At 47.1% G+C, this 42142-nt stretch carries 35 protein-coding genes and 2 pseudogenes; 20 read left to right on the top strand and 17 right to left on the bottom strand.

From position 1 onward, the window contains the following. Positions 1-259: 259 nt before the first annotated feature. Positions 260-3205: an AAA family ATPase gene (locus tag BLS03_RS22870; protein ID WP_093279188.1), complete on the bottom strand. Its 2946-nt coding sequence runs from the start codon at positions 3203-3205 to the stop codon at positions 260-262. A gap of 868 nt (positions 3206-4073) precedes the next feature. Here BLS03_RS22870 and BLS03_RS22860 point away from each other — a divergent pair. Beyond that, positions 4074-5048, top strand: coding sequence for a DHH family phosphoesterase (locus tag BLS03_RS22860; protein WP_093279186.1), 975 nt, complete (start codon positions 4074-4076; stop codon positions 5046-5048). A gap of 206 nt (positions 5049-5254) precedes the next feature. Here the strand turns inward: BLS03_RS22860 and BLS03_RS22855 are convergent, their stop codons facing one another. Then, positions 5255-5911 carry an OmpA family protein gene (locus BLS03_RS22855; RefSeq protein ID WP_093279185.1) on the bottom strand — a complete coding sequence of 219 codons (657 nt, stop codon included), beginning with the start codon at positions 5909-5911 and terminating at the stop codon, positions 5255-5257. 216 nt (positions 5912-6127) lie between these two features. Here BLS03_RS22855 and BLS03_RS22850 point away from each other — a divergent pair, with 216 nt between their 5' ends. Next, positions 6128-6754 carry a thiol:disulfide interchange protein DsbA/DsbL gene (locus BLS03_RS22850; protein ID WP_093279184.1) on the top strand — a complete coding sequence of 209 codons (627 nt, stop codon included), beginning with the start codon at positions 6128-6130 and terminating at the stop codon, positions 6752-6754. Positions 6755-6777: 23 nt separating this feature from the next. After that, the gene (gene bamJ, locus BLS03_RS22845) at positions 6778-7251 is read left to right on the top strand and encodes a BamJ family beta-barrel-assembly machinery protein (RefSeq protein ID WP_093279183.1); all 474 of its coding nucleotides are present in this window, start codon (positions 6778-6780) and stop codon (positions 7249-7251) included. A 74-nt stretch (positions 7252-7325) separates the two neighbouring features. On the opposite strand, the gene BLS03_RS22840 is transcribed toward bamJ, so the two are convergent. Next, complete coding sequence (locus BLS03_RS22840; protein ID WP_093279194.1) at positions 7326-7940, bottom strand: beta-phosphoglucomutase family hydrolase; 615 nt, start codon at positions 7938-7940, stop codon at positions 7326-7328. 155 nt (positions 7941-8095) lie between these two features. Between BLS03_RS22840 and BLS03_RS22835 the strand changes: the two genes are divergently transcribed. Next, complete coding sequence (locus tag BLS03_RS22835) at positions 8096-9865, top strand: methyl-accepting chemotaxis protein (protein ID WP_093279182.1); 1770 nt, start codon at positions 8096-8098, stop codon at positions 9863-9865. A gap of 49 nt (positions 9866-9914) precedes the next feature. On the opposite strand, the gene BLS03_RS22830 is transcribed toward BLS03_RS22835, so the two are convergent. The 9 genes and pseudogenes from BLS03_RS22830 to BLS03_RS22795 form a co-directional block, all read right to left on the bottom strand. Further along, a complete protein-coding gene (locus BLS03_RS22830; protein WP_093279181.1) occupies positions 9915-11204 on the bottom strand; it encodes a BatD family protein in 1290 nt (429 codons plus the stop codon). Next, a complete protein-coding gene (locus BLS03_RS22825) occupies positions 11204-12892 on the bottom strand; it encodes a vWA domain-containing protein (RefSeq protein ID WP_093279180.1) in 1689 nt (562 codons plus the stop codon). Before BLS03_RS22825 ends, BLS03_RS22830 begins: the two co-directional genes overlap by 1 nt. Further along, positions 12885-13934, bottom strand: a complete 1050-nt coding sequence (locus BLS03_RS22820; RefSeq protein ID WP_093279179.1) for a vWA domain-containing protein — start codon at positions 13932-13934, stop codon at positions 12885-12887. Before BLS03_RS22820 ends, BLS03_RS22825 begins: the two co-directional genes overlap by 8 nt. Beyond that, positions 13919-14428 (bottom strand): DUF4381 domain-containing protein, encoded by a 510-nt coding sequence (locus BLS03_RS22815; protein ID WP_093279178.1) that lies wholly within the window; start codon positions 14426-14428, stop codon positions 13919-13921. Before BLS03_RS22815 ends, BLS03_RS22820 begins: the two co-directional genes overlap by 16 nt. 2 nt (positions 14429-14430) lie before the next feature. After that, on the bottom strand, positions 14431-15372 hold the full coding sequence (locus BLS03_RS22810) for a DUF58 domain-containing protein (RefSeq protein ID WP_093279177.1): 942 nt from the start codon (positions 15370-15372) through the stop codon (positions 14431-14433). A gap of 13 nt (positions 15373-15385) precedes the next feature. Next, positions 15386-15700 (bottom strand): annotated as a pseudogene (locus BLS03_RS26250) (AAA family ATPase); the annotation flags it as partial. 80 nt (positions 15701-15780) lie between these two features. Continuing rightward, positions 15781-16375 (bottom strand): annotated as a pseudogene (locus tag BLS03_RS26245) (AAA family ATPase); the annotation flags it as partial. A gap of 39 nt (positions 16376-16414) precedes the next feature. Further along, a complete protein-coding gene (locus BLS03_RS22800) occupies positions 16415-17758 on the bottom strand; it encodes an anaerobic sulfatase maturase (protein ID WP_093279176.1) in 1344 nt (447 codons plus the stop codon). Between the two features lie 94 nt (positions 17759-17852). Next, positions 17853-19373 (bottom strand): arylsulfatase, encoded by a 1521-nt coding sequence (locus tag BLS03_RS22795; protein WP_093279175.1) that lies wholly within the window; start codon positions 19371-19373, stop codon positions 17853-17855. Between the two features lie 141 nt (positions 19374-19514). On the opposite strand from BLS03_RS22795, the gene BLS03_RS22790 reads away from it, so the two are divergent. Beyond that, positions 19515-20354, top strand: coding sequence for a LysR family transcriptional regulator (locus BLS03_RS22790; protein ID WP_093279174.1), 840 nt, complete (start codon positions 19515-19517; stop codon positions 20352-20354). A gap of 66 nt (positions 20355-20420) precedes the next feature. Here BLS03_RS22790 and BLS03_RS22785 read toward each other — a convergent pair whose 3' ends face one another. Then, positions 20421-21269, bottom strand: coding sequence for a DUF5718 family protein (locus BLS03_RS22785; RefSeq protein ID WP_245696781.1), 849 nt, complete (start codon positions 21267-21269; stop codon positions 20421-20423). Between the two features lie 53 nt (positions 21270-21322). Beyond that, positions 21323-21973 carry a TetR/AcrR family transcriptional regulator gene (locus BLS03_RS22780; protein WP_245696780.1) on the bottom strand — a complete coding sequence of 217 codons (651 nt, stop codon included), beginning with the start codon at positions 21971-21973 and terminating at the stop codon, positions 21323-21325. A 263-nt stretch (positions 21974-22236) separates the two neighbouring features. Between BLS03_RS22780 and BLS03_RS22775 the strand changes: the two genes are divergently transcribed. From BLS03_RS22775 to BLS03_RS22725, 11 genes are all read left to right on the top strand, one after another. Next, positions 22237-23766, top strand: coding sequence for an ABC transporter ATP-binding protein (locus tag BLS03_RS22775; RefSeq protein ID WP_093279173.1), 1530 nt, complete (start codon positions 22237-22239; stop codon positions 23764-23766). Beyond that, positions 23759-24916: an ABC transporter permease gene (locus BLS03_RS22770; RefSeq protein WP_093279172.1), complete on the top strand. Its 1158-nt coding sequence runs from the start codon at positions 23759-23761 to the stop codon at positions 24914-24916. The genes BLS03_RS22775 and BLS03_RS22770 overlap by 8 nt, the downstream gene beginning before the upstream one ends. Then, positions 24916-25845, top strand: a complete 930-nt coding sequence (locus BLS03_RS22765; protein ID WP_093279171.1) for an ABC transporter permease — start codon at positions 24916-24918, stop codon at positions 25843-25845. Before BLS03_RS22770 ends, BLS03_RS22765 begins: the two co-directional genes overlap by 1 nt. Before the next feature lie 384 nt (positions 25846-26229). Beyond that, on the top strand, positions 26230-27309 hold the full coding sequence (locus tag BLS03_RS22760) for a BMP family ABC transporter substrate-binding protein (RefSeq protein ID WP_093279170.1): 1080 nt from the start codon (positions 26230-26232) through the stop codon (positions 27307-27309). 99 nt (positions 27310-27408) lie between these two features. Next, the gene (gene xdhA, locus BLS03_RS22755; RefSeq protein ID WP_093279169.1) at positions 27409-28821 is read left to right on the top strand and encodes a xanthine dehydrogenase small subunit; all 1413 of its coding nucleotides are present in this window, start codon (positions 27409-27411) and stop codon (positions 28819-28821) included. Next, positions 28814-31204, top strand: coding sequence for a xanthine dehydrogenase molybdopterin binding subunit (xdhB, locus tag BLS03_RS22750; RefSeq protein ID WP_093279168.1), 2391 nt, complete (start codon positions 28814-28816; stop codon positions 31202-31204). Before xdhA ends, xdhB begins: the two co-directional genes overlap by 8 nt. Continuing rightward, positions 31182-32072 carry a xanthine dehydrogenase accessory protein XdhC gene (gene xdhC / locus BLS03_RS22745; RefSeq protein WP_093279167.1) on the top strand — a complete coding sequence of 297 codons (891 nt, stop codon included), beginning with the start codon at positions 31182-31184 and terminating at the stop codon, positions 32070-32072. The genes xdhB and xdhC overlap by 23 nt, the downstream gene beginning before the upstream one ends. After that, positions 32069-32560: a 2-oxo-4-hydroxy-4-carboxy-5-ureidoimidazoline decarboxylase gene (locus BLS03_RS22740; protein ID WP_093279166.1), complete on the top strand. Its 492-nt coding sequence runs from the start codon at positions 32069-32071 to the stop codon at positions 32558-32560. Before xdhC ends, BLS03_RS22740 begins: the two co-directional genes overlap by 4 nt. Beyond that, the gene (gene uraH, locus BLS03_RS22735) at positions 32557-32880 is read left to right on the top strand and encodes a hydroxyisourate hydrolase (RefSeq protein ID WP_093279165.1); all 324 of its coding nucleotides are present in this window, start codon (positions 32557-32559) and stop codon (positions 32878-32880) included. The genes BLS03_RS22740 and uraH overlap by 4 nt, the downstream gene beginning before the upstream one ends. A gap of 1 nt (position 32881) precedes the next feature. After that, positions 32882-34249, top strand: coding sequence for a guanine deaminase (guaD, locus tag BLS03_RS22730; RefSeq protein WP_218122041.1), 1368 nt, complete (start codon positions 32882-32884; stop codon positions 34247-34249). Further along, positions 34195-35427: a urate hydroxylase PuuD gene (locus tag BLS03_RS22725; RefSeq protein ID WP_093279164.1), complete on the top strand. Its 1233-nt coding sequence runs from the start codon at positions 34195-34197 to the stop codon at positions 35425-35427. The genes guaD and BLS03_RS22725 overlap by 55 nt, the downstream gene beginning before the upstream one ends. Before the next feature lie 241 nt (positions 35428-35668). Here BLS03_RS22725 and BLS03_RS22720 read toward each other — a convergent pair whose 3' ends face one another. The 3 genes from BLS03_RS22720 to BLS03_RS22710 form a co-directional block, all read right to left on the bottom strand. Then, entirely contained in the window at positions 35669-36640 is a 972-nt protein-coding gene (locus BLS03_RS22720; RefSeq protein ID WP_093279163.1) for a Shedu immune nuclease family protein, read from the bottom strand. A gap of 1 nt (position 36641) precedes the next feature. Then, the gene (locus BLS03_RS22715) at positions 36642-36971 is read right to left on the bottom strand and encodes a hypothetical protein (protein ID WP_093279162.1); all 330 of its coding nucleotides are present in this window, start codon (positions 36969-36971) and stop codon (positions 36642-36644) included. Positions 36972-37268: 297 nt separating this feature from the next. Continuing rightward, positions 37269-37733 (bottom strand): Lrp/AsnC family transcriptional regulator, encoded by a 465-nt coding sequence (locus BLS03_RS22710; protein WP_093279161.1) that lies wholly within the window; start codon positions 37731-37733, stop codon positions 37269-37271. Positions 37734-37878: 145 nt separating this feature from the next. On the opposite strand from BLS03_RS22710, the gene BLS03_RS22705 reads away from it, so the two are divergent. The 4 genes from BLS03_RS22705 to BLS03_RS22690 all read left to right on the top strand — a co-directional run bounded on the left by BLS03_RS22705 (position 37879) and on the right by BLS03_RS22690 (position 41868). Then, positions 37879-39108, top strand: a complete 1230-nt coding sequence (locus BLS03_RS22705) for a trans-sulfuration enzyme family protein (RefSeq protein WP_093279160.1) — start codon at positions 37879-37881, stop codon at positions 39106-39108. Between the two features lie 188 nt (positions 39109-39296). Further along, the gene (locus BLS03_RS22700) at positions 39297-40103 is read left to right on the top strand and encodes a transporter substrate-binding domain-containing protein (RefSeq protein WP_093279159.1); all 807 of its coding nucleotides are present in this window, start codon (positions 39297-39299) and stop codon (positions 40101-40103) included. 75 nt (positions 40104-40178) lie between these two features. Next, positions 40179-41123: an amino acid ABC transporter permease gene (locus BLS03_RS22695; protein WP_093279158.1), complete on the top strand. Its 945-nt coding sequence runs from the start codon at positions 40179-40181 to the stop codon at positions 41121-41123. Further along, on the top strand, positions 41116-41868 hold the full coding sequence (locus BLS03_RS22690; protein ID WP_425445127.1) for an amino acid ABC transporter ATP-binding protein: 753 nt from the start codon (positions 41116-41118) through the stop codon (positions 41866-41868). The genes BLS03_RS22695 and BLS03_RS22690 overlap by 8 nt, the downstream gene beginning before the upstream one ends. The last annotated feature ends 274 nt before the right edge of the window (positions 41869-42142 follow it).

Genomic DNA, 42142 nt, shown 5'->3' with positions numbered 1-42142 from the left:
TGGCACAAAGAGTAACCAGAAATGCCTTTTGTTCTCTGGTGCTGTCCGGCACGGTTTTACGCGTTCCCGACGCGGAAAACCTAAAAATTCGTCCTGAATTTTTGCCTAATTTATTAGGGCTATTCGCTAACGCGTTTTTGGACAGAAATGAGCTAGAGCAAACAGTCTAGCTCAGGTACTATAGATTAAGAAAAGTAACGCAAATACAAACTAGAAGATCCTTAACTCTAGCTACTTGTCTAGGCTGTTAATTATGTTTTCAGTTAGCGCTTATATCAGGTATCACCATTCTTACCTGATAGTCTCCTTTCTGCCCAGGTATAATTTCTGCTCTAAATTTAAACCCCTCAGACAGTATTTTTCTTGTTGTTTCATCAAATATTGTTTTGTGAAAGAAAGCGTCCTGATCAGAAGAACCAAACTTACAAAACCCATATCCTCTATGAGAAAAGACTTTGGTTATAATGCAATCATCTACAATTCTATCTTCTTTGTTATCAAGAACATAATGGACTCTCTCTATATATATTCCATTATCTCCTCTGGCAATATCACATCTTAAAATATCACCATCATGTACAAATTCAACACCTAAGCTTTTTAACTGCATTAGATTAAAATAGACGCTTTCTTCATAATTTGCCACATTCGCAAAACCACTCTTGTCATTTACATCAAATGCGTCAACCACTGCATCTACACCTCGTAAAATCGTCCCTTTCTTATAGTAATCACCGAAAGTCGATACCAATTCATCTTCTGGAGCTTTTCGACTGCCAAAACCAGATATATTTTTTATCATCAACACTTGATGCTCATACTTTTCTGAATGATTAGGTTCAGATATATACTTTATATCCTCTTTGATTAAGTAGTCTGAAAATATATTCTTAATTCTATTTACTTTTTCAATAAACCTAATATTAGCCTTATAAGTAGACCTAATTTTTTCAGAAGTATCAGAGCAATCGATCGGTGTTGTTAGCGCCATCTGGTAGAAATATACACTGTTTCTAGATGCCAATTGCAGATGGGAACTACCTTTATAAGATATTGTAAATCTTTGATTATTAGACAAGCTACTCATCGATAAATCATATGGCTCAATTAAACCCAATTCGAAAAGCTCTATTAATGTATGCTCTATAGTTGCTTCATGAACACCCATGGTATCGAAATAGCTGATTATTGAAGGAACTGTTAAGTGCTTGTCTTCAATAGACCTATTCCCTTGCTGTGTAGCTTTTAGCAATGATAGAACTCTTAATTTCAATAATGGCGATTGAATATAACCACCAGAAACACAGAATATAGGACATATTTCTGGAGCATCACCTTGCTTATATACGGTGTAATCCCCCAAAATCAATGCTTCTATAAACTTAGTGAAATTGGTGGTAACCATATTTCCAGAAATATAAGATTTTATTAAATCTTCGATCCTTATGATCGGTGAGGTAATAACCCTCTGAGATAGCAAGAGAGTTCTTCGTATATTAAAGTTGGTAAGTTCACCCAGTGTTTTAGATGTATAATCATGATTGACAAATACATCTTCAATTACTTTCGCAAAGCTATTAATATCTGTAATCGATATACCAATACCTTTTTTAGAAAAGTAGAGCTTCTTGTCGTCCTCTGAAGATGGTGAAGACAGCTTTCCATTTATGTAGTTGATTCTCTTTCTAAAAACTTCTTTTGGCGACGGAGTTGGAAGGAAAAAAGACCGAGATTGATGAATGCTAAATATATCAGTTTTAGAAAAAATCCAGGCTGATTTATCCGTAACAGGGAAAAATAGCATACAGTGTTTAATTTCTCTCTTTATCGAATTAGATAATTGGAATATTCTAGTTTTAAATTCTAAAGAAAATTCATCTGTATTATCTATGACGATAATTGGCAGCATATGCCTATTGTTCAAGACATCTTTTAAAATTCTATTTAAATAACCTTCCCTGTCTTTTTCTACTTCATTCTCTAAAAATTCACCAAACTTAATTTTAAATGCCGATTTATCTGTTTCATATAGTTCTTTATCTACCCCTCTAACTCTCCTAAGATATTGACCATGGTATAAGCCTCGTAAGTCATCCCAAGTTGGTATTCCATCAGCATATAATTGAGATTCTAATTGAACAATCAGTCTTTCTATCATCCAATTTACGATTGTCTGCTCATCACCTGATGCATCTAAGCAGTTAACATTTAGAACAATACACTTATCTCTAATCGTTTTCGAAAGAGTTTTACTAAAAAATCGCTCTAAAAATGTCGTTTTACCAGAACCTGTAGGCCCAACAATGAAAATAGATTGTTCTGACTCACCTATATTTTCTGATTCAATGGTATTGGATATTATTCTAGACAGTTCTCCATCCACATTGTTTTTTTCACGAGAGAGGTTTCCTAATACACTGGTGGTTATTTTTTCTAGAGAGTAATCAGCAATACGGCTTTCATGAGACTCCACAAAACATTCTACCATCATGTCATCGTCATCATCTCCTGATAATCTCTCAAAGAAATTCGCAAAAACCTTTTCTAGGTCATAAGCAATATCTGACCTTTTTGTTAGTTTTATTTCTGTATCATCTATAGGAGCTTTTAGGTTATGGCTTATCAATATCCTGTTATGATGAACATCATCAAATATTGAGTTAAATACCCTATTCTCGACATTAGATCTTGATAATAATTCAAAAAATGAGCTAAAATCATTTTTTATTGCTTCAAGCGACGGGAAAACAATACCTTGTTTATTCTTATAATTCTCTCCAGGAATATGTGTTTTAAAAATAACCCATATTAAACCATCAGTTAGAACAGCAAGAGGTAGGCCATTCGGAGAAGCATAACTAAATGCTTGATCAATCCCATCATTACATTTTTTGAGGGCAGAGCCGCTAAGTTTGAGGTATTTTATGGCATCTCTTTTAGCAACTTCTACATCTAGCCTTCCTACTCTCTTCGCTTCAACAACAAATTGAGGGGTATCACATGCACGAAAGATGTAGTCGGAGAACCCATTTTCATGTTTAGTCTCAGCTTTAATATCACTAAATCCCCAGCCTAAACACTCTGTAAAAATTCTATTTATAATTTGAATTTTTGAGTCTTCCTCGCTAGCGATAGAGCCAAGATTATTGATAACTTCAGAATAGATTGTTTCAAACTTTGTTTCAGCTTCATCGATACTAAGCATTTATTACCTTCCACGCTAACCTAGTAATTGTCCCTAACTAACAAGCACATCGTAACATAGAAATGCTATTTTCTTGAAACATAGAAGTTTATACTTCTCTGTAGAGCTAAATAGAGCCATCTTTAGCTTCTTCCAAAAGCTCTATTGGTGTAGATTCGGAAGGGCAGAGGTGATTTGCCTAACAGTCCACTGATCTAATTCTGCAACAAGCCGTTGTAAAATTTTGTTCGGTCGCAAAATTATTCAAAGTAATAGTAATCATCCAACTCCTAAACACATTTCGGGGCAAAATCGTTTTATAGAGTCAGGGTTATTGCCAATATATTAGGCAAAAATTCAGGGATGAATTTTTAGGTTTTCCGCGTCGGGAACGCGTAAAACTGTGCCGGACAGCATCAAAGGACAAAGGGCATTTCTGGTTACTCTTTGTGCCAGCAAAGAGTGACTGGTGCGCGTTCGCAGAATATAAAGAGATCGATTGGCGTTTGGCGCATCATACAAAACAGCTAACTCATTACGCATCTACAAAGCAAACGAGTCAAACCACCAACGGTATCCAAAAGCGTTTAGCTTCTTTTCACCAACAAAATGAACTAGTACGCGTTCGCAGAACATAAAGAAATCGAAAAAGTATTAGCGCATCATACAAACTCACCTCACCAAAACTGACCGCCAATGAACGGTAGAATTTTATAATGAGAAGTCTATCAACATTATTACTGTAAAGCTTGATTAGGCATTGCGAAATTGTCTGCAAGGTTATTTAATTCATCTTTAAATTTAACTACTTAAATTTGTTTCATACATACCAAATACATATACAATTATCGCTCGCAGAGTTGGCTAGCTAGCGGAGAGGCAACCGAAAATGTCATTAGAAAAGTTTGACCGATTATTAGCAAGTTTAACAGGCTGCTCTCGAATCATCGTTCAGGCTCATGATTTCCCAGATCATGATGCGATAGGATCAGCATTTGCTTTAGCTTACCTGCTCAAGAAACAAGGATTCGCACCTTTTATTACTTATCAAGGCTTTATCGACAGAGTCTCTTTACGCAATTTAATCGATTGGCTCGATATTCCCATTACTAAATCTCATCTCCTTGGCCTTAAACCAAGCGACAAAATCATTGTCGTTGATGGCTGTATTGGTGAGAAGAATGTTACCGATCTTCCTGGGATTGAAGTGGGTGTCATCGACCATCACCAAGTGAAAGCGCCGAGTTTTGTCGCCTATCAAGACATTCGCCCACACTATGGCTCTACCGCAACCATTATGGTCGAGTATTTCAATCACTTTGACCTGCCTATTCCAAAGCGAGTCGCCGCCGCGCTGCTCGTCGGCTTAAGTTTCGATACCGCAAACTTCACACGAGCCGTTAGCCCAGCAGACATTAAAGCGCTCCTCCAATTGCAACTCAGCGCCGACATGGACATGGTTAACCGTATCTGTCGGAATCAGATTGAATATCAAGAGCTTAAATTGTTTGACTCAATGTTAAGTAACATGAGGAAAGAAAAAAATTGCGCATTTGCCAGTTTACCTGAAGGGTGTCCGAAGAACATGCTAGGTGTATTGGGGGATTTCCTGTTGTCAGTCGATGAGCTGGATATTGTCATTCTCAGTGCGAGAAACAGAGAAAAAACCTTTATCTCCCTTCGCTCTGAATGTAAGCAAAATAACGTAGCAGACATTGTAAGACGAGTGCTTAATAACTCCGGCGTGGGGTTCGGCGGTGGTCATCCTCATATGGCTGGCGGCGTGATCAATGAAACTTTCCAATTGGCGAGTGAATCAAGCTACATTTATGAGCTGTTTAGGTCAGAGTTAGCGCTAAGCTAATATCGCGCGGTATGAAAACCCAGAAAACATTACGCACACTGAACAGCTTACTCACACTCACTTTTGGCAAGCTGTAGCTGAGCTATCGAAATAACGAGGTTTGGTTAAGCTAACGTAGCGTTGAGAGTAACAACCCTAAACAATACCAACATACAAAAAGGCCAGCTCCCGCTGGCCTCCCCTAATCCGTCATATAAAAAACCAACCTAATTAGACACGATAAACATCACTTCTACGCGGCGGTTGCATGCTTTACCCATGCGAGTTTGATTGCTGCATTCTGGCACGTATTCGCCAAAGCCGCGAGTGTAGATAGAATCGCGCATTACCGAGCTGCTCATTAAGGTATTTTTCACTGCATCGGCGCGCATTTCAGATAGCTTGTCATTATAAGTCGGCGTCCCCGTGTTGTCGGTGTGGCCGTTGATCACGATATCAATGCCCGGCTGGTTAGCAATGTAGTGACCCACTTGTTCAAGCCAGCGTTTTGATTCCGGAGAAACACGCGCCGAGCCAGTGTTGAACTTGATCATATCTTTGACTTTCACCATCACATGATTACCCGGTAGCACTTCGTAATCGATGCCGTTGTTCATCAAAAAGCTTTCCAGCGAGTCGTAATTTTCTGTTTTCATTGGCGAAGTCATACGCTTGGTGCTGCTGATTTTCGCCGTCATCGGCGTTAAACCGCGAACCGCCACTTTTTGCGGCGTTTGAGCATAGCCCCACTCTGGATGCATCAAAGCGTATTCATCTTTTGGCGCAACGTGCAAAAGATTGCGCTCACCGAGCAATTTCATTTCTGGCGGCAGGCTGACACAGCCCGACAGCAGTAACATCAAAGGAAACACTAGCGACTTCATTGGCTCACCGTAAACATTTTTATATGACAGTTACTGTATCGGACAAGCCGCGTATTTCTTTAGCTTGCCGCGCTCACAAAATTGTATTTTGCTGTTCAACATCAATGTCGATATCAATCGAGTTGAGAATTCACCGAATATTTGCAGTTCGCCTGCTTTTTCCTTTGCGTTTCAACCGCTAGAATGCGGGCTCTTTTAAACATACAGAACATCATAATGAAAAATATCGTCTCCCGTTGGCTACTCTCTTTTTGTGCTTGTGCATTGATTTTCGGTTGTAGCGACGACTTTACGCCTAAAGAAGGCGAACAATTTACAACTCTGCCGGCGAACCTTGCCACCTATCGTATCGCACCAGTTGCAGAAATCTTCTCTCTTACCTGCAGCCATTGCCGCAAAATGGAATCGGTTTTACCTGAGCTAGAAATGGCGCTGCAACAAGAAGTCGGCAAAGTACATGTCACCTTTAATGAAGGTGCAAAAGCGGCAGCGATGGTATACTACAGCGCAATGATGCAACTCGGTCAAAAACCCGATGCAAAATTGATGGACGCACTGTTTGCCGCGATTCAAGATAACGTCGCTTTGACGCCAGAACAGCAACAAGCCGCGATTGAAAAAGTGTTTACGGACAACAATTTAATATCGCCATCTGCCTTTGACCAAAAGCAGAGACAAGATTTGGGTCGCCGTTTAAAAATCGCTCAAGCGATCACTGAACAAGGTCAGATTCAAGCGGTACCAACCTTTATCGTTGCGGGTCGTTACCAGGTTTTGACCTCTGGGCACGATGATATTAAAGAGCTAGCAGAAACCATTAACTACTTGTTACACAAACATTAATCAACATTCAACGGATAGGAACCATGTCGAAAATTATTCTCCCGATAGTCATTTTAGTCCTTGCGGGCTTTTTCATTTACCGCACTTGGAGCACAGGTAAAGCCGCAGATGAAAACTTTGCAAAAGGCCAAGCCTTCTTAGCGGAAAACGGAGAGAAAGACGGCGTGGTCACTCTGCCTAGCGGTTTGCAGTATCAAGTGCTTGAAAAAGGCACTGGCACAGTTCATCCAAGCCTAAAAGATCGCGTTAAAGTTCACTACCACGGTACGTTGATCGACGGTACGGTGTTTGATAGCTCGGTTGAACGTAAAGAGCCGATTGTCTTTGGTGTCAATCAAGTGATCAAAGGCTGGCAAGAAGGCCTGACTCACATGGTTGAGGGCGACAAATTCCGCCTGTTCATTCCAAGTAATCTGGCTTACGGTAAAAAAGGCACGGGCCCTATTCCACCCGCTGCAACGCTGATTTTTGATGTTGAGTTAATAGAAATCCAATAACTCGCTATACCAAAAAGAGCCGCATTCGCGGCTCTTTTCTATTCCTTCAAATCCAACCAAACCCGTGAGCGGTCTTATTGCTCGCTCACGGGTTGGCATGGATGAAAACTCAAGTTATCGCCATCGACTAACACGCAATCCATCCCTGCGGCGTGAGCAGCTTGCATTCCCAAATGCGTATCTTCAAATACCAAACATTGCGTCGCTGGAACGTGAATTTGCTCTGCAGCGAGCAAGAACGTATCCGGATTTGGCTTGTGATTTTCCACATCATTGGCCGTCACCACTGCATCCAGCTTTTTCAAAATGCCGTTGTTTTTAAGCAGCATGATGGCACTTACACGCTGACTGCCTGTGCCTACCGCGATAGGCTTTTTGCCCACATAACGATTGAGCACTTGGTTCGTCGATTCAATCAGTTCACCGGTATCTTCCAGCTCAGCGAAGGTTTGCATCTTAAATTGCGCCACTTGTTCGGCATCTAAATTCAAACCATGTAACTGATTAAGCTCTTCGATAATTTTACGACTTGGCATACCACCACGGCTATGTAGCCAAGCTTTATCGTATGGAAAACTATATTTTTCAGCAGCTTGCTGCCAAGAGGCTAGATGAGCTGGCATGGTGTCGATCAGAGTGCCGTCCATATCAAATATCAACCCGGCGTAATTGTCATAATTTAGTAACATAAGCTTCATACTATCCAATCTAAAGTTTAATCTTCTGCGTTAGCGGCGCTTAAACATGTGTCAGTCTGTTCTGATAAGGTTGCTTAACTCAAGCTATCTAACTAGGCTGAATTTATACTGACAAATACATTAACAGTTTATTTATGGGTGAGTTTATGAATATTAGGAGCAAACTCTATTCATTGGGCGCTGTCTCCGTGCTGGGCCTAGCTGGATTTTTTCTTGCCACCAACCACTTTGCCAACACCACGGCAAAACTAAACCAAGCCAACCTTGTGGTAGCAAAACTCGAAATTCGCCTTTTAAATCTTCGCCGTAACGAAAAAGATTTTCTACTTCGTAAAGATACTAAGTATCTCAACACCTTTAACGACAATACCAAGTTGTTTTTGGATTTGGAATCGCAACTTAATAGTCTGCTTAAAGATCAAGCACTGCTTTCCACAAATAAGCTCCACAGCGACCTGCTCGCCTACCAAAAAAGTTTTCAAGCTTTGGTATCCGGTTATACCCAGCACGGCTTAAGCAATGACGATAAACTAGCAGGCGACTACAAAAAGGCGCTGCGCGCGCTTGAAGAGTCTGACAGCAGTAACGCAGAAACCTTAGTCGCACTCGATAAGTTTGACGATGCACTTGAGCTTGGCAGCTACAAGCCCGAATTATTAAGTGGGCTGAATGCTCAGACGCTATTAAGTCGCGCTAAAGCCTTAATCGATAAAAAAGTCGAAATCGGTTTGGAATATAACCAAGGTCTACTTGGCAATACGCGCGAACTTTCCCATCGCGTTGAGCAGCAATTCGATGACTTCGCTAAAGTGCTTGATGAACACGTGCAAACGACCCAGCACCAGCTGAGTTTGATTAAAAACAGCGTATTGGCACTGATTTTGGTCGTGATTTTAGGCTTTATTTACCAAATTTCCCGCTCGATCAACGGCCAAATTTCTGGCCTGCTCAGCATCATTCAACAAATCGCTGACACCAATAACATCAGCAAACGCGCTATGCTCAAAGGCAAAGATGAGCTCACCGCGGTTGCGCAATATTTCAATAACTTACTCGATAAATTTGAGCATTTGATTGGCACTACGCAAGCAAAATCCAATGATTTGACCACCAGCACCGCTAGTATGCATAGCGAGTTGCAACAAGTGATTGAGCAGTTCCATGTTCAGGCGGATCACACCTCGACTATGGCAACCTCAGTGCAAGAAATGGTGTACACCATTGGCGAGATTTCCGAAAGTACCTCAGTTGCGGTGGATGGCGTTCACCAAGCATCACATAACGCCAAACAAGGTCGCAGCGTGGTCGAAACCACATTGACCAATATTGACCAACTGTCGACCATTTTGGGCGAGAGCCAACACTCGATCACCTCACTTAACGAACATGTCGATAAAATTGGCAACGCCGTCAACATCATCCAAGGCATTGCCGAGCAAACTAACTTACTCGCGCTTAATGCGGCCATTGAAGCGGCTCGCGCCGGCGAACAAGGTCGCGGCTTTGCAGTGGTTGCCGATGAAGTGCGCGCCCTCGCCAGCCGTACTCATCAATCGACCGAAGATATCACCAAAGTGGTCACTGCGATTCAAAAACAGATGGAAACGGTGGTTTCAGATATTGCGCAGTGCACCGAGCAAGGTCAACAAACCCTCGAAGCCTCGCATCAGTTGGACTCGAGCTTACAACAGATCATCGAAGATATGTCGAGTATTCAAGCCAACTCTGAGCGTATTGCCTCGGCGATTGAAGAGCAAGGCGTGGTGATGAATCAAGTCAGCGACTCGATTACCGAACTCAACACCATCTCAACCGACAACATGCATTCGGCGCAGCAAGTACTGAGCGAAGTTGACCGCGTATCAGAACAAGCGAAACAAATGGACGATACCGTCGCCGAATTTAAAACCGATTAAGTTAGGCTAATATTGCCAATCGCACTCACAAATAGGATAAAACGGCGCTTTAGGCGCCGTTTTTAGGTTCACGTTTGGAAAACGCTTGCTGTTCACTGATGCCAAGCTTTTGCTCGATCCCCAGTGGCTGTTGCCAGCTTCCCCATGACGATTTACGCGCGGTAATTTGCTTCCACAATGCCAAAAACGCGTTGGGTTTACCATCCTCAGGCAATATCAATTCACCATCACATACATTGTGTATTTGATAATCACGCAGCGTCGTCTCTCCAGTTAAACGGCGCATTTTTTGGTAAAGCATAACGCGCGCTTTACCCCACTGCTGCGCTTTCAGCGCGCGGCGAAACTGAACACCCAATGGCAAAGGTCGATGGCGATAATAGCGTTTGATTGCCAGCAACGCGGCGATAGCGATAGCAAGTACCGCCGCAAGCGCAATTAGCCATGGCGCATAGGCGCGCAGCCAAGATGTCAACGTGTGTTTAACCGCAAAGGTCTGACCGCTCAGCGTAATATGTTCTAGCGTTTGTGTCTTAGTGTTCCACCAAGTCAACTTAAGGTCGGGCAAGGTTACATCACCACCACGCTGCAGCACATAGGTCACTTGCTCAACACGCTTAGACAAATAGTCACCGCGATTTTGACTGTCACTGAGCACTGGCGGTGCAGTGTAACTTTGGTAGCGGTCTTGATGTTCGGTGCGGGTTAGCAGGGTCGGAATTAAAATCGACAACGAATCTTGCGCTTCAACCGTCACTGTGCGCGTCACGCTGTCGCCAACATGCAGCGCTTCGCTAGAGGTTTGAAAATCTTGCTCTGCGCTGACGCTTGGCGCGGCGAGCCAAGTATTGGCGCTGCCTTGGCTATCAGTAGCGTCTGTGCTCGGCAGCGCGCCACTAGGCAACTGAGCACGAAAACTCACCGGCGCCGTGTATATTGTTTTCTCTGCATTACTGCCGTTTGCGAGTGACACTTTAACCTTAACGGCGATAGGTGGAATATCAAAGGTACCGGTGGCTTGCGGATAAAGGTTGATTTCCCAGCGCTGATGCGACCAAGTCTGCCCGGATTTGTTTTGCGTGGAATTGGTCGCCAATGTCGAGCGCTGCTTGGCAATCAGGTTGGGCACATCAACATGGCTAAGCTGAGTACCGCCAGTAAACCAGCGCGTAGTCGCAACATCGACATACAGCATAACCTGCTGATTAACGCTGTAGACTTTATTTGGGTCTTGCTCATCGCCAATCCAGGCGCGCACCACGACTTGATCGCTCTGTGCCAAGCAAGGCGCGGCCAGGCCACCAAGCATCAGCACAACCACTAGCATACAGCGCAACATTATTGGGCCTCCGAATGAACTTGCTCTTGATCGAGTAGTTGAAGTTGAAACTTAGCCTGCAAAAATTGTTTTGGATTGGCTTCAACCCGCTTCAGCCATTTGTCGGCTAGCGCCTTATCACCAAGAATCTGTTCGGCGCTTAGCTGCTGTTTTTGCATATTTTCTTGGCTGGTTTGCTCCTCGGCACCATCACCGGTTTGCGGTTGATTTTCATCCAACTCGATGGAGGTTTCTTGCTCAAGCCCACCTTGCTGATCAAGACTTTGCTGATTGACTTCATCAATTAAGCCTTGAAGCACGTTAAGGTTATGAGTCACATCAGCGCTAAGCTTGGCGCTCAAATTAGGATGATCAGCCAAATCTTGCAGCACATTACGCGCAGCAACGTATTCGCGCTGACGCGCTAGAGCGTTGGCCGCATAATATAATCCCGTCGGCGTACCATCTTGTAAAAACGCCGCATGGGCGAGTTTAAATTCGCTGGCATAGTAATAAGCAATGCCGCGGCGCAGCGAATCTTGATAATGCTGTCCGGCCTGCAGATACTGTTTTTGATTAAACAGCCGCTGACCTTGTTGATCGGGCGTGAACCATAAGTCCATCCACCACTGTTTGAGCTTGTCGGTGGTTGAAATCGTCGCCACTTGTTCAACCGCTTCGCTTTGCGCACTCGCACGCACTGGCTCGGCCAGAACTTGCAAAGGCGCGGCGCCTGCCAACACACATGCGACCAAACACCACTGCACCAACCAACCTTTACGAAACCACAGCAACATAATGAAAGCGATGGGCAGCAGCAGATAATAACCGCCATCTTCCCATGGCATGGCGGATTCGCCGCTAAGCTGCATATGGCGTTCAATCGCACGATTTATGGCTTTGACATCGCTGTCGTCCACCGAGACTTGCAGCACATGACCATTTGTCTCGCTGCCGAGTTGATTTAATGAAGCCATATCCAAAGGTTGGGCTGCGCTGCGCTCCACATTACCCAGCGCATAAATCACCAGCTGATAATCGTGCTCCGCAAAATAGTCGTGATAAGCAGCGATGCTGTTCGGCGGCATGCCATCGGTTAGCAGCAAAATACTGGCGCCAGATTGGCTCTCAATCAGCGGTTCAAGAAGTGGTAACACCTGCTCTGGACGTTTGCCTTTAACCGGCATCACATCTGGATCAATCGCGCTAAGAAACGGCAGATACACTTGCTTGTCTTTGGTCAGTGGCATGGCAACATGGGCGCTGCCCGCATACACCACCAAGGCAGTGCGTCCACCATCGCGAAGATTGACTAAATCGGTAATCTTTTGTTTGGCGCGCTCTAAGCGACTTGGCGCTAAGTCGGTTTGCAGCATCGACTCACTGGTATCCAGCACGATCACCAGTGGCGCTTTATCTTCGCCAAACGGTGATGCTTCGCGCTGCCAACTGGGCCCTGCGCAAACCAGCACGCCCAAACTGATGATGATCGTCAGCAGTTTTAACGGCAGTAATTTACTCCAGCCTTGTTCACCGACCGTTAACGCTTTGCGCAGATGGTCCGGAAGATTTTGCGCCAGTTGCAACTTGGTCTCTTGCTGCCAACGCAAATAGAAAATCACCGCCAGTGGAATAAATGCCAAGAGCCACCAAGGACGTAAAAAATGAAATTGGCTGAAAAACAGCTGCCACGCGCCACTATCAAACACCCTGCTCTCCTTGTTGCTTTGCCTCACGCTCAAGCGGCGAGCGCGTTTTGGTGAAGGTCGCCAGCGCAAAAGCCAGCAAATGCAGCGCCACCACAAACATTATCAAGTAATGGTGCAGCGAGATTTTGCGTCGATAATTGGTGCTCTGATAAAGTTTGGGCTCAAGCTGGTTAATGGCATCATAAGCCGCAACCAGCTCATCACGATTAAGCGCGGAAAACGCCTGTCCGCCCGATTGTTTCGCCACTTGGTTAATGGTGTTCATATCAAGGGCTTGCTCACCCACAGTCTGCGGGTTGCCCATCGCAATCATGTGAATGCGCACGCCTTTGGCTTTGGCAACTTTAGCGGCATCGAGCGGCTCAACAAAGCTGCCGTTATCGTTACCATCGGTGAGTACAATCGCCACTTTTTGTTTCGGCGCGCTGTCGGTTTGGCTAAGACGTGATTCGCGGTCAAACACTTTAATCGCAAGACCTATCGCATCGCCAAGATGGGTACTTTGCCCCGCCATCGCCACATCGGTTTGATTGAGCAAAGTGAGCCACGCACTGCGGTCAGCGGTAAACGGCGTTTGTACAAACGCCGCATCGCCAAACAAAATCAGCCCGAGCCTATCGCCATCGCGATGCTGTGCAAAATCGGCCAGCACTTGTTTGACCGCAGCGAGCCTAGTGATTTTTTTTCCATCAACGCCGACAAAGTCCGGCTCGGCCATTGAGCCGGATAAATCGACCACGACCATCACATCGCGGCCAAATTCTTCGCGCACTTGCGGCGGCCCAAGTACTTGTGGTTTTGCCAACGCTACAACGATGCATGCCCAGGCGATAAAACGGATCGAGGTTTGCCAACCGCGCGCATGCAACTGGTGCGCGCCTTTACTTGGCTGTTGGTTGAGCGCTTTAGCAAGGGTTTGAAAAAAGGGCACTTTCAGCGCAGGCTGAATGGTTTGATAAGCCGGAGCCAGCCAATACACCAATAGCGGCACTGGCAACAACAAAAGCCACCAAGGATGCGCAAGTTCTAGTTCTTGAAACATACGCGCTCCTTTGGGTTGTGGTGATAACGCAGCCAGTGCTTGGCGCGGACAATCAGCGCTTTGGTTTCATCTTGACTGAGCGGATTTTTCGGATTGACCAAGCTTTCAAGCCACGCTTTGCCCAGCGCATCATCATGATCAAAGGTCGCGCCCCGCTCATAGCGATTGAGCGTCTGCAAAAATGCTGCGCCATACTGTTTGCCGTTTGCCGCATCGAGATACGTCAGCACCATTTTGTGCAGTTGGTAAACCTTATCGGCGCATTTGGGGTCATCGATACGAATTTTTTGCAGCGCAGCCAAAGCTTCTCGGCGGTAACGGTTGTGCCACCAGCGGCGCAGATAATGGAGTAAAACCAATAAAAGCGTAGCGCCAATCAGGGCAAACAGTATGTGCCAACCCAGTGTCTGCGGCCACCAATCCACGGCGTTAGGTGGCGGCACTTCGTGCAAATTACGCAGCGTATAACTGCTTGGAGTGAGATGTTTGACCATCACTAAGCCCCTCCGATGGCGCGGCGAAACGCGCTTAAGTGATCGCCAGAGGTATTAAGCTCGACATAGGGTAAGCGCTTAACAATCATCAACTCACGCAGCCAAGCGCGCTTTTGTTCAAGCTGAGTTTGGAGCTCTTGATTGGCACGTTCAAAGTCAGGCGCGCTGGATAAATTCAGTTGATATTCACCATCGCCAAGCACCCAACTGTGCTGATTTTTGGGTAAGTTCGACTCAAGTGGGTCGGTCACCATCACACTCAGCACATCGTTGTGCTGCTGAAGATGTTTGAGATGGTCAAAAGTCTGCGCATCGGCATCAAGCCAATCGCTTAAAATCACAATCGTTGAGGCGCGAAGGCGCATGCGCGCTAGATGCTGAACTAGGTTGGTCAAACTTTGGTGCGCCGCGCTTTGACTGCTCACATTAAGGCGTTGATTGGCTTGACTAAGCTGCTTGAGATAACTGAGCAGCGCGTTTTGCGAACGGGTCGGTTTTAGCCACTGAAGCGATTGATCTTCCATCACTAACAGGCCGATGCGATCACCCTCTTTGAGCACTTGCCACGCCGATAGCGCCGCAACTTCAGCCGCCACCACCGACTTCATCATCTCAACGGAGGAGAAAAACATGTTACTTCGCTGATCCACGCACACCACGATGTTGCGGTCTTTCTCTTCGGTATAGCAGCGCACATGCGGCTTGCCGGTGCGCATGGTCACTTTCCAGTCTAAAGTGCGAATATCATCGCCGGTTTGATAATGGCGCAGCTCTTCAAAGTTAAGCCCGCGCCCACGCAGCATTGATTGGTGGCGACCAGAAAACGCGTTCTTGGCTTTTAAACTCGGTAAAAACGAAAACTGGCCAGCATAGGCTTGCAGCCTTACCAAACTGGCATATTGAGCATAAATACGGGGGTCGCTTATTAACGCTTTGTCAGCCATACGCGTTCCTTCGCTAACCGACATTCACAAAATCAAGCAGCTCATTGACCACATCGCGACGCGTCACGCCATCCGCCAGCGCGTCATAAGACAGGGTTAATCGGTGACCAATTACCAGTGGCAACATGGCGCGCACATCATCGGGTTCAACATGGTCGCGACCATCAATCCAAGCATTAGCACGAGCACATTTATCCAGCGCAATCGAGGCGCGCGGACTGGCGCCAACTTCAAGCCAGCGGCTCAGTTTCGACTCTGGATAACGAATCGGGTCACGCGTTGCCATCACTAAACCGACGATGTAGCGCTCAACCAAATCCGAAACATGCACTGCGCTAATGTCGCGCCGCGCGGTCAAAATGTGCTTAGCGTCGATGACGACTTTTTCACTGTGCCCGGCTTCCACTTGGCTTGGCGTTTCTTCACTGCGCACCAGGCGAATGATATCGAGTTCGGCATCATCTTGCGGATAATCCACATCCACTTTGACCATAAAGCGGTCCATTTGCGCTTCCGGTAATGGATACGTGCCTTCTTGCTCTACCGGGTTTTGGGTCGCGAGAACCATAAATAGCTCCGGTAAGGTGTGAGTATGATCGCCTACCGTAATCGTGCCCTCGCCCATCGCTTCAAGTAGCGCAGCTTGCACCTTGGCTGGGGCGCGGTTAACTTCATCCGCCAAGACAATGTTGTTAAATACAGGTCCGGGTTGAAAATGCAGCTGCGGTTTACCATCGAGGTCTTGATACACTTCGGTGCCGGTGACATCAGAAGGCAGCAAATCCGGCGTAAACTGAATACGGCCAAATTCGACATTCAGCACTTTTGCCAAGGTTTTTACCGAGCGAGTTTTGGCGGTGCCCGGCAAACCTTCAAGTAGCACATGACCGTTCGTCAAAAGACCTATCACTAACGCGCGCACCACATGGCTTTGACCAATTACCGATTGTTCGACTTGGCTAATCAACTGGGCAATCGCGTTTTGCGCTTCATTCTTCAGCATGTTTTTTTCCATGACCATCCTTCATTTATCGCAGCAAAGTTAACGTGGAATTTGAAGTTCTTGACTAGAGCTTGCCTCTTGGCGCTTTAGTAGTACTGACAATCCAGTCAGCATTGGCAGCGCGTAATCAAAGAACGCTTTGATGCCCGGACACAAATAGTTGAGCCCTTCTTCGCCATCAGGGGTCTTGATTAAGCGGTTTTTCGGGCATTCGCCCCAGCACAAATTGAGGTAAGGACACTCTTGGCAATACTTTGGCAGCGAGTCGTGTTTGCCCATCCCAAAGGCTTGCTGGCGAATCGAAAACGCCATCTCATTAAGCGGTTTGTCTTTGACATTGGCGAGTTTGTATTCGGGATACACGTAGTGGTCGCAGCTAAATACGTCGCCATTGTGTTCAATTGCCAAGCCTTTGCCACAAAACTCAGCGGTAATGCACAGCTGAGCCGGTTTGCCCATCACTTGCGCCACCGCAGTTTCAAACAAATTGACCAGCACGCGGCCAAGATCGTTATTCACCCACTCTTCGAACACCGCTTTAAGGAACTCACCCCAATCGTCGGCGTCCACAGACCAATCGGTGACCACCGACATCGGATGACCGGGTTTCGCCAGTTCGCTGCCGACCACAGGAATCATGCTTTCATGCCAGAACTGCGGCGCTGTGGTTTTAAAATCGTTGGCTTCAACACAGGGATTGAATTGAATGTAAGTAACACCAAGCTCTTGAGTTAAAAAACGATACAGCTCCAATGGCTGTTTAACGTTATGGCGATTAACCACCACCAAAGCATTAAACGGCACTTGGTAGTGTTTGAGTTTCTCAACCGCGCGCATCACTAAGTGAAAGGTTGGCTTGCCGCTACGAGTGACGCGATAACGATCGTGCATCTCGGCTGGGCCATCAATCGACAAGCCGACCAAAAAGTGGTTCTCGGCTAGAAATTGACACCATTCGTCATTGAGCAGAATGCCGTTGGTTTGCAGATCGTTTTCGATTCGCACCCCATCTGGCTGATATTTCTTTTGCAGTTCAACAACTTTTCGATAGTAATCGATGCCAAGTAAGGTTGGCTCACCACCTTGCCAAGAGAAGACGATCTCATCGCCATCTTGACTCTCAATATAACTCTTGATGAACGCCTCAAGGGTTTCATCGTCCATTTGTGGCTGCTTAGGTTGGTGCAGCAGATCTTCCTTGTGCAAATAAAAGCAATATTGACAGTCGATATTACATTTTGCGCCACCAGGCTTCGCCATCACATGGAAACGACGTTCATAACTTGGCGTGTCACCCACGTCTTTGTAGGCGGTTTTAAGCGGCACCAAGTCAAGCCGAGTGGAGTGACGCATGGCATTTGGACGCTGGTTTTGTTGAGTCATTAATACTCCATATCTGGCAGAAAAGGCGCTCTATCAAAGAGCGCCATTTTTTAGCGTTTCATTGCAGTGACTCACTCACTACGTGAAAACAAGATTACATTTTTGGTACAAATGAACCGGCTTCCATACGCGGTGGGAACTCTTTAAAGGTTGCCATGATTTCCGCCACTTTCGCCGATGCTGGCGCCATTAGATAAGAACGCTCATATTGCCAGCGGTCATAACCCATACCCGTATCGCCACGTTCAAATGGGTCGATACTTAGGTCATAGATCATTGGAACACGAAGCTTAGTTAGCGGTTTACGCCAGATATCCAAACCTGTTTCGTTTTCTTGGATCATGAAGTGGTATTTGTAGTTGTTGTAACGCAGCGCCATTAAGTCGCCATCATCAGACCAGTAAACAAATTCGTGACGTGGTGACTCTTTAGCTTGGCCTGTGATGTAAGGTAGTTGGTTGTAACCGTCTAGGTGAACTTTGTAGTTTTTACCGTTGACCGTTTTACCTTTCAACAAGTCTTCTTTGGCTGTGGTGTTACCCGCTGCAGCAAGAAGCGTTGGCATCATATCTTCAAGTGACGCGATACCGTTTAGTGTGGTACCAGGTTGGATATGACCAGGCCATTTGATGAGCGCAGGAACGCGGAAACCACCTTCCCAACCGGTGTTTTTCTCACTACGGAATGGGGTCATACCCGCATCTGGCCACAAGTTGATCATTGGGCCGTTATCAGTGGTGTAGATGATGATGGTGTTATCGTCCACGCCCAATTCTTTAATTTTCGCCAGTAGCTGACCAATTTGGTCATCATGCTGTCTCAAACCGTCTGCGTAGAAACCCGCGCCCGTTTTGCCAGCGTAATCATCAGGAACATGCGTGAAGTTGTGCATGCGTGTAGTGTTAAACCAAGTAAAGAACGGTTTATCAGCCTTCACTTGCTTCTCGATGAAGGTCTCTGCAGCATCAAGGAATTCACCATCAACGGTTTCCATACGTTTGCGAGTCAGAGGACCAGTATCTTCAATCTTGCCATCAGCATATGAGTGAATCGCCCCGCGAGGACCGAATTTTTTCTTAAATTCAGGATCTTTCGGGTAGTCTACGTTTTCTGGCTCTTCTTCTGCGTTCAAGTGGTACAAGTTACCAAAGAACTCATCAAAGCCGTGTGCCGTTGGCAAGTGCTCGTCACGGTCGCCCAAGTGGTTTTTACCAAATTGTCCGGTCGCGTAACCCAGCTCTTTAAGCATGGTCGCGATGGTTGGATCTTCTGCACTAATGCCTTCTGGTGCACCAGGCAAACCCACTTTTGACAGGCCAGTACGTTTTGGCATTTGACCAGTAATAAACGCGCTACGACCCGCCGTTGAACTTTGCTGCGCGTAGAAGTTAGTAAACTTGGCACCTTCAGCGGCAATGCTGTCGATGTTTGGCGTGTTGTAAGCCATCATGCCTTGGTTATAGGTACTCAGGTTCCAGTAGCCTACATCATCACCAAAGATAACTAAGATGTTCGGTTTGTCCGCCGCGTGAGCACCAATTGATGCTGCACCCATCGCTAACGCACACGCATTTAGAGCAAATTTTGCTGCGCGATTTGATTTGTTATTACTCATAACCACCCCATTCAATTTCCATGATTTTTGGGCATTTATTCCCAAAAACCCCGTAACTGTTATAAGATAGGCAGCGTTCTGTAAGGGATAAATAGAGCCAAAGTTTGTTGTTGTATAAATTGAATTTATGAGAGAAGTTCTATGGACTTGAATTTGGTGTCCACATTCCTAATCGTTGCAGAGTACCAATCCTATACCAAAGCCGCACAGCATATGGGTTTGACCCAACCAGCAGTAAGTTCAGCGATTAAACGTTTAGAGGAGGTTATCGGTAAGTCATTGTTCGTTAAGAAGGGACGCGGCATTGAACTAACTCCGCATGCATTCCAACTTATGGGACAATTTAGGCACGGCATTGAGTCAATTGAGAACGCCATCCACAATATTGAGCGCTTTCACATTGCCTGTTCGGAGCCGCTTTTGCATATAATTCAACCCATTGACCAAGTCAGCTTTCAAGAATCACCACCAGACAAAAGCGGTTTATTTGAAGAATTACGCCAGCAACGTATCGATCTGGCGATCGATACGATTTTAGTCAAAGACGCATCATTTGTGATTGAAGAAGTGTTTCGCGAACCCGCCGTGGTGATCTGTCGTCAAGATCACCCTAGAATTCAAGGCACCTTGACTAAGACGCAGTTTTATAAAGAGAAGCACTGTTTATTTATTGGTCGTTGGAACAATCTAACCGGTGTCGAACAGATCGCTCGAGAGCCGATTAACGAACGCAAAGTGGATTTGGTGACCGCATCCAACGCCAGTATGGCGCTGCACATCAGCAAGCGCGATTCTATCGCTATCGTATCAAGCAGTTTTGCTCACCAATGGGCATCAGCACTCAGGTTGCAAGTTATTGATTGTCCGTTAAAACTCGACCCAATCCCCTACTATTTCATTTACCACCGTCGCTCGTTAAATAACCCCAAGCACACACAACTTCGCCGCACCATTAAAGCGCAGTTAGAGGTAAAAACCTGACCAAACACGATCAAAAAAGTGGCGAAAATGCACTTTTCGCCACTTTTAAACAGTATTTTGTTCTATTTAAGATTGAGCTACACAGCGCTGTAGCAACACCAAAGCATCACGCTCGAGACTAGAGAAATCTTCGTTATTGATCCGCGTTTGTATGGTCTCAAAGTCCAATTGCTGCTGGTCGTAAAGGACAGCGCAAAGTTTATCGCCCGGCATTAATTGATGCTGCTCACCTTGCTCTGTGTAGCGTGACGCACCAAGCGAGATCAGAATCTGCTGCGGATGACCCGCCTGGATAAGTTGCGCGGTAATCGAGTGCAACGCCCCATGGTCTTGCTGCTGATTGATCGTCTCGATAAGCCAATCGAGCACGCGCTGATAAAAGTAGCTGTAATCGGCAATTGAGGCATCTTGACAGCACAAATACCAGTTATCATCACGGCAATGAAAACTGCAAAAACGGTAGGTACTTAAGCCACTTTCCTCATCAAAGCCGCTTAATGGCAAACTTTTTAGTCCGATCCCTTTACTGGCCTCGCCCCAATTTTTCTTCTCAGCTAATTTTTCAACTTCGGCATTTCGATAGGTCGCATCGTTAAACAGCCGCATTGAGCGCGGCGTAATACCTGTAACGATACCATTCTGATACTCAACATCCGCCACCACCGCGACTTCGGCTTCCATTTGCACTTTGGCGCCTTTTTTAGTTGGGATGGTCAAAATATCGCTGGAATAGGGATTAACGGTTAAATAATCCTCTTGGCCGTTAGGCACATAAAAAGCGAACAGCGCTTGGGGTTTTTCGTCATCAACAGCATGAGAAAGCCCTTTTGCTTCACCGGTTTGAGTTAAATGTCCGGCGAAATTACCGGCAATCCCGATACCAAACAGTGGCGCGTCTGCAACTGTGTTCGTCAATGTCTCTCTCCTTGAGATGAAGTTGTGTGAGGTTAGATGTTTAGGTGGCTCAATCAAGCGCTTTGCGGTTCAATTCCTAAGCCACGTAGCACCATATCAACCATAAATTCTTGGGCTTGCTCGAATTCGGCATCACTCATCGGCTTGCCTTTGATAAGCTGAATTTCGGTATCGAAATCGGCGTAAAATTGAGTCGCCCCCCAAATAAGAAACAGCAAGTGCAGCGGGTCGATCGGACGAATCAGCCCCTGCTCTATCCAAGCATGAATCACCGAGGCTTTGCCCGTGGTCCAATGCACGACCGGATTTTGAATCGCATCGCGAATGATCGGTGCGCCTTGAATGATTTCTTGAGCAAAAATTTTCGATTCTTGCGGGTGAGTGCGGCTGTAGCGCATCTTGCCAACAATGTAGTTACGCAGCACCTTTTCAGGGGCTAGATTGGCCGCCTGCTCAGAAAATCCGTCATTCCACATCTGTAAAATGTCTTCTAGTAGCGCTTTGTATAAACCCGATTTTGATTTGAAGTAATACAGAATATTCGACTTGGGCAGATTCACGCGATCCGCGATGGCTTGTACAGAAGTGCCTTTATAGCCATTTTTGACAAATTCATCCGCTGCCGCTTGCAAAATCGCAGCCTCATTACGGCGACGAATTTCTCCTCCCGGTGTCGGTGAATTGTGAGCAAGTGCGATATCCAAGTGAACTCCTTGTCGGTTGAGTTTTGCCATCGAAAACGATTCGAACCACATATTTGCTTAGTAGTAATCCTCAGTTGCAATGCGCTTGTCAAGTGCATCCTTATGCACCAAAAGTGAACATTTGCACCAGATTAAAACATCGGCATTTTCTCCATCGGCCGCGAACTCAGATGGTGATTGAAGTTGAACATCTGGTCAAGTTTTTGCATCAGTGAAGCAAAACAACAACAATGAATCAAAAACAAGAAAGGAATCTGCTCAACATGGACAAACCACTGCTCGAACTGTGGAACATCAGTAAGTTCTTCCCAGGCGTCGTGGCCAATGACAAAGTGAATTTGCATATTCATGCTGGAGAAATTCTTGCGCTGCTCGGCGAAAATGGCGCAGGAAAATCGACGCTGGTCAAAATGATTTACGGCGTCAACCAGCCTAGCGAAGGGGCGATTTTATGGAATGACCGCGAGGTCGAAATCGCCTCTCCCAACCAAGCCCGTGCGATTGGCATCGGCATGGTATTTCAGCACTTTTCGGTGTTTGAAACCCTCACAGTGCAAGAAAATATCGAACTGGGCCTCGACAAAGAGTGCTTAGATTCGATTGACGATCTGCGCCAAACTATCGTTGAAAAAAGTAAGCAATACGGCCTGCACGTTGACCCAGAACGTTATGTGCACAGCCTGAGTATCGGTGAGCGCCAGCGTTTGGAAATTTTGCGCTGCCTGATCCAAGACGTAAAACTGCTGATTTTAGACGAACCAACATCAGTCCTCGCGCCGCAAGAAATCGAAGGCTTATTCACTATTTTGAATCAACTGGCCGAAGAAGGCTGCGCGATTTTATTTATCAGCCACAAGCTCAAGGAAGTCACCCGTTTATGTCATCGAGCAATGATCCTGCGCGGCGGTAAAGTCAGCGGCCAGTGCGACCCGAAACAGGAAACGCCAACCTCGATTGCTCGCATGATGGTTGGCGAAGATACGGTGTTATCCCAGCAGTATCCGAAAGCGTCCGGCGATGAAGTAATCATGCAGACCAAAGACTTAACCTTAGCGCCTTCGCATCCATTTGGCTGCGGACTCAAGCATGTTTACATGAATTTAAACGGCGGCGAAATTTTTGGCTTGGCAGGCGTTGCAGGCAATGGTCAGGAAGACCTGTTGGCCGCGCTGAGCGGTGAAGATACCAGAGCCAAAGCCGAATCGATTCAATGGCTTGGACAAAAAATTGGTCGTCTTGACGCGGGTAAACGCCGCGACTTGGGGCTTGCTTATGTGCCCGCCAACCGTTTAGGCCAAGGCGCGGTGCCCGATATGAGCCTTGAAGACAACACGCTACTGACTCATGGTAAACAGCTGACTTCAAAAGGCTTTATCCAATTTTCCAAACTCAAATCATTGGCGAAACGTCTTATCAGTGATCACGATGTCAAATGCCGTAACGAACAGTCAGAGGCAAAAAGTCTCTCTGGCGGTAATTTACAGAAATTCATTATGGGCCGCGAAACCGAGCATCAACCTAAGCTTTTGATCTGTGCCCACCCAACTTGGGGCGTGGATATCGGCGCCGCCAGTGCGATTCACCGCCAATTGATTGCCTTGCGCGATTCTGGCTCAGCGGTGTTGGTGGTTTCTGAAGACATCGACGAGCTGATGATGATCTGCGATCAAATTGCGGTAATTTATGAAGGCCATGTCTCGCCAGCGGTGAGAACCAAAGAGATGACCATTGAGCGCATCGGCCACTGGATTACCGGCGGCTTCCTAAACACTAAGGAGGTTGCCAATGCTTAGTATTCAGCCTCGTTTAGAAAACTCCAAACTGATGGCTTGGCTGTCGCCATTTATCGCTGTGGCGCTGACGTTGGCCGTTTCTAGCCTGCTATTTACATGGCTCGGCGTTGACCCAGTCAAAGCATTTAATGTGTTCGTGATTCAGCCCTTTGCCGACAGCTACAACTTTGGCGAACTGCTGGTGAAATCGACGCCATTGATGCTGTGCGCGATTGGTCTTGCGTTGTGTTATCGCGCCAATATCTGGAATATCGGGGCCGAAGGCCAACTTTTGGTTGGCGCGGTTGCCAGCAGCGCAGTCGCGATTCACGCGAGTGAATCCTCAAGTGGTTGGTGGCTGGTATTGGCGCTTTGCGCAGGTATGGTCGCAGGCATGTTGTGGTCAAGCATTCCGACTTGGCTTAACCGCCGCTTTCACACCAACATCATCTTGACCACCATTATGCTCAACTACATCGGCTTTTACGTCTTGATGTGGGGCGTACACGGCCCGCTTGCCGATCCGCAAGGGTTTGGCTTTCCCGAGTCAGTGATGTTTGTTGACCCTGTGCTACTGCCGACACTTTCCGATTCCGGACGCGCTTCGATTTCGATCGTCATCGCCGTGGTGGTTGCCCTGCTCTCTGGCGTTATGCTGTATAAAACTCTGCCCGGCTTTAAGCTTCGCGTGCTCGGTTCTGAAAGCGCAGCGGCGAAATACGCTGGCTTTTCAGAAAACCGTATCGTGTGGGGCGTGATGCTGTTTGCCGGCGCTTTAGCAGGCTTTGCAGGCGCGGCAGAAGTGACCGGTCCGATTGGTCAGTTAGTGCCGTCGGTCTCACCGGGTTATGGTTACGCAGCGATCATCGTCGCCTATCTAGGACGCCTTAACCCAATTGGCGTTATCGTTTCGTCGCTATTTATGGGCGCCCTCTACATGGGGAGCGATTTGGCGCAAATCGACCTTAATTTACCAACCGCAGTGACCGGTTTGTTCCAAGGCACCTTATTGTTCTTCTTGCTGGCGTGCGACTTTTTGATCGGTTATCGAATTGTGCCTCATCGCAACATAGCCAAAGCTGCCGCGCAAACTCGCGACGCGAACAACAGCGCATCTGAGCCTCAATCTAAGCACAACCCTACACTGAGCAACGAAGAAGGAGCTGCATAATGGATGCTGTATTTATTCAATCATTGTGCATCGCTGCACTGAAAACCGGAACGCCGCTACTGCTGATCGCACTTGGCGAGTTGATTTGTGAAAAATCCGGCGTTCTTAACCTTGGCCAAGAAGGCATGATGTTAATGGGCGCGATGGCAGGATTTGCTGGCGCGCTGTACACCGGCAACCTCGCAGCAGGCTTGATTGTTGCCATGCTGGCTGGCATGGCGATGGCGCTGCTGTTTGGGGTGCTGACCTTAACCTTAAACACCAACCAAGTGGCAACCGGTTTGGCATTGACTATTTTTGGTACGGGTCTGAGCGCCTTTTTGGGCGGCGGTTTGGTCGGCTCAACCATCGAAGGTTTCAAAGCCATTCCAATTCCATTGCTGAGCGATATTCCGTTTATCGGCCCGCTGCTGTTTAACCAAGACATCATGGTGTACATGAGCTTTGTGATTGTGGCGCTGGCTTGGTGGGTGCTGCACAAAACTCGTGCAGGTTTGGTGATTCGCGCGGTTGGTGAAAGCCCACATTCAGCAAATGCACTGGGCATTAAGGTGATTGGCGTTCGTTACGCGGTCACACTTTTCGGCGGTGCAATGGCTGGCCTCGCTGGCGCGTATATGTCACTTGCTTATACCCCGATGTGGATGGAAAACATGACCGCAGGTCGCGGCTGGATCGCCCTAGCGCTTGTGGTCTTTGCCTCATGGCGAATCGGCTACCTGATGCTGGGCGCCTACTTGTTTGGCTTCACTTCGATCATGCATTTGATGATGCAAGGTCTGGGCGTAGATATCTCATCCAATCTATTAGCGATGATTCCCTACCTCGCCACTATTTTGGTGATGGTCGCGCTAAGCTCAAACGAAATTCGCCAAAAACTGGCAACACCGATGAGCCTTGGCAAACCGTTTGATCCTAAGCGTCATTAATCATGCGCTCACGCTGTTGATAAGCCCTTTATTTAATCGCGTGGCCTTTTTGCACGCGAGCATTGTTGATGCTCGCGTGCGTTAATATGGTGCACTGGTGCATAACCAAGCACCAAAAAGGAACATACATTTCGCTAACACAACTCAGTACAAGTCGATAACCATCGGCTAACTAAGGCACGTAATTACCCCGCCCGCCTTATAAAATAAGGGCTGGAGGCAAACGTAAAAAATAATTTTGCAAAATACGACCAATTGGTCAGGTTTTTGCTAATTACCTCAATTATCAAGGGAAATGTTATTTATCCTCGAGCGGCCAAAATCAGAAACGCTGAGGAGATTGATAATTGATCGCATACAACAAAAATGAAAATGGAGTATTTCATGAAAATAAATCAGTGGATCAAAGTAGCAGCACTGTCGGTGTCTGCTGTATTTTCCGCCACTTCTGTTGCTGACGACGATCCGGTCAAAGTTGGATTTGTCTATGTTGGCCCTATCGGTGACCACGGTTGGAGTTATGAACACGACCAAGCGCGCATCGAAATGGAAAAGTATTTCAAAGGTAAAGTGAAAACCACTTACGTTGAAAACGTACCAGAAGGTGCGGACGCCGAACGCGTGATCACCCAGCTTGCTAAAGCCGGCAACGACATTATTTTCACTACCTCTTTTGGCTTTATGAACCCAACCGTGAAAGTGGCGAAGAAATTCCCTAAAGTCACCTTTGAGCACGCAACCGGTTACAAACGCAGCAAAAACTTAGGTACTTACGTGCTACGTACTTACGAAGGTCGTTACGTATCAGGTGTTGCTGCCGCAATGGAATCAAAAACCAATACGCTTGGTTACATCGCAACTTTCCCAATTCCTGAAGTCATTCGTGACATCAACGCCACATACCTTGGCGCGAAAAGCGTTAACCCAGACATTAAACTCAAAATCGTTTGGGTGAACACTTGGTACGATCCAGGTAAAGAATCGGATGCAGCGAACGCTCTGATTGACCAAGGCGCGGATGTGATCATTCAACACACCGACAGCCCTGCTCCACTGATTGCGGCAGAAAAACGCGGCGTGATGGGCATTGGTCAAGCGTCAGACATGAGCCACTACGCACCAAAAGCGCACATGTTCTCAGTACGTGACCACTGGGCACCACACTACATTGATACCGTCGAAAAAGTCATGGCAGGCACTTGGAAACCACAAGATTTCTGGGGCGGCCTAAAAGAAGACATGATTCAAGTGGTATCAATCAACCCGAACCTACCTGAAAAAGTGAAAACGGCGATTCAAACCACCGAAGATAAAATTCGCTCAGGTGCCATTGTACCGTTCACCGGTCCGATGAAAGACAACCAAGGCAATGAGGTCATTCCAGCTGGTCATTCCTTGACCGATAAAGAGCTGGCGGCTATCAATTGGTATGTAGAGGGTATCGACGCCAAGATCCCGAACTAATTGCGTACAGACTCGTGTCACTGCTTCATGAGTGCACGAGTCTTTTTTTACACCAAGACCTGACCAATTGGACAAGTTTTAGCAAGAACAGAGGAAGTTATGTTAGAGCTCATGATAAATAGCGAAGTAGTGAAAGTCGGTGATGCCAAGGCAGACACCATGCTTTTGAATTACTTACGCGAACAAAAGCAAATGACCGGCTCTAAAGAAGGATGCGCCAGCGGCGACTGCGGAGCCTGCACCGTCGTGATGGTGGATTTAGATGCCGACCAAACCCTGCGTTATCGCCAAATTAACGCCTGTATCACCCCACTTCATGCCCTGCACGGCAAGCAAGTAATCACGGTTGAACACTTAAAGCAGCACGACGCGCTGCATCCCGTTCAACAAGCGGTGGTAGACGAACACGGCACCCAATGTGGCTTTTGCACCCCAGGGGTTGTGATGTCACTTTACGCGCTCTCCAAACAGACCCCAGCGCCAAGTCATCCCGCCGATTATCTTGCGGGTAACTTATGCCGCTGCACCGGCTATGGGCCATTAATTGAAGCGGCCAACAAGGTAGCAGTCAGCGATATTCAAGATCCGCTCGACGAATTTAGCGGCGGCGTAAAAATCTGGATGAACCAAGTTGCGCCGATCGAAGCCGAAAATTATTGCAAACCTCTTAACCGCAAAGCGTTAGCCGAAGCCAAAGCCGCGATGCCAAACGCCAAATTGCTCGCGGGCGGCACTGACCTCGCACTTGAAGTCACCCAGCAGCGCCGCAGCATTGAACAGATTATCGATGTGTCTGGCGTTAAAGAGATGCTCGACATTACGCCAACCGTTTCGGGTTGGCGCATCGGTGCATCGGTACCGATGAATCAAGTCCACGACTTTATGCGTGAGCATTTTCCAACCACCGATGAAATCATTGAACGTTTGGGCAGTTTAACCATTCGCCATCGCGCAACACTTGGCGGCAGTCTTGGCCACGCATCACCGATTGGCGATATTGCCCCGCTTCTAATTAGCCTAAATGGCCATATTGAAGTCGACGACGGCGAGCAAACCACGCTCTACGCACCAGAAGATTACATTACTGGCTATCGCGAAACTCTGCTTAAACCCAATCAGTGGATCAGCGCGATTCATTTGCCGCGCCTTGCGCCGAATCAGCATCACGCGATCTACAAAATTTCTAAACGCTATGAAGACGATATCGCCACCGTTGCGCTTGGTATCAATATGACCATAGGCAGCGACAACCGCGTTAAAGCTTGTGTAATTTCCGCAGGCGGCGTGGCCGCTAAATCGGTGCGTCTGCGTGAGCTTGAAGAAGTGTTCGTCGGGAAACCGCTCACCTTACCTATGGTCCACGCCGCGCAGCAGAAAGTGCCGCAAGTGATTTCACCGCTCAGCGATGTGCGCGCCTCTAGCGCTTACCGCGTGCGTTTGGTGCAAAACTTGCTGCAACGTTTTTATCTGCAAACTCAACAAATTGAAACAAGGTTGGTGCACCATGCGTAAATTAACCTCTATCGAAACACAAACGAACGCGGCGCAAAGCGCGTTCCAAGTCGTCGGTAAAACGTTAAAGCACGAAAGCGCCGACAAACAAGTCGCAGGCGAAGCGTTGTTTTTGGATGACTACGCAACGCCGCAAGGCACTCTTCACGCCGCAGTGGTCACCAGCAGCATCGCCAAAGGTGACATCACCACACTGAATCTGGATGAGGTTATCGCCGCACCTGGCGTGGTGCGAGTACTGACCTGCGATGCCATTCCCGGTGAAAAAGATATTGGCACAGTGTTCAAGGGCGATCCGCTACTGGCTGTCGACAACCAGATCCGCTATTTTGGCCAACCTATCGCACTTGTTTTGGCCACATCGCACGATCTGGCTTGGAAAGCGGCAACGCTGGCACAAGTAGAGTATCGCGCCGCAAGCGAGGTGATCCTAACCCACCACCAAGCTCAGCACCTTGAACATCTGTTGCCAACTCATCAAATGGGTCAACCGGTTGACCCAAGCCTATTTGACCAAGCCGCGATTCACGTCCAAGGGGACATGCACGTTGGCGGTCAAGAGCACTTTTATCTCGAAAGCCAAGCCAGCCTTGCTGAAATGACCGAAGATGGCGGTGTGTTTGTTCGCACCTCGACGCAAAACCCGTCTGAAATCCAAAAACTGGTTGCCGAAGTGCTGGCGCTGGATTTTAACCGCGTCACTGTGGATATGCGTCGTATGGGCGGCGGTTTTGGCGGCAAAGAGAGCCAAGCCGCGCAGTGGGCATGTTTAGCCGCGCTCGGCGCCCACCACACCAAACGCGCGGTGAAAATGCGTTTGCCACGCAGCATCGATATGACAGCGACCGGTAAACGCCACCCATTTTATAACCGCTATCAACTCGCCGCTGACCAAGACGGCATGTTGATCGCAGCCAATATGGAAGTCAACGGTTTGTGTGGTCACTCGCCGGATTTATCCGATGCCATCGTTGACCGCGCGATGTTTCACGCCGATAACGCCTACTTCCTTGGCAACGCCTGCATTACCGGCCATCGGCTAAAAACCGACATGGTATCGCACACCGCATTTCGCGGCTTTGGCGGCCCGCAAGGCATGATTGCGATTGAAAAAGCCATGCAAGCATTGTCGATCGCCGCTAAGCAAGACGCATTTGATGTGCGAATGAAGAACCTTTACAACCAAGCCAACCATATAACCCCTTATGGTATGCCGGTTGAGCAGCATCAAGAGATGAAAGAAGTGCTTGAGCTGCTTGAAGAGAGCTGTGATTACCGCGCCCGTCGCAAAGCAGTCGATGAGTGGAACCAAAGCCATAGCGTGCTGAAAAAAGGCCTCGCCATTACGCCGGTGAAATTTGGCATCTCGTTTACCGCTACCCACTTAAACCAAGCGGGTGCGCTTATCCACGTGTATACCGATGGCACGCTGCAAGTCTCGCACGGCGGCACCGAAATGGGCCAAGGTCTGCACACCAAAATTCAGCAAATCGTGGCGCAGACGTTCGGCATTTCGGCAGACAAAGTGCTGGTCACCTCAACTCGCACCGACAAAGTGCCAAACACCTCACCGACAGCGGCTTCATCGGGCGCTGACCTCAACGGCATGGCGGCGCACAATGCCGCCAAAGAGATTCGTGAGCGTCTGCTCGACTTTGCTAAAGCGCAGCTAGGCGGCAGCGATAGCGTCGATATTATCGACAATTGCGTGGTGGGTTTGAACCAAGAAATGAGCTGGGCAGAGCTGATTCAAAAAGCCTATTTAGCGCGCGTATCGCTCTCTGCCACCGGTTTTTATCAAACACCAAAAATTGGTTACGACCGCGCCACTGCAAGTGGTCGGCCATTTTTCTACTTCACCAACGGCGCATCTTGCTCTGAAGTCACCATCGATACTTTAACTGGCGAAATGTGTGTCGAACGCGTCGACATTCTGCACGATGTCGGCACCAGCTTAAACCCAGCAATCGACCAAGGTCAGATTGAAGGCGCCTTTATTCAGGGGCTTGGCTGGCTGACCACCGAAGAGTTGGTGTGGAAAGACAACGGCGCTCTGCTTAGTAATAGCCCAATGAATTACAAAATTCCGACCATTGGCGATTACCCAAAACAGATGCAAGTCGACTTTTACGAAAAAGCCAACCCAGAGCACAGCATCTATCGCTCCAAAGCCGTTGGCGAGCCGCCGTTTATGCACGCCATCAGTGCATGGTGCGCAATTTACGATGCGGTTGCATCAATTTCTTCTCATCAATTGGCGCCGAATCTGCATGCTCCGGCCACCGGCGAAGCGATTCTAAACGCCTGTGATGAACAATGGGATTGGCTTGCAAGCCATGCCGATAGTGAGGAGGCACGCCATGTCGTCCAAGCAACCGAATAGCGACTTTCTCTCTAGCCCTTCATTGCACTGGCTAGAGGCATGTCGCCAACTGGAGCAAAAAGGCGAAGCCTATTGTCTTGCGACTGTGGTGGCGTATGTCGGTTCAGTGCCGCGCGCCAGTGGCAGCAAAATGGTTATCACGGCGCAGTGCCAATTTGACACCCTTGGTGGCGGCAACCTTGAACATCAAGTGATTGCCAAAGCGCGCAGCGCAATTCAAAGCGGCGATGCTCAAGTCAGCGTGGAGCGGTTTTCGCTCGCCGCCGATCTCGGCCAGTGCTGCGGCGGCGCAGTGCAAGTGATGTTTGAATATTTTCACACTCAAACCCCTAAAGTGGTGGTGTTTGGCGCCGGTCATGTGTGTCAGGCGCTCGGTCCGATTTTGGCGCAGTTGCCTTTGCATCTCACCGTGATTGATAGCCGCCAAGAGTGGCTGACGCCACTTCAAAACCAAGGCATAGATACCAAGCACTACGACAACCCCGTCGAGGCGATTAACCAGCTTGCACCAAACAGTTACATCGTGGTGATGACTCAAGACCACGGCTTGGATTTTGAGTTGGTACGCAATGCATTAGAGCGGAATTGCTTTGCCTTTGTCGGCCTAATTGGCTCGCAAGGTAAGAAAAGCCGCTTTGAATTTCGCTTAAAAGAGCAGCTAAGCCACGCGGAGCTGCTCGATGGCCTCACCTGCCCGATTGGCAACCCGGATATTCAAGGTAAATTGCCGATGCAAGTCGCCGTCTCTATTGCGGCGCAGCTTATCCAGCTAACAGGCAAGACCGAGCCGAGTTGCCCGCAAGGCGATGAACAGCAGTGGCGTCAGTTTAACCAATTACGTCAAACGTTAAAGGAGGTAAATCCGTGAATCAGCCCTGTACGCAATTTGACCTCAACACCGAAGATTTGGCCAAAATATGCAGCAGTCGCCATTGGCAGCTGCTGATGAAACTGGCGATGCCATTTAAAGACGGCGACGAAATGTTTGCCTGCGCCAAAAATGCGTTTGAGCAATTAAGTGAAGCCGATTGGCTGGAAGCGTTCGCCGGTCACCCGATGATTGGCGATCTAAAAACCCTTGAAGCCAAATACGGCCACGGCAAAGCGCTCAGTGAAAAAGAGCAAAGCCAAGTGCAAGGCGCGGCGCGCGAAGTGCTTGAAGAACTGCTGACGCTCAACCACGCCTACAAAAAGAAATTTGGTTTTATCTTTATCGTCTGCGCCACCAACAAAAGCGCCGAAGAAATGCTGGCGATGCTCAAAGCCCGCATTCACCGCACCCATCAACAAGAAATCGCCCAAGCGGCGATCGAACAGAAAAAAATCAGCCGAATTAGAATGGAAGCCTATTTATGAATCAACTGAGTTGCCATGTTTTGGATACCGCAACGGGCGTTCCCGCGGCCAATATCGATGTCGAACTGCATGTGCTCGGCAACCCAACCCCGCTTGCTAGCGCCACCACCAATCAAGATGGCCGCGCCAAGTTTGAAAACGTCACCTTGAAAACGGAGTCTTATACGCTGCGCTTTATGGTGAAACCTTACTGCTTAGAAAAATTTGGCCAAGCATTTTTCCCGCTGGTCGATGTGCACTTTACGGTCAGTGACGAGCGTAACTACCATATTCCGCTACTGCTCTCGCCGTTTTCTTATTCAAGCTATCGAGGCAGTTAATATGGCGACACAAGTACACAGAGGAAGTGTGCTACATTTCCCAACCGCCAGCAGCGCGCCAGAGAAGCACTATGAGTACTTTAGTGACGGCGTGCTTGTGGTCGAAAGTGGCATCATCACTCACCTTGGCGACGCAAAAGCTTTCTTTGCAGCGCCGCACAATCAGGCGCTGCAAGCGCAAGGCAAAGTCACCACCCATTCCGGCCTTCTGATACCCGGTTTGATTGACTCGCACGTGCACTTTCCGCAAGTTGAAGTGATTGCAAGCTACGGCACTCAGCTGCTTGACTGGCTAAATACGTACACCTTTCCCGCTGAGGCGCAGTTTGCTAAGCAAGCCTACGCCGATGCTCAAGCGGAATTTTTTATCGACCAACTGTTTGCCCATGGCACCACCACCGCCAGTGTCTACGCAACCGTCCATCCGCAGTCTGTCGATGCGTTTTTTAGCGCGGCAGAGCGAGTCAACGCGCGAATGATCTGCGGCAAAGTGATGATGGACAGACACTGCCCGAATAATTTATCCGACACGCCAGAATCCGGCTATCGAGATAGCAAAGCGCTGATTGAGCGCTGGCACAATCAAGGCCGAGCTTTGTATGCGATTACGCCGCGGTTCGCGCCGACCAGCAGCCCAGAGCAACTGGCGCTTGCCGGTAAACTCGCCAATGAACATCCCGATACCTTTATTCAAACTCACATCAGCGAAAACCGCAGTGAAATTGCTTGGGTGAGCGAGCTGTTCCCTGACAGCCAAGACTATTTAGCAGTTTACGAGCAATACGACTTAGTGCGTGATCGGGCGCTATTTGGTCACGGCATCCACTTAAGCGAGCGCGAATTTGATGCACTTGCTGCCAAAGGCGCCGCCATCGCGTTTTGCCCATCATCAAACTTATTTTTGGGCAGCGGCCTATTCCCTTATCACCAGGCCAAACAGCGCGGTATCGGCGTATCCATTGCCAGTGATGTTGGCGGCGGCACCAGTTTGAGCCTATTTAGCAACCAAGCTGACGCATACAAAATTTTGCAGATGCAAGGGGTTAGCCTCAACCCATTTGAATCGCTGTACCTTTGCACTCAGGGCGCAGCGTTATCGATGGGGCTTGAGCACAAAATCGGCAACTTAAACCCTGGCACTGAGGCAGACTTTATTGAACTCGACCTCAATGCGTTCCCAATGCTGGCGCAGCGCACCGCGCGCTGCAACACGCTTGCTGAACAATTATTTGCCTTAATTACGCTCGGAGATGAGCGGGTTATCGAACGGACTTACGTTCACGGAAAATCTGTATATCAAAAGGAAATGAAGTTATGTGGCCACAACTCTACGAATGGTTTGCGCTCTTTATCAAATGGTTTCATGTAATCTGTGGCATTGCATGGATAGGCGCAAGTTTTTACTTCGCATGGTTAGACAATAGCTTAGAAACACCACCAAAATGGAAGCAAGATAAAGGCATCAAAGGTGACCTTTGGTCGGTTCACGGCGGCGGCTTTTACGAAATCGCCAAATACAAAGTCGGCCCAGAACAGATGCCAGAAAAACTACACTGGTTTAAATGGGAAGCCTACACCACTTGGATCACCGGTTCGACTCTGATGATCTGGATGTACTACTTCAACGCTCAAGCCTATTTGATTGACCCGCGCGTGATGGAACTGAGCTCTGCGCAAGCGATCTCACTTGGCGTGTTAGGCATTTTGCTTGGCGTGGTGGTGTATGAAGGTTTGCTGCGCTCGCCACTGAGTAAATCGAAAGCGGCATTTGTTGGCGCGATCATCGTATTTGGCGGGCTGTTCTTTTACGGCTTTACCCATATCTTTAGTGGTCGCGGCGCGTTTATCCATATGGGCGCTTTAATTGGCTCGATCATGGTCAATAACGTGTTCCACAAAATCATTCCAGGTCAGCACAAAATGGTCGCGCAAGTGGCGGCGGGCGAAGAGGTTGATCCTGCGCCTGGCCTTGAAGGCAAACGCCGTTCAATCCATAACAACTACTTCACCCTGCCAGTGATTTTCCTGATGATCAGCAATCACTACCCGATGATTTATCAGCACCCGGCAAGCTGGTTGGTTGGCCTACTTATCATGGTGATCAGCGCCTACATTCGCCACTATTTCAACCTCAAACATTCTGGTCAGCAAAAACCGGATGTGCTGGTTTACGGCGGCACAGCAATGTTCTTATTAGCGATTGTGATTAGCTGGCAAGCCACCGAGAAAATGCCAACGGCGACTACCCTTGAAAAAGCGCCAGCGGCGGAAAGCCAAACTCTGACCGCTGACGCTGCGCCGCAACAAATCGCGCAGCACATTATTGCCAAACGCTGTTCAAGCTGTCACAGCGCCACACCAACCGATGATGTATTTAAAGCAGCGCCAAGTGGTGTGCAATTTGATAATTGGCAGGATATCGAGCGCTGGAAATCGCATATTATTACCCGCGCGGTCGATAATGGTGATATGCCATTTATGAATAAAACCCAAATGACCGATGAAGAACGCCAAGAATTAAAACAGGCATTAAGCCAAATTCAGTAATCGCTTAGCGTCATCGAGCTATAAACAAAAAGCCATCGTTAGATGGCTTTTTTTGTGTAAGAATTGATTTAATTAATAAAAACATTTTAGAATCGCGCGGTGTATTTGTTGTGTTTTACGTTATTAGGATTACCAGCAGTTCCAATTTTTCTTAACAACTCTTCACGGAGAAGAAGTCAGAATAAACTCATTGATACCACGTGTTACTAGTAATTCTTAAAGACTTTGTTAGAAAAAATTCTTATCGCGCACCTTCAACTATATATTTTGCTCGTTCAAAAAGTTCATCATAAGTGAGTATTTCAATACACCGCAAATTTCGTCTATATAACTCTAATGTTTTTGATTTCATAGCCTTTTCACGTGCTGAACCTTCAATATCTGAATGACTACCTATAACCAAAATACACTCTACGTCATATGTTCCTTCATGAATGAGCTCACCTTCAGCCGTGTAATTGAGTCCCGCCCCCTCAATTTCCCAGTTAGCTTTTTGCGCTAAAATCTGACTTACAGCATCTGTTAACGCAGTGGATAACCGCCAAGAGTCAGCTCTATTTCGCCTCTGCTCAAATAACGCCGTCTTTGGCGTTTTGAGTTCAACAATTTTAGTAAACCGGCTGTCAGACAGAAGAAAGTCTGTGATTACGTCATTTGCTCCGTTTAAATCAGTACTTGAAACGTGAGCTTCTCGTTGCAAGATAGTTATATATTTATATGTGAGACCATATCCAAAAATCCATTCATTTCTTTCGAAGAACCTTTGCCAGTCAGCTTCTTGATATGAATCTGCATCAACTAGCATCTGCTTATACTCTGCCAATGATTCACGCCTTCCTAAGATTGTATTGATATCATCATGTGAAAGACGGTCACTAACTATGTGCTTGAGTGCAGGTATCAAAGATTCTGTCGACGAACTTGAAAGAAAGGAAATAATTTCACTCTGGCTTTCAGCAATTTCGACAAACTTTCCAATAGATGTTGATTCTGAATTAACGACCATACTGTACTTTGACAGGTGATGATAAAGCTCTGATAATTTTGCCAATGGTAAGTTACAAGTGAATTTCCCAACACCAGTTTCACTATCGAAAGCATAAATACTTGCCGAAGCAATCGCTAGATCTCCATTTTGGTCAACGCCAGAAATATTTAGGTATATTTGACTTGACACATCAGCGCCTATTTCAAATGTATGGTCGATACTCATATTAGACCTTCGCTATCGTAAAAGTATAACCTTGCCACTCAGGGTTGTATTTGTCTGAAATTTGAAATTGTTGGGCTGGCTCTACAATAGAAACATTTGTTAGTTCAAGAAGATCAAAAGTTCTAAAATCAGGTAAAACTTGAGCGCTATCACTTACCCCTCCGGTCTGATAAATATGAACTTTCGTCGACTCAGAACCATCTTTCCTACGCATAATGAAAACAGCATGTGGATTCCCAACTCTTTGCCCGAGAATTTTTCCTGTTTTATTATATTCGAAAGTAATCGTTACTTTTTTGCTAATCGCTTCACGAATTGTACTTAAACTCATAGCAAGCTCCTTTTTTATAACGCTATTTAGATAATTAAAATTAAACTTTAATCATATTTATCGTGATATTTTTCTCGATAACAATCAATTAATCGCGTTACAAATAGGGAATATCAGATAGGAGTTAAATAAAAAGTGTTAACTACTTCATATAATAATATTATTCCAGAAAAATAATTACATTAAAAATAATAAGAGATTTATAAATATCCAATATGGTAATTTATTCTTATAGAATACAAATAATTCTTCGCTCTCATCGCCCGATATTTAAATATCGCTACAGTGGAAGAGCAGTCACTCTTCCACTGGGAGAAAAAGGCTCTTTTTCGGTGTATCAATGACGACATTGGTGGTGACGCGTTTAATTTGCGGATAGCGCGCCATCAGCTGTTCGATAAACCCATCATAATGTTTTGGGGTTTGCGCGGTGACCACCAGCATTAAATCAACATCGCCTGTGACGTAAAACATCTGCTGAATGCATTCCTGCTGCTGCGCCCAGCGCTTTAAATCATTTAATACCGCGTAGTTGTCTCGCTCAATTTCAATTCCAGCGACAAAGCTCATGCCATGCGCCGAATATTGCGCTGGGATAACCGCCACCTCAGCTTCGATCGCCCCTTCTTCTCTGAGCTTTTTAATCCGTCGTTGTACTGCCGAAGGCGATAACCCAACCTGAGCGCCAATCTCTTCGCTCGCTAGGCGACAGTTGCGCTGCAGCAACTGCAAAATTTTCTTATCAAAACTATCTAGAACCATTCACGCTGTACTCACGCCGATATTGTGCAAATCCAAACTCAAAATGCGCAGTTCGCCGCGCACCGGCGCAAGAATAGCGGATTTTCCCCATTGAGGGAAAGGCACAATAGTCTTAACTCTTTTTTATAAATTGATTTGACTAATTATGCACTACGATGATCCGAAAAAACGCCATTTGACCAGCCTCAAGCCTGAAACCCAAGCGCTGCATGCAAACGTGGTTGCCGACCCACACACCAACGCGATTGCGCCAAATATCGTTATGTCGGTCAATCACAGCTTTTCGCCTGACCAAGGCGCGTTTTCGGCGCAGGGAATCGACGATGTCACCGATGCGCCGTTTCTATATGCGGGCTGGACCAACCCAACCGTGCGCTTACTTGAACAGCGGCTTTGCGCGCTAGAACACGCCGAAGATGCCCTTGCCACCGCATCGGGAATGGCCGCGATATCAGGGCTGTTTTTGTCACTGCTTAAAGCTGGTGACCATCTGATCATTAGTGATGTTTGTTATGCGGGCGTGTTTGAGTTTGCGACCCAAATGCTGCCGCGCTATGGAATTGAAGTCTCAATTATTGACACCAACTGCACAGTATCTGTGCAAAACGCACTAAAAGAGAACACAAAACTGGTGCATATTGAAACGCCGTGTAATCCGCTGCTGCGTCTTACCGACATTCAAAGCCTCTCAACCTTACTCAAAGCACACAATGTGTTACTCAGCGCCGATTCCACATTTTCAACGCCAGTCATCACTCGACCAATCACCTTAGGCGCCGATATTGTAATTCACTCGTTAACCAAGTTTATTAATGGTCATGGCGACGTATTGGGCGGCGTGATACTTGGCTCCAAAGCGTTACTCAAGCCTATTCGAGCCATGGCTGGCGCGTATCTTGGCGCAGCACTCTCAGCGCAAAGCGCTTGGCTGATTATGCGCGGTATGGAAACTCTTTACCCGCGCATGAAAACCCTGTGTGATTCAGCATTAGAGATTGCGTGCTGGCTCGAACAACAGCCGCGAGTGCGCCGTGTGCTCTATCCCGGACTTGAGTCTCATCACCAATTTTCACTCGCTAAACAGCAGATGGACTTTTTTGGCGGCATTATTGCATTGCAAGTGGATGATATGGATTTGATTGAGCAGCGTTTTGCCAGCGAAGCAGCAATATTTGATTACGCGTTTTCAATTGGTCATCAGCGCAGCCTAGCGGTTGCGATGAGGACAGACGACCTGGATTCATCGACCTATCGCTTTACACCAGAGCAACGAGCTCGGTTTTGTAACGATGCAGGAAAAGGAGTGATTCGGCTATCGATTGGCTTAGAATCACCCAAAGATTTGATTCGGGATCTAGCGCATTTACTCAGATAAAAGATGCATTTTTATCTGAGCGAACTAGCTATAAATTCAAAATACGCTTGAAATATTGCCATATTGTGTCGCATTATCTGCAACTTCTGATAACCAATAACTATATTTGCGGTTTTCAGAGGTTGATGAATCAATCTATGTCATCGGAAGAAACACAACAAAATAACAATATTTTTATAAGGGATATTATGAAAAGTTTCATTAAATCTACCGCTTCTGGTCTTGTGCTTGCTTGCTCGCTATTTGGCGCCACTCAAGCAATGGCAAAATCAGCTCTTGAAAATGTTTTAGACACAGGTGAGTTGAAAGTATGTTTCGATGCGGGTTATATGCCGTTCGAAATGAAAACCAAAGACGGTCGTTTTATTGGTTTTGATATTGATGTTGGTAAACAGATGGCGCGCGCAATGGGCGTTAAGTTTACTCCAGTCAATACAGCATGGGATGGGATTATTCCAGCGCTACAGACAGGCAAATGTGACATCATCATGGGTGGCATGACCATCACTGCAGAGCGTAACCTGAAAGTTAACTTTGCTGACCCGTACATTGTCATCGGCCAATCAGCGATCATTTCGCCTAAACTGGCTGGCACAGTGAAAAGCTATAAAGATCTGAACGATCCGAAATACACTATCGCAACCAAACTTGGCACAACTGGTGCTGAAGCGGCGAAAAAGTACATTCCAAAAGCGAAACTTGACCTTTACGACACAGAAATCGACGCAGCATTGCAAGTTTCTAGCGGTAAAGCAGACGCATTTGTGTATGACTTCCCATACAACGCGATTTACGCATCTCAAAACAAAGGCAAAGTGGATCACCTAGCACAGCCTTTCACTTATGAGCCTCTTGGTTGGGCAATTCGTCAAGACGATCCTAACTTCCTGAACTTCTTGAACAACTACCTACGCCAAATTAAAGGCGACGGCACTTACGATCGTATCTACGACAAGTGGTTCAAAAACGACAGCTGGCTACAAGACGTGCAGTAATTGCCGACCTTAACGCCACAACTGGGCAACTTAGGTTGCCCAGTTCATTTATAAAACATAAAGAGAATCTGAGTGATGCAGTCAAAATCCTCAACTTGGGTCGGACATTTAGTTTACGTTCTGATCATGGCCATATTGGTGAGCGCAATTTATTTTGCCGGGCGCAGCATCAATTACAACTGGCATTGGGACCGTTTGTGGCCTTACGTGGTCAACACCGAAATGCAGGAAATTCGTGCAACCGGTGACGGCACAGCGCAAGTTCAAGACGGCCGTTTAGTCATAGAATTCGATAACGGCGATACACCGCAAGTTATTGAGAAATACACTACTTTAACAGTTCGCGATGGCGACTTAATTTTCCAAGGTGACGCCGTAGCCAAATTGAACAACTGGCAATTTGGGCCGATTGCAACCGGTCTTTGGGTGACGATAAAGATATCCTTCATCTCACTGTTTTTCGCCATTGTGCTCGGTTTAGTATTTGGTTTAATGCGGGTTGCTAAAAACCAGACCGCTCGCGATTTATCCCTCACCTATGTGGAATTGATACGCGGCACACCTTTGCTGGTGCAAATTTTTATCGTTTACTTTTTCATTGGCACCGTACTCGACTTTGACCGCTTTACCGCAGGTGTGGTCGCACTTTCGGTGTTTACTGGCGCGTATGTTGCTGAAATCGTTCGAGCCGGGATTCAGTCGATTCCACCCGGGCAGATGGAAGCGGCGCGCTCACTGGGTATGACCTACCCGAAAGCCATGATGTACGTGGTGTTGCCTCAAGCGCTAAAACGTACCTTGCCTCCTCTTGCTGGACAATTTATTAACCTAATCAAAGACTCTTCACTGGTTTCGGTTATTTCGATTACCGACTTGACCAAAGCCGGACGCGAAGTCGTCAGTGGCAGTTTCGCACCGTTTGAGGTGTGGTTCACCGTTGCAGCGCTCTATTTGGTTGTGACCGGAACATTGTCTTGGGCTATTCAACGTTTAGAGAAGAGGTTATCTGCCAGTGACTAACGAATACAACGGCGTTGATATGGTTTACGCCAGCAATGTCGATAAATATTATCCAAATGGCTGTCATGCACTGAAGTCCGTTTCAACCACCGTCAAACGTGGCGAAGTTGTGGCGATCATCGGCCCATCAGGCTCAGGCAAATCGACGTTCTTGCGCACCCTCAACCAGCTTGAAGAAATTTCTTCTGGTACCATTATTGTTGATGGTTTTGACATGTACGCCAAGACCACGGACATCAACGTACTGCGCCAAAACGTCGGTATGGTGTTTCAAAGCTTTAACCTGTTTCCACACAAAACCGCGCTTGGTAATGTGATGCTTGCGCCGCTGAAAGTGGCAAATCGCCCGAAAGCCGAAGTGGAACAAGACGCGAAGCAACTGATCAAACGTGTTGGTTTGGAAGAGCGCATGAACAACTACCCGTCGCATTTATCGGGTGGTCAACAGCAGCGTGTAGCGATTGCTCGCGCGTTGGCGATGAAGCCAGATTTGATGTTGTTCGATGAACCAACGTCTGCGCTTGACCCAGAAATGGTCGGCGAAGTGTTGGATGTTATTAAATCGCTTGCCAAAGAAGGCATGACCATGGTTATCGTGACTCACGAAATGGGCTTTGCCCGTGAAGTGGCTGACCGCGTGCTGTTTATGGAAGACGGCGTGTTATTGGTTGATGACTCTCCAGAGAATGTCTTCGACAAACGCGAACACCCGCGTTTACGCCAGTTCCTTGCTAAAGTGCTTTAAGGCTTTAAGGCTTTAAGGCTTTAAGGCTTTAAGGCTTTAAGGCTTTAAGGCTTTAAGGCAAGTGTAACCAGTAACCTTGATGATTGAAAACGGGCCAATTGGCCCGTTTTTTTGTGCGCTCAACATAACCAAGCGACTGTAAATCATACAATTATTTTCGAAATTGACGGTCAAATTGTAAAGTTTCGTAAACTGGCGAACTGTTTATCGGTTTTGAGTTCTACTACAGGTCTGTATCAACACAGACCGTATGATAAGGAATCAAAAAAATGAA

The organism is Vibrio xiamenensis, from assembly GCF_900100015.1.
GTDB classification, from domain to species: domain Bacteria; phylum Pseudomonadota; class Gammaproteobacteria; order Enterobacterales; family Vibrionaceae; genus Vibrio; species Vibrio xiamenensis.
This window is presented reverse-complemented; position numbering and strand designations above follow the sequence as displayed.

Coding starts and splice junctions, on each gene's coding strand:
- BLS03_RS22765 (WP_093279171.1), top strand. CDS start 24,916: ATGGATGCTGTATTTATTCAATCATTGTGCATCGCTGCACTGAAAACC.
- BLS03_RS22870 (WP_093279188.1), bottom strand. CDS start 3,205: ATGCTTAGTATCGATGAAGCTGAAACAAAGTTTGAAACAATCTATTCT.
- BLS03_RS22815 (WP_093279178.1), bottom strand. CDS start 14,428: ATGGTCAAACATCTCACTCCAAGCAGTTATACGCTGCGTAATTTGCAC.
- uraH (WP_093279165.1), top strand. CDS start 32,557: ATGAATCAACTGAGTTGCCATGTTTTGGATACCGCAACGGGCGTTCCC.
- BLS03_RS22820 (WP_093279179.1), bottom strand. CDS start 13,934: ATGTTTCAAGAACTAGAACTTGCGCATCCTTGGTGGCTTTTGTTGTTG.
- BLS03_RS22840 (WP_093279194.1), bottom strand. CDS start 7,940: ATGTTACTAAATTATGACAATTACGCCGGGTTGATATTTGATATGGAC.
- BLS03_RS22760 (WP_093279170.1), top strand. CDS start 26,230: ATGAAAATAAATCAGTGGATCAAAGTAGCAGCACTGTCGGTGTCTGCT.
- BLS03_RS22855 (WP_093279185.1), bottom strand. CDS start 5,911: ATGAAGTCGCTAGTGTTTCCTTTGATGTTACTGCTGTCGGGCTGTGTC.
- xdhB (WP_093279168.1), top strand. CDS start 28,814: ATGCGTAAATTAACCTCTATCGAAACACAAACGAACGCGGCGCAAAGC.
- BLS03_RS22775 (WP_093279173.1), top strand. CDS start 22,237: ATGGACAAACCACTGCTCGAACTGTGGAACATCAGTAAGTTCTTCCCA.
- BLS03_RS22710 (WP_093279161.1), bottom strand. CDS start 37,733: ATGGTTCTAGATAGTTTTGATAAGAAAATTTTGCAGTTGCTGCAGCGC.
- BLS03_RS22715 (WP_093279162.1), bottom strand. CDS start 36,971: ATGAGTTTAAGTACAATTCGTGAAGCGATTAGCAAAAAAGTAACGATT.
- bamJ (WP_093279183.1), top strand. CDS start 6,778: ATGTCGAAAATTATTCTCCCGATAGTCATTTTAGTCCTTGCGGGCTTT.
- BLS03_RS22830 (WP_093279181.1), bottom strand. CDS start 11,204: ATGTTGCGCTGTATGCTAGTGGTTGTGCTGATGCTTGGTGGCCTGGCC.
- guaD (WP_218122041.1), top strand. CDS start 32,882: ATGGCGACACAAGTACACAGAGGAAGTGTGCTACATTTCCCAACCGCC.
- BLS03_RS22810 (WP_093279177.1), bottom strand. CDS start 15,372: ATGGCTGACAAAGCGTTAATAAGCGACCCCCGTATTTATGCTCAATAT.
- BLS03_RS22800 (WP_093279176.1), bottom strand. CDS start 17,758: ATGACTCAACAAAACCAGCGTCCAAATGCCATGCGTCACTCCACTCGG.
- BLS03_RS22790 (WP_093279174.1), top strand. CDS start 19,515: ATGGACTTGAATTTGGTGTCCACATTCCTAATCGTTGCAGAGTACCAA.
- BLS03_RS22695 (WP_093279158.1), top strand. CDS start 40,179: ATGCAGTCAAAATCCTCAACTTGGGTCGGACATTTAGTTTACGTTCTG.
- BLS03_RS22770 (WP_093279172.1), top strand. CDS start 23,759: ATGCTTAGTATTCAGCCTCGTTTAGAAAACTCCAAACTGATGGCTTGG.
- BLS03_RS22725 (WP_093279164.1), top strand. CDS start 34,195: ATGTGGCCACAACTCTACGAATGGTTTGCGCTCTTTATCAAATGGTTT.
- BLS03_RS22700 (WP_093279159.1), top strand. CDS start 39,297: ATGAAAAGTTTCATTAAATCTACCGCTTCTGGTCTTGTGCTTGCTTGC.
- BLS03_RS22850 (WP_093279184.1), top strand. CDS start 6,128: ATGAAAAATATCGTCTCCCGTTGGCTACTCTCTTTTTGTGCTTGTGCA.
- xdhC (WP_093279167.1), top strand. CDS start 31,182: ATGTCGTCCAAGCAACCGAATAGCGACTTTCTCTCTAGCCCTTCATTG.
- xdhA (WP_093279169.1), top strand. CDS start 27,409: ATGTTAGAGCTCATGATAAATAGCGAAGTAGTGAAAGTCGGTGATGCC.
- BLS03_RS22860 (WP_093279186.1), top strand. CDS start 4,074: ATGTCATTAGAAAAGTTTGACCGATTATTAGCAAGTTTAACAGGCTGC.
- BLS03_RS22835 (WP_093279182.1), top strand. CDS start 8,096: ATGAATATTAGGAGCAAACTCTATTCATTGGGCGCTGTCTCCGTGCTG.
- BLS03_RS22705 (WP_093279160.1), top strand. CDS start 37,879: ATGCACTACGATGATCCGAAAAAACGCCATTTGACCAGCCTCAAGCCT.
- BLS03_RS22720 (WP_093279163.1), bottom strand. CDS start 36,640: ATGAGTATCGACCATACATTTGAAATAGGCGCTGATGTGTCAAGTCAA.
- BLS03_RS22795 (WP_093279175.1), bottom strand. CDS start 19,373: ATGAGTAATAACAAATCAAATCGCGCAGCAAAATTTGCTCTAAATGCG.